The following is a 55603-nucleotide window of genomic DNA, read 5'->3' as shown; positions in this document are numbered from 1 at the left end:
GAGTACCGGCGGACTACACGGCGCCGGAGTCACCGGAGGACTCGACGGTGACCACCGCCCTGGAGCTGCCGCTCCGGAGGGCCTCGGCGGCCCGCCCGATCGTCGTCGACGCGCGGCGCGCCGCGCTGGTGACGCTGCTGCGCCGGTTCGAGGCGGGGCGGGTACCCCTGCTGGCCCGGATCAGCGGGGCCACCCGGGTGCTGGCCGGCGACAGCGGGCACGCCGGAACACGTCAGCAGTCCGTCATGGCACGGCAGTTGCTCTCCTCGGCAGGGGTGCGGCGCCCGGTTACCCGGGCCGACGGGTGCCGGATGGCGGTGGCGCTGCGGGTGAGCCTGCCGACCGGGGCGGGTGAACAAGGAGGTCGACGGCACCACGGACGGCTGGGTGAACGGCTCCTGGTCGGGGAGTGGTTCGGGCCGCAGGCGGCGCCGGACCGGTTGTGGCTGACCGACCTGACGACGGCGCCGCTCTCCGCCCTGTTGCGGCTGACCGAACTCGCGGGCGGCGGCTCGTCGACGCCGGCGGCGGAGGACTCGCCCCAGAGCGGATCGGCCGGCCGCTCGGGGTTGCACGACTACGGCGGCCGGTCCTTCGCCGGCTGGCACCGGCACATGACGATGGTGTCGGTGGCCCAGGCGGTGCGGACGCTCGCGCCACGGGAGCCGGCCGGGCCGGACGGAGGTGGTGCCGTGGCGCCGGGGCGGCCGCCGGAGCAGCGGGTCGGCCCGCGGTCGCGCCGACGGACCGCCGTGCCGGTGTGAGGCGCCGCGGACCACCGTCGTCGCCGAAGCTCGCGTCGGCCGTCAGCCCGCTCGGGCCGACGGTCCGCTCAGCGGTCGGCCGAATCCGGGCAGGGTGCGAGGGACTCCCGTGTCCGGTGGAGCCGCAGGGCGAGCTGGATGTCGAGGCCTGCGGTCAGGTCCTGCCACTGGGGGCCGAGGAGTTCGGTGATCCGCTCGAGCCGCCGGGAGACGGTGTTGGGGTGGAGGTAGAGGCGGCGCGCTGCCCGGGTGGGGCTGCCTGCCGCCGCGTAGTAGGCCTCGAGGGTGACCGCGAGGTCGGCGGAGCGCCGGGCGTCGAACTCCAGGACCGGGCCGATCGTCGCCCTGATGAAGCCGTCGACGTCACGCTCGTGGGAGAGCAGGGTCATCACCGGGCCGAGTTGCTGCGCGGATGCCGCCTTGCCGGTGGCACCGAGCGCCGTGAGGGTGCCCAGGGCCCGTACGGAGCGGTCGTACATGGCGGGCAGGGCGCCCGGGCCCTCCGTCACCGGGCCCGCGGCGCCCACGGTGGCCGGGCTGCCCATGCCACGGGCGAACGCCTCGACCGTACGGGCCGCTTCGGCCGGGTCGTCGCCCGGCAGCAGCAGGACGAGGTGGTCGTCGATCCGGACCCGCAGGCCGCCGTTGTCGCGGGTGTACGCGGCGGCCCAGGCGAGGGCCCGGTCGGTGAGTCCTGCCACGGGCCGGGCGGCCACCACGACGAACGGTGCCGTGAAGTCGAGGCCGACGGTCCGGCCGTGGGCGAGCAGCCGCTGCCCGATCCACTCGCCGCCGATCAACAGGGCCTCGGCGAGTTCCTCGCGCAGAACGGTCTCCTCGGTGACCGCCCCCGGTCGCACAAGGAGGGCCACGGCCTGGCCGCAGAGCCGCAGCAGACCGGCGTCTTCGGAGGTCGGCGGCTCCGCTCGGTGCAACACCAGATGACCGAGCCGGTCGTCCGCGCCACGGACCGGAGCGATCCACACCCCGGGCGCCGACTCCACCGGGGCGTCCGTCGCCCGTGCCGCCAGGGCCGCCGCGGTGAACGCCTCGGGAGCCGGCTGCGCCTCGGCGGCGCCGTGCCCCACCACCGTACGGCCCGCCGCGTCCGCGAGCAGGACGCTCCCGCCCAGCAGGTCTCCGGCGGCGGCCAGGAGCTGCGGCAGCGAACTGCCGTCCAGGGTGCGCTCCATCAGCGCGGCCTGTGCCTCGGCGAGCCGGCGAACGGAGCGCAGCTCCTCGCCGACCCGCACGGCCTCGGTGGCCCGCGCGGTGGTCTCGGCCCTCAACTCGTCCAGGAGTCCGGCGTTCTCCAGGGCCGCCGCCGCCATCTCGCTCAAGGTCCCGAGCAGCGCCACCTCCTCCGGGGAGAAGTGGCGGACCGTGCGGTGTCCCGCGTACAGGACCCCGAAGTGGGTGCCGTTGCCGCCGAGTGGGACGGCGATGATCGCGCGCAGCCCCTCCGCCCGTACCACCTCGTCGATGGAGGCGGAGTGGTTGATCCGGGTGTCGGCGAGGTAGTCCTGGCTCCACACGGGTGCCGCCCGCCGGGTGGCGGGGTTGGCGAGTCCCGCGCCGGGCGGCACCACGAAGCCCGGTGTCAGATCGGAGGAGTGGCCGTCGACGGCTTTGACGACATGACTGTCGGTCTTCTGGTCGTACAGGCAGAGGTACGCGATGTCGAGGCTGAGGAGCGTCCGCGCCCGGCGGCAGGTCAGCCGCAGCAGCTCGTCGACACCGTGGCTGGCAAGGAACTCGCGGGCCACGTCGAGGAGAGCGGTGCTGCCCATGTCGCGGCGCTGCTGCCGCTCGAACTTCCCCTGTATCTCGCGGGCGAGCTGCCGTGCCCGGTCGGAGGTCGCGCCGTCGCCCTCGGCGGTGGCGTCCGTCCCGGGGGCGGGCGGGACGTGGCGCAGCGGCTCGTCGAAGTGGGCGGCGGGCGCCTCGCGCGCGAGCAGCTCCAGATATGCAAAGGCGTCGCGGGTGGCGGCGACCGGCCCCTCGTCCACGGTTCCCCCCACGACTGTGGTTCTCTCCATCACTACTGGTCAGACGCCTCATCGTAGGGAAGTTCGACCGAGGTCACGAATGCGTCTCAACAGGCGTGCAGCGACGGCTCCGCGGAAATGGCCTGATCGTTTCGCCGGACCCGGTGGACGGGAGAGAGTGGCGTCCTCTGCCGCCTTCGGGCGGCACCGTTCCTTCCAGCCGAGGTTCCCGTGCGACAGACGCAGAGTTACGAACGATCGCTGGCCCGTTGCGCCGAGTCGCGCACGCGTGCCGACCGCCCTCGGGTCTTCTCGATGCGAGGGTACGAGTGGGATCTGCTGGACGAGGTGTTCGCGCCGGTCCACTCCCCCTCCACGGAGACCGCGCTCGACTTCCTGGGCCTCGGCGTCCCCGGTCCGGACGCGCCGGCCGCGCGGCTGGGCGCCTTCCTGGAGATCGGCTGTGGTGCGGGCGTGATCTCCGTGCTGGCCGCGCTCGCGGGCTGCGACCGGGTCGTGGCGGCCGACATCAACCCGAACGCCGTACGGAACACCGAACTGAACGCGGCCCGGCACGACATGACCGGACGGATGCGGGTCGTGCACAGCGACCTCTTCCAGGCACTGGACCCGCAGGAACGATTCGACACCGTGTTCTGGAGCTCCAACTATGTCCTCGCGCCGGACGGTTACCACTACGGCAACGACCACGAGCGCGCCTATGTCGACCCCGGCTACGCCGCCCACCGGCGCTTCCTCGCCGAGGTGACGGGCCGCCTGGCACCCGAGGGCCGGGCCCTGCTGCACTTCAGCAGCCGGGGGAACCTGCCCCTGCTGCGCGGGCTCGCCGAGGAGTGCGGGCGCGAACTGCGGCAGGTGGGTGCAGTGGACGTGCCGGAGGGCGACGGGCCGGTGGAGCACCTGCTCCTGGAGATCCGGGAGGCCGTGCCGCGCGCGACATGACGGACATCGGGACCACTTGACGTGATGGCCGCGCCCTCGTTGCCGCATGCGCACCCCTTCAGGATGCTCGACCGGGCAGCGCGGGCCGGACGTCGACACCGGTCCCCGCGGACGCCCCGAGACCGAAGGGTTTTCCCGCATGTTCCTGCAACGCATCGGCAACAAGGGCATCCGGCTGGGCACGGTCTTCGACCGGGCCGCCGCGCGCCATCCCGCGAATCCGGTCTACCTGGATCACGACCTGGACATCGCACCCGGCCTGGGGCGTCGGCCGACCCTCACCGAACTCGCCGACCTCGTGGACGATTTCGCCTCCCGGCTGTGGGCCGCGCATGTACGGCCCGGGCAGCGGGTCGCCGTGTTCAAGACGGACAACTTCGACATCTCCCTGCTCGCCTACGCCGTGGCCCGGGTCGGTGGCGTGCCGGTGCTCCTCTCGCCCAAGCTCGACGGCGGGACGGTGGCCCGGCTCCTGGAGCGGCTCGACCGGCCGGTCCTGCTGACCGACGCGGCGAAGCTGGACGGCGAGCTGCCCGAGGAGGTGTTCACGCTCGCCGACCGGGTGCTGACGGCGGTCGGCGACTTCCCGGGCGCGGTGGGGCTCGAAGGGCTCGCGGGTGTCCCGCGGGTCGCCCCGGTGACCATGCCGCAGGACGGTCCGGCGCTGGTCACCCACACCTCGGGCACGACCGGGCTGCCGAAGCTGGCGGTGCAGACGGGCCTCACGATCCAGGCCCGCTGCCGCCCGCAGTCGGCGGTCCTCGCGGCCGTCGGCCGGCACGAACCGCTCGCCCTGCACGTCTCCTTCGCGCACTCCCGGATGATCAGCGGAGTCGCCCTGTTCGCGCTCCGCGGGCATCCCCTGATCGTGCTGCGGGACGACGACCCGGAGTCCGTGGCCGAGCTGTTCGCGCGGATACCGCCGGGGGTGATCGAGGCCCACCCCAACACCCTGCTCGCCTGGGAGGTCCTCGCGGACCACCCGGCCCGCCCGCTGGCCCGGGTCACCTGCTTCAGCAACACCTTCGACGCCATCCATCCGCGGACCGTCCGCACCCTGCTCGCCGCCTCGCGGCGCCGGGCGCCGTACTTCGCCCAGACGTACGGCCAGAGCGAGACCGGCGCCATCGCCGCCCGCACCTACACGCGTCGGCACCGTACGGGCGAGGAGGACCGGTGCGTGGGGACCACGTTCCCCGGTATGACACGGGTTCGGGTGGTCAGCCGCGACGGGCGACCGGTGAGCCGTACCTCCCCGGGACGCATCGAAGTCCGCAGCGGAGGACGGATCCTCACCTATCTGGGTGAGGAGGAGCGGTACGGCGAGCAGGTCACGCCGGACGGCTGGTGGCGGATGGGCGACCTCGGCTACCGGACGAAGTTCGGCTGTCTGCATCTGCTCGACCGCGAGGTGGACGAGATCCCGGGCATCAACAGCACGCTGGAGATCGAGGACCGGCTCTTCAGCAGCATCCCCTCGCTCGTCGAGGTCATCATCGTCCCCGGTCCTGACGGCAGGGCCGTCCCGGTGGTGTGCACCCGGGACGACGCCCCGCTGGACCCGCTGGTGTGGCAGCGGGCGGTGGCCGATCTGCCGATGCTCGCCCGTCCGGTGCAGCGTCGGCTCGACGAACTGCCGCACACGGCGACGACCAAGGTGAAGCGGCTGGAGCTGGCCCGGCAGCTCGCGGAGAGCTGACGGGACGAAGGACGGCACGCAACAGGGGAGGGGCATCCGCCCGGTCGCGGATGCCCCTCCCCCGTGGCCCTTTCAGGCCGCTTCGGGTACGACCACTTCAGGCCATGTTCGCTGCGTGCCCGGTTCGGTTCCGCCCGGGACGACGCACTCCACGAGCACCGGCCGGTCGTGCACGGCGTGCGCCCGCTCGACGGCGGCGGCGAGACCCGCCGGATCCGTACGGCCGAGGGCGCGGCAGCCCATCGCCTCGGCCATGCCGCCGAGATCGGCGACGGCCCCGCTCGCGTCCCGCAGGACGAGGACCCTCAGCGGCACCTTGTTCAGTGCGGCCGTGACAAGCTCGCGCCCGGTGGCCAGGAAGCAGCCGGGGTCGGTGACCACCCAGACGTTCCGGTCCGGCAGGCCCATCCGGGCGCCCAGGGCGGCCGGCAGGGCGTAGCCGGGGGTGCTCCACTGGTGGGAGGCGAGCGTCGAGTCGTCGCTCCCCCGCCACAGATGGTGGAGTTCGCCGCCGAGGACGTGCAGCGTGTCCGGGCCGGTGGCGCGGGCCAGGGTGGCCAGAACGGCCCCCAAGGGGGTGTCCGCCCCCGCCGGATCGCCCTGAACCGCCGCAGGGGCGGGCCTCGGGCGGACCGGGGCGGGCCGGTACGGCAGGGCCGGTTGCCGTACCCGCCGCTGGAGCGCGTCCTTGGTGATGTCGACGACGACCGGGCCCGGGTACTCGCCGCCGGCGATGCGGAAGGCGTCCAGGACGCACTCCGCGATCTCGGCGGGGTCGCTGACGAGGTAACTGTGACGAGTCACGGGCCGGGTGACGCCGCAGAAGTCGACCTCCTGGAAGGCGTCGGTGCCGACGAGCTCCTTGGGCACCTGACCGGTGATCACCACCAGGGGCACGTCGTTGACATGGGCGTCCGCGATGGCCGTGACCAGGTTGGTGGCGCCGGGCCCCGAGGTCGCTATGCAGACGCCGACCCGGCCGGTGGCCTGGGCGTATCCGGCGGCGGCGTGCCCGGCGCCCTGCTCGTGCCGGACGAGGACGTGCCGGATCGACGGAGCGTCGAGGAGTGCGTCGTACGCGGGGAGGATCGCTCCGCCGGGCATGCCGAAGACGAGGTCCGCTCCGGCGGCCTCCAGGGCGCGCATCAGACAGTCGGCGCCGGTGATCTCGGGCGCGAGGTCCGGTGCGGAGTTCGGTGTGGGGTCAGGCGCGGGGTCCGACAGGGAGTCCAGCGCGGAATCTAATGCGGACTCCGGTGCGGACTCCGGTGCGGACTCCGGTGTGGAGTCCGGTGTGGGGTTCGGTGCGACGGTCATCGTGGTGGCCCCTTTCACGGACGCTTCATGAGGAACGCGCCGGCGCGGAGCCAGACGAGCGAGGCGAGGGCGAGGATTCCGCCGATCAGATAGACCAGCCAGACACCGGTGGGCAGGGCGAGTCCGCCGATGACCGTGCCGAGGCCGACGCCGAGGTAGATGCCGGAGGAGTTGAGCGACACCACGAGGGCCGCCTCCTGCGGGGCGGCGGAGATCAGGCGGTGCTGCTGCGGGGGCGTCTGGCACCAACTGCTCGCTCCCCAGGCCAGGGCGAGCACGCCGACCAGGACGGGAAGGTGTGCCGAGGCCCCGGCGAGCCAGGTCAGGATGCCGAAGGTGGCGGTCATGACGACATAGCCGACGGTGAGCACGCGGACGGAGCCGACCCGGTCGGTGGCCTGTCCGGCGACGAAGTTGCCGACGACGGCGCCCACTCCGTACAGGAAGAGCATCAGCGTCACGCCGGACTGCGGCACACCGACGGCCTTCAGGGTGGGCACGCTGTAGGCGTACGCGGTGTAGCAGGCGGCCATCCCGAGGACGGTCAGCGGCAGTACGGCGATCACTCCGGGCTTGCGCAGGACGGCGAGCCGCGTGGCGAGCGGGACTCGGGGGCCGCCGGGCAGGTGCGGCATGACGAGCAGGACACCGATCGCGCAGATCAGGCCGAGTGCGGCGACGGCGCCGAGCGCGACACGCCAACTCGTCCACTGCGAGGCGGCATTGCCGAGCGGGACGCCGAGTGCCGTGGCGATGGTGAGGCCGCCGATGACGACGGCGAGAGCGCGGGCGCGCAGTTCGGGGCGGACCAGGGCGGCGCTGACGGCGCCGGCGTTGGGGGTGTACGCGGCGGCACCGGCTGCCGCGAGGACCCGGCTGATCAGGAGGGTGGGGTAGTCCTGGGCGAGCGCGGAGAGCAGGTTGGCCAGGGCGAGGACGACCAGCGCCGACACGAGCAGGGTGCGTCGCGGGATGCGCGCGGTGAGGGTGGCGAGGACGGGCGACAGGACCGCGTAGGCCGCGGCGAAGAGGGTGACGGACTGGCCCGCCGCGGACGTGGACACGTCCAGCGACTGGGCCATGGAGGGCAGGAAGCCGGCCACGACGAAGGCGTCGGTACCGACGGCGAAGGTGCCGAGCGCGAGGACGAAGGTGGGGCCGAGTCCTCGGCCTCCCGCCTCCTGGTCCGTCGGGTTCTGCCGTTCCTTATTCAGGATAGTTTTCATCTCGAATCTCCCGCTGGGAGGGTCAGGTCAAGGGGTCGGGGGCGAGTCTGGGGCGCAGGGCAGCCTGATGCGCCCACGCCGGAAGTGCCGGCGAGACTCAGGTGGAGATGCGGTCGTAACTCCTGCGGATCCTGCGCGGCGTGGTGGCCGGGGCGGATGCCATCAGATCGGCAAGGGTCTGGCCGGCGAGTTCACGTCGCCATGCCATCTCGGCCCGGCGCATCACGGTGGCGATGCCGCACGGTTGCAGGGACTCGGATGCGGGGATCTCCGCACCGCCCGCCCCCCGCTGCCTCAACTCCGAGCAGCGGAAGAGTTCGTCACGGCCTTCCAGAGCCGAGACGATGTCCATGACTGTGATGGCTTCGGGGGCCCTTGCCAGGCGCACGCCCCCGCGGGGTCCGGAGGTGGAGGTCAGAATCCCCGCCCGGACCAGGCGTTGCAAGCACTTGTTGAGGTACGAGGGCGACAGGTCGAACACCGCCGCCAGCTTCGCCGACGGCGCCGGCTGCTTCTCGTCGAGCCAGGCCAGCGTCAGACAGCAGTGCAGGCCCCACTCGACGACTTCACCCGTACGCATAATCCTGGAGTCTAACTATCCAGGTTCTGTCGCGCCAGTCACCCTCGCTCGACGATGCCTTTGATGCGCTTCACCGTGGCCGCGAGGTCGTCGGCCACCTTGGCCTGCCACTCCGCGAAAAAGCGCGCCCGGGTGGGGCCGTCCATTTCCGCGGTGATTCCCTGGATTCCCTCGGTGGGATTTCCCATGCGGAAATGGTGCGTCAGGAGGCTGCCGGATCCCGACGGTTCGACGTCGAATCCCCAGACGCTGTCCTGACGTTCTCCGGAACTGTTCCGCATCGACCAACGAAACGTCACCCCGGGCTCGGCCGCGACGACTTCGGCCTCCGTGTGCCAGGTCCCCCGCACCACAGGCGCCCAGGCCACGACCTCGGGACTGCGCTCGTTCTCCCCCCGGAAGACCGAACCCACCGCACCCGGCTCACCGGACACCCATGCGCCCCCGACGCATTCCGGGCTCCATTCACCACTGCGCGGGAGATCACTGACGATGGAATAGACGGCATGCGGCTCGGCGGAAATCACGACGGCCGATCGCGCTTCGAGCAGCACACTCGGGGAGTTCTCTGTCTGAGGCATGTCCAGAGCGTCCTCCGGACGACTGGCACGCGTCAAAAAACCCGCGGACCGATGTGTCACGTCACGACGCGCCGGCGCCGGGCCGGCTCGTGGGCCGGGCGGCTCGTGGACCGGGCCGCCCGGCCAGGTGGGCCGGGCCGACCGGAGCCGACGACTACCCGCAGCAGTCCGGCTCCAGCCCCTTCGGCAGCCGTTCCCCGCCGAAGACCGCCACCGTCGCCTCGTCGCCGCCGAGCGCCGCCACGGCGAGCAGCAGGGAGCCGGCGGTCCAGGTGGTGAGCTCCTCGGGCCACACGGCCTTGTCGCCCTCGAAGACGTACCCCGTCCAGTACATGCCGCCCTCGGCGCGCAGGTGCTGGATGGACTGGAGGATCTCCAGGGCCCGGTCGGACTCCCCCATCGCCCAGAGGGTGAGGGCGAGTTCGCAGCTCTCGCCGCCGGTGACCCACGGGTTGGGCAGCACGCACCGCACGCCGAGCCCCGGGACCACGAACTCGTCCCAGTGCGCGTCGATACGGGCCTGCGCGGCCGCGCCCGTCAGCGCGCCGCCGAGGACCGGGTAGTACCAGTCCATCGAGTAGCGGGACTTGTCGAGGAAGCGCTCGGGGTGGTTGCGGATCGCGTGGCCGAGCGCGCCCGCGGCGAGCTCCCAGTCGGGCTGGGGCTCCTCGCGGGCCTCGGCGATGGCGAGCGCGCAGCGGAGCGCGTGGTGGATGGACGAACTCCCCGTGAGGAGGGCGTCGTTCACCGGCGTGCCGTCCTCCTCGCGCTTCCAGCCGATCTGCCCGCCGGCCTGCTGGAGGCCGAGGACGAACTCGACGGCGGAGTAGACGACCGGCCACATCCGGTCGAGGAAGGCGTCGTCGCCGGTCGCGAGGTGGTGGTGCCAGACGCCGACGGCGACGTAGGCGACGAAGTTGGTCTCGCGGCCCCGGTCGGTGACGTCCGTGTGGTCGCCGTCGTGGTAGGCCGCGTACCAGGAGCCGTCGGCGTTCTGGTGCCGGGCCAGCCACTCGTAGGCACGGGTGGCCGCGGCGTGCTCGCCCGCCGTGTCCAGGGCCATGGCGGCCTCGGTGTGGTCCCACGGGTCGAGGTGGTGACCCCGGAACCACGGGATCGCCCCGTCCTCGCGCTGGACGGCGAGTATCCCGGCGACGGTCTCGGCGGCCTGCTCGGCGGTGAGGACCCCGGGCAGGAGCAGGTGCTCCGCGATCTGCTCGGGAGAGGTCACTTGGCGGCGTCCACTGCGTCCACGGCGTCCGTGTCGGCCTTCGGCAGATGCGGCTTGGTCGCGTACGCCACGAAGCTCTTGCCGACGACCGGGTTGAGCAGCTGCTCGGCGACCCGGGTGAGGGCGGGCTTCTTCATGATGTCCCAGACCAGGAGCTTGTGGTACGCCCGCACCGGCAGGGCCTTGTCGTTGTCCACGCCGAAGGCGCACTTCAGCCACCAGTACGGCGAGTGCAGCGCGTGCGCGTGGTGCGTGCCGTACGGCTTGAGGCCGGCCTGGCGGATCTTGGCCAGGAGCTCGTCCGCCTTGTAGATGCGGATGTGGCCGCCCTCGACCTCGTGGTACTCGTCGGAGAGCGCCCAGCAGATCTTCTCGGGGCCGTAGCGCGGGACGGTGATGGCGATCCGGCCGCCGGGCTTGAGCACCCGGACCATCTCGGCGAGGACACCCTTGTCGTCCGGGATGTGCTCCATGACCTCGGAGATGATCACGACGTCGAACGACTCGTCGGGGAACGGCAGGTTCAGCGCGTCGCCCTCCATCGCGGTGGCGGTCGCGCCGGCCGGGGCCTCGCCGGCCTCCTTCATCGCCGCGAACCACTTGGCGACCTCGCGGATCTCCTCGCCGTTCTGGTCGAGGGCCACGACCTGGGCGCCGCGCCGGTAGCACTCGAAGGCGTGCCGGCCCGCACCGCAGCCCAGGTCGAGCACGCGGTCGCCGGGGGCGAGCGGGAAGCGGGTGAAGTCGACGGTCAGCACGGGGTCTGCCCTTCCGGATGGGTGGTGGTGCGGGGGTGGAGGCGGCGAAGCGGAGAGGCGGTCACCTGGGGGCGGTCCCGTCGGGTCCCCGGTGACGCCGGGAGGCGGTCACCTGTGGGCCCTCTGCCGGGCGGCGCTCCCCCGCGAGGCGATGGCCTCGCGGTACAGGTCGGCGGTGCCCTGGGCGGCCCGCGCCCAGGTGAAGTTGGCGAGGACCCGGGCCCGCCCCGCGGCGCCCAGCCGGGTCCTTAGGTCCGCGTCGCCGAGCAGCCGGGCGAGGGCGGCCGCGAGGGCGCCCGCGTCGCCGGGCGGCACGGCCAGGCAGGTCTCGCCGTCACGGCCGGCGACCTCGGGGATCGCGCCGCCGGTGGTGGCGACCAGCGGGGTCCCGGTTGCCATGGCCTCGGCGGCCGGCAGCGAGAACCCCTCGTACAGCGAGGGCACGCAGGAGACCTGGGCGGAGCGCACCAGGTCCACGAGCTCGGCGTCCGAGATTCCCTTGACGAACTCGACGGCGTCCTCGAGTCCGTACCGTTCGATGGCCTGCGCGACCGGCCCGTCCTCGGCCCGCCTGCCGACGACGACGAGGTGGGCGGCCGGGTTCTCGGTGCGGAGCTTGGCGAGGGCCTCGACGAGATGGATGAGGCCCTTGAGCGGGACGTCGGCGCTGGAGGTCGTGACGATCCGGCCGGGGATCTCGGCGACGGACGGGTCGGGGGACCACAGGTCGGTGTCGGCGCCGATGTGGACGACCCGGATGCGGTCGTCGCGTACGCCGAGGTGCTCGACGATCTCCTGCCGGGAGGTGCCGGAGACGGTCAGCACGGACGGCATGCGGCGGGCGACCCGCTTCTGCATCCGGGTGAAGCCGTACCAGCGGCGGACGGAGGCGCGGCGCTTCCAGTCGGCGGCGGCGTCGAGTTCGAGCTGCCGGTCGACGGTGATGGGGTGGTGGATCGTGGTGACGAGCGGGGCGCCGAGCGCCTTGGTGCCGCCGAGGAGCCCGTACCCGAGGGTCTGGTTGTCGTGGACGACGTCGAAGTCCCCGCGGCGGGCGGCGAGCATGCGCCGGGCGCGCAGGGAGAAGGTGAGGGGCTCGGGGAAGCCGCCGGTCCACATGGTGGCGACCTCGAGAGCGTCGATCCAGTCGCGGTACTCGTCCCGCTTCGGCGTGCGGAAGGGGTCCGGCGAGCGGTAGAGGTCGAGGCTGGCGATCTCGGTGAGCGGGACACCCTCGTCGAGGGTGGGGTACGGCTGCGAGCCGATGACTTCGACATGGTGTCCGAGGCGGGCGAGCTCGCGGGAGAGATGCCGGACGTAGACGCCCTGGCCGCCGCAGAACGGATTCCCCTTGTACGTGAGGAGAGCGATCCGCAACGGACTGTCACCGTCGGTGGGAGCATCTGGGGCGGTGCCCCGGCGGGGGCCTGCTTCTATGGCCTCAGCGGTCACTCGCTGCCCCCTTCGAGCTTGCGTTTCGCGGGAGCGTAACCGCTCGCGCTAATCTAGAACAAGTTTCAGACTTGATCGTTCTTGATCGTTCAAGGAGCACAGAATCTACCGGCAGGTAGCCCCGCCGTAAGAGCCGGATCAGGTGATTCGCGCCACGGCCGGAGCCCCGCCATACTGTCGCTCCCTCACCGCACGGAACGGGACCTCATGACGTCGGAAGACAGACCCGCCTCGCCGCCCCTGACAGAGCGCCAGGAGGCGCGTCGCCGCCGCATCCTGCACGCCAGCGCGCAGCTCGCCGGGCGGGGCGGTTTCGACGCCGTACAGATGCGCGAGGTCGCCGAGGCGGCAGGGGTGGCGCTGGGCACGTTGTACCGCTACTTCCCTTCCAAGATCCATCTGCTGGTCGCGACGATGCAGGACCAGCTCCAGCACATGCACACGACGCTGCGGAAGCGTCCGCCGGCGGGCGAGAGCTCGGCGGAGCGGGTCGCGGAGACGCTGATGCGGGCCTTCCGGGCGCTCCAGCGGGAGCCGCAGTTGGCGGACGCGATGGTGCGGGCGCTGACGTTCGCGGACCGGAGCGTGAGCCCCGAGGTGGACACGGTCTCGCGGCTGACGACGGCGATCATCCTGGACGCGATGGGCCTGGAGCACCCGACGCCTCAGCAGCTGTCGGCGGTGCGGGTGATCGAGCACACCTGGCACTCGGCTCTGATCACCTGGCTGTCGGGGCGGGCCTCGATCGCCCAGGTGAAGATCGACATCGAGACGGTCTGCCGGCTGATCGACCTGACCGTGCCGAACGGGCCGGCGACCGCGCACCCCGTGGCCGCCGCGCCGACCGCGTCCGCGGCCCCGGAGGGCCGCGGGACGGTGTGAGCGAGCCGTTACGGCTTCTTGTTCTTCTCCAGGTCGGCCTTGAACAGGGCTTCGCACTTCGCGGTGTTGTCCGTGCCGATGAACATCACGATCGAGAAGCCTGCGGCGCCGTGGTTGCTGGCCTTGAGCGACCAGGTGCCCTTGTTCAGCGTCTTGATGGTGGACCCGGCCTGCTCGGTGCCCTGGCCCTCCGTCCAGCCGCCGCCGGACAGCGTCTTCACCGTGGCGTCGTAGGCCGTCTTCGGGTCGGCGACCTTCTTCGTGTCGGCCGTCCAGGACACCATGCAGTCCTTCAGCTCCGCCGGTACGTCCTCGCCCGAGGCGTCCTGGACGAAGCCCGCCGCCGTGGCAGCGGCCTCGATCTCCTTCTCCACCGCGGCCGCGTCCGGGCTGTCGCCGCCGCCCGCGTCCGAACCCCCGCCGGTGGAACCGCTCGTGGAGCTGGAGGACGAGCCGCCCTTGTTCTTGCCCGAGCCGCCCTCGCCGCCGCAACCCGCGACCAGCAGCACCACACCGGCGGCCGCGGCCACCCACTTCGCCTTGCGCACAACACTCCCAATTCCAGGCGCACGAAGGCCCTTTGCCCCCGCCATCAAGGGAGTAGTTTTGCACGTGGAAACGCCTCCTCCGGCAAGGCACAGGCCGGAACGGTCAGTCGAGCGGGCCGACGCCCGCAGCGCCGACGGCCTGGTCGCGGCAGGTGTCTTCGAAGGCCGCCAGGTTGATGTAGCCCGCATCGGGAAAGTTCCGGAACTCCGTCACCAAGGTCCAGCCGCGCTTCTTGAAGACCCACAGGACTTCACCGATCGTCCCGTCGCCGGTCTTGCGCTCCCTCCGCTCTCCGGCTTGCCGCCAACCGCGCTCGCGCAGTTCGTCCACCACGGCCTCGTAGCGTGGGAGCTCGACCCGGTCCTTCTCCGTGCCGTAGCCGCGATAGGAGACCCCGCATGCCCCCAACGAGCCGGGCTTGGCACGCGCGTCCATTGCGGCCCAGTCCGGGTCGGCGGCGGGAGCCCCGGCGTCCGCGGTCGACGTGTCGAGGTCCGCCCGCGCCCGGTCCTTCGTGAACGGCCCGGAGTCCTCGGGCCGGGCCGAGGCGGACGCCCCGCCTCCCTCCCCCGCGCCGCAGCCCGCGGCACCGAGTACGACGGCCACGGCGACAGCGGTCATGGCGGCCCGCCTCATCGCCGTCCTGCGCATGTTCGTTCCCCACCCCTGTTCGACGACTGCCGGGCACGGTTCGCCCGGCAGTGCTGCAGGAGTGTTCCACGGGCCGCCTACTCCTCAGGAGGGAATATCGGCTCCCCGCCATCCAGGAGGGTGATCAGGATGGCCTCCACCGGGCACCCCTCGGCCGCCGCGAGCACCTTCTCGTTCGCGTCCGACTCCGGTTCGCGCGGGTGGGACTGGCGGGCAGTGTCGAGGCGGAAGCCGTCCGGGGCGTGGTTCACGCACATGCCGGAGCCGATGCACACCCCCCGGTCGACCTCGACGTGCCAGCGGTCGCCCATCAGGCGCCACCCTGCCCCTCGTAACCGGCCGGCAGGTGGATCATCTTGTGCTCCAGGTACTCGCCGAAGCCCTCCGGGCCGAACTCCCGTCCCAGGCCTGAGTTCTTGTAGCCGCCGAACGGCCCCAGCATGTCCAGGCTGAAGGTGTTCACGTTGAACGTGCCCGTCCGCACCTGCCGTGCGAAGTCGATGCCGTGCTCCACGTCCCCGGTCCAGACGCTGCCGCTGAGCCCGTAGTCGGAGTCGTTCGCGATCCTGAGCGCCTCGCTCTCGTCCCCGTACGGAAGAAGACAGATGACCGGCCCGAAGATCTCCTCCCGGGCGATCCGCATGGTGTTGTCGACGCCTCCGAAGAGGGTCGGCTCGACGTACCAGCCGCGGTCGAGGCCGGCCGGACGGCCGCCGCCGGCAAGGACCTTGGCGCCTTCCTCCTGGCCGATGCCGATGTAGTCGAGGGAGCGCTGCTGCTGCCTCCTGGCCACCAGCGGACCGACCTGGGTCGCCGGGTCGAGCGGGTCGCCGACCACGAGCGCACCGGCGGCCGCGGCGAACGCCTCGGCGATCTCGTCGTACCGGCTGCGGGGGGCGAGGATGCGGGTCTGGGCGACACACGCCTGGCCGTTGTTCATCCAGGCGGCCGGCACGATCCCGGCGACCGCCGTCGCCACGTCTGCGTCGGGCAGGATCACGGCCGCGGACTTGCCGCCGAGTTCGAGGGTGACGCGGGTGAGGTTGCGGGAGGCGACCTCCATCACGCGCTTTCCGGCCGCGACCGATCCGGTGAAGGAGACCTTGTCGACGCCCGGGTGCCCCACCAGGTACTCGCTGACCTCGCGGTCGGCGGGCAGGATCGACAGGACGCCCTCCGGGAGTCCGGCCTCGGTCGCGATGTCGGCGAGGATGTACGAGTCGAGCGGGGACTCGGGCGACGGCTTGAGGACCACGGTGCAGCCGGCGAGGAGCGCGGGTCCGAGCTTGGCTGCGGCGGTGAACTGCGGGACGTTCCACGGCACGACCGCCGCCACCACACCCACCGGCTCGCGCCGCACGAGAATCGGTCCGAGGACACCGGCGCGGGGGGTCTCGTACGGGTAGTCGCGCGCGACGGTGATCGCCGCGTCCCACACCATCATGGCGCCGAGCGCCTGGGCGAGGACGCTCCAGGAGTACGGGGAGCCGTTCTGCGCGCTGATCGAGCGGGCGATCTCCTCGTGGCGTACGGCGATGGCGTCCTTGATCCGGGTGACGACCTCGATCCGCTCCTCGACGCTCATCCGGGGCCAGGGCCCGCGGTCGAAGGCCGCGCGTGCGGCGGCGACGGCCCGGTCGACGTCGGCCTCGGAGGCGTGCGGCACACGGCCGATGACCTCCTCGGTGTGGGGCGAGATCACCTCGATGACGTCGCCGCCGAGCGGATCGGTCAACTCCCCGCCGATGAACAGCTTTCCGTGCTCCACAAGCTCGGTCATGACCGACTGCCTCCCGGGAACCCGCGATGTTTCTGACTGTGTATCAGAACTGATATCAGTTCTAGTTATCACGGGCAATGCCCAGGACGAGATGGGCCCCCACCAGCCGCTTTGCCGCTGGTGGGGGGCCCGCGGGATGCCGCCTGGGTCGCCTCGGGGCCACCCCTGGACCGTCGGACACTCCACTGTGCCCGTCGGCTAGGCCGAGCAGGGGCCCCAGGATCGCGGGCCGGGCCCCTTCGAACTCCGCCCACAGCTGGAGCCGTTCACGGACCGGGCGGATGACGCAGCCCGAACAACCGAAACGGCCTCGCCGAAGAACCGACGGACCGCCGCGAAAGATCGAGGTCAGTGCCGACCAGCTACTGCCCCTCCGCCGGGAGCGCCCCACATGCAGCGGGGCGAGGTGAACCCGGGCTCCCGTTCAACTCTCACAGGTTGCCTCAGCCACGAATCCGAACCCAGACCATTGCAGCGTCGATTCCCGCTCGGGGGGCTCTTCAGAGAGCTTGATCACCCGGTAGTCCTTGTCCCATGACCACCAACTACCCCCCGACTTGAAATGAACGGTCCATTCACGGTCAGCCTGAAAGAGCCGTACAAGTTCCGGATTGAATTTGATCTCGGTTCTCATGCATGGAGGAAGGTAGTCCAGCTTCCCGCGCTCGCCACCTGCCTGGGTGTCGATCTCGACATAGAAGCCGGTTATGGCATCTTTGTCCTTGTTCATGATGAAGAGAAAACCGTCCTCAGGGTCCAAGAAGTAGGAAACCCTCGGTATCTCCTCCGCCAGTGCGTCTTGCCGCTCCTTCAAGCTCGCCTGCTTCTCCGCCAGCACCGTCTGACGCTCGGACAGCTTGCTCTGCCGATCGTCCGAGGAGTTCTGCTTGAAGAATGCGATTACAGATAGGGTCAGGGCCAGCAATGCAATGATCGCGCTCGAGAATTGGAGAACGCGATGCTGCGTGTCACTCATGCCCCGCTCCCATCACCTCGTTCCGCCGCTCAACCTGGCCACTCCATAATCCGCCTACTCCTCGGAAGGTGCACCCGCAGCAGCCCTCAATGATTGTTTCCGGGTCAACAGAACTACTGACGTTGAACTCGTGGTGTCTCAGCGGGATATGCGGTATCCACAAGGGGCGGGCTGACCGCCGGACGTCAGGAGTTCCGTGAAGGGTTACGGCTCCAGGCGGCGGTTCGCGCTCGCGGGGAGGCGTGTGCGGTGATCGCCGAGGACCTGAGGGTCAGCGCCCGGTCGATGCAGCGATGGCGGCGGACGCGGAACGAAGGCAGTCTGCGGGCTTTGCGGTCGCAGGGGCCTGTAGTTCGCACAGTTGGAGGCGGAACTGGCCAAAGGGGCAGCCGCGCACGGCTGGGCTGGCCGACTGTGGACGCCGGCGGGCATCAAGACAGTGATCGGGCGGCGTTTCCACCCGATCCAGGACCGCGGCGTGGAAGTGCCTGGCGTCAGCTCCTCGAAGGGGCTCGCGCCGTACCGGGCGCCGAAGGACGGTCAGGAGCCGAGCAGGTCGACGAACGTCAGCAGGCCGAGGGCCGCGCCGGCGGCCAGCAGGGGGAGGGCCAGGACGAGGAGGACCAGTGCGCCGACCAGGAGCTGGGCCACCGTTCGCCGTCGTAGCTGGCAGACGCCCGGGTCTCGCGGATCGTAGGTGATCTCCTCCTCGTCGCGGCCGCCGTTGGACCCTCGGTAGCCGCGCGGCACCCCGTCGGCGTCGCTGAACAGATAGACGTACAGGGCGTCGGGATCGCCCCCGTCGACGGAGCCCGAGTTCTTCCGGTACCCGTCCACCGTGATCCCCCGGGTCACCAGGACCCAGCCCTCCCGAGCGGGCTTCCACCCCAGGCCGGCGAGCGAGACTCCGGCGCCGGTCAGCATCGGGACGAAGATCCAGCACAGCGCCCCTGCCCACGCCCCGGCGATCAGCAGAACCGCCAGCACGACGCAGAACGCGACTGCCACCGCGGTCCCGGGCCGGACCTCACGCACCCGTGACCACCACGGCCGCTCCCGCCGCTCCGCGGTCACCCCGAGGGAGCCGGGGGTTCGGAGCTCGTCCGCGTCCCGCACCGGCAGAGCCTCGTTCAGCACGGCGACGAACCGCGCCACGGCAACCGAACTTCGGGAAGCCAGCAGATACGTCTCCGCCGCCCCGTCCCCCGACCCCGTGAGCACGACGGCCAGCCTGCGCCCGCCGCGGCCACACACCTCCACACGCTCGATCGCCGCCACCGGTATGCGCCGGAGTTCCCGCCGTGACTCCAGCAGCAGTTCACCGTTCCGCAGGCGGACGCTCCGCCCGGAGCGACCGCGAAGTACCAGCGGGGAAGAAGCCGTTGAGGACATTCGCCGATCCTACGGGCGCGCCCTTCCGGCCACCCGATCACCGATCCGCGTCATCACCTGCTCCTCGCGGGATGCGCCGGGCCGCCATGGATCGCACGAGGGTGCCCCACGCCTGCCGGCGACGACCAACCACGACGGCCCGATCGCAGGTCGGAGACGGGTCGGGACCGATGCGACGCAAGCCACTCTGACGGATCGTCAGTTCTCGTTATAGTGGGCAATGGTCGAGCAAGCGCCTTGCCGTCGCGAAGAGATGAGGGCCCATGAGCCAGGTGACCGAACACGGCGGAGGCGTCTGGTCGATCCAGGTCCCCATCCCCGACAACCCGCTCGGTCACACCCTGGTCCACGTCCTCGACACCGACCGCGGCCCCGTGCTGATCGACACCGGCTGGGACGACCCCGCCTCCTGGACCGAACTGTCCGACGGGCTCACCGCGTTGGGCACCTCCGTACAGGACGTCCACGGGGTGGTCATCACCCACCACCACCCCGACCACCACGGTCTGTCCGGGCAGGTCCGCGAGGCGTCCGGCGCCTGGATCGCGATGCACGCCGCCGACACCGCGGTCGTCCGCCGCACCCGCGAGTCCGAGCCCGCCACCTGGCTCGAGTACCTCACCCGCAAACTGACCACCGTCGGCGCCCCCGAGGAACACATCGCCCCCCTCCTCGCCGCCCGCTCCTCGGGCGGCAGGACCCGGACGCTTCCCGGGCTCCGCTCGGCCGTGCCCGACCGCGAGATCGTCCCCGGCGAGCTCCTCGACCTCGCCGGGCGGCGGCTGCGCGCGATCTGGACCCCCGGCCACACCCCCGGCCATGTCTGCCTCCACCTGGAGGAGGAGCACCCCGCGCGGCTGCCCGGCCATGGCCGGCTCTTCTCCGGCGACCATCTCCTGCCCGGGATCTCCCCGCACATCGGCCTGTACGAGGACCCGGACGACGCCACCGTCACCGACCCCCTCGGCGACTACCTGGATTCGCTGGAGCGGATCGGGAGGCTCGGCGTCGCCGAGGTGCTCCCCGCCCACCAGTACGCCTTCGCGGGCGCGGCCGGCCGGGTACGGGAGCTGCTCGACCACCACGAGGAGCGGCTGACCGGCCTCCTCGGCCTGCTGGCGACCCCGCTCACGCCGTGGCAGCTCGCAGAGCGCATGGAGTGGAACAGGCCCTGGGAGCAGATCCCGTACGGCTCCAGGAACATCGCGGTCAGCGAGGCCGAGGCCCATGTGCGACGCCTGGTGAAGCTGGGCCGCGCGGAGGCCGTCGAGGGCACCGACCCGGTGGCGTACGTGGCGGTCTGACGCGGCGGCGGGCTCAGCGCGGCGGCGGGCTCAGCGCGGCGGCGCGGCGGCGGGATCAGGCCCTGGCGATCCGGACGCAGGACATCACCAGGATCAGCGGAGCGGTGCCGCCGCCGAGGATGATCATGGGAACAGCCACCCACATCAGGAAGGGCTCTCCGCCGTCGTAGTCCGCGCCGTTGTACACGAAGATGAACCAGAGCACGTGCAGGACGCTCACGACGCACAGCGCGATCCAGTAGACGCCGACCCCGGCCGCCCACAGCCGGACCCTGCCGGGCGGAACGGTCACCAGACGCCGCCGGTAGAGGTGGAGCCCCACCATCGCCGCGAACAGGAGCAGCGTGCCGGGGACGCGCCACCAGTCGTTCAGCGCCCACTGGTAGGGGCCCTGCTGCTGGTCCGAGAGCGACGGGTACCGGACCGCGCGGTCCATGAGGTCGACCCCGCCGACGAGGAACGCGAACATCGGTACCAGGAAGAACAGTCCGTACAGCGGTCTGCCGAGCCCTGACGTCAGCGCCTTGACGGCGCGCACACGGGCGAGCGGGCGGCCCGACTCGGCCCGGGCGCGCGGCACCCTCGCCGTCCCGGTCCCGGTCCTGGCACGCCCCGGCAGGACCGCCGTGGGAGGCGGGGTGTGCGGGGGCAGGACGGTGGTGACCGACTCGGCCGCGTCCACGGCCGCCTCCGCCCCCTCCACGACCGCCTCCGCCGACGCGGCCGTCGGCACCTCGGCCGCCGTCAGCGGTTCCGCCTCGGCCTCCTCCTCCGCCTCCGCGTTGAGCAGCTCCTCCGCCTTCTGCGCGATGGCGGCGACGACCGGCGCAGGCAACCATGATCCGTGCCCGGCGCGATGCCCGTCGGCGACGGCGGCGAGCTCGGCGACCGTCGGACGGTCCTCGGGCCGCTTGGCCAGACAGTCCCTCGCGAGCTCACCGAAGCGGCCCTCGACCCCGTCGAGGTCCGGCTCGTGGTGCACGAGCCGGTAGAGCAGCTCGGCCACCGACCCTCCGCCGAACGGCCCGCGCCCCGTCGCTGCGAAGGCGAGGACCGCGCCGAGGGAGAAGACGTCCGCGGCCGAGCCGATCGTCCTGCCCTCCGCCTGCTCGGGCGACATGTAACCGGGCGAGCCGACCACGAGACCGGTCCCGGTCAGCGCCGTCTCGTCGGCCGAGCGCGCGATGCCGAAGTCGATGAGCAGGGGTCCGGACTGCGAGAGCAGGACATTGGACGGTTTGACGTCCCGGTGCACCAGGCCCGCGCGGTGCACACCGTCGAGGGCGTGGGCGAGCCCGGAGAGAAGTCGCCACAAGGCGTCCTGGGGCAGCGGCCCGTACGCGATCACGGCCTCGGAGAGCGCGGGCCCGGGAACGTACGCGGTGGCCAGCCAGGGCACCGTCGCCTCGGGGTCGGCGTCCAGGACGGGCACCGTCCCCGCTCCCCGTAACGACTGGGCGGCCCTGACCTCGCGGGCGAACCGCCGGCGAAAGCCGGAGTCGCCGGCCAGCGCGCCATGGACGACCTTGAGGGCGACCGTCCGCCCGCCCGGCGAGCGGCCCAGGTAGACGCAGCCCATGCCGCCTTCCCCCAGGCGGTACAGCAAGCGGTACGCGCCGACCCGGCGCGGATCGGTCTCGGTCAACGGCCGCATTCAGCACACCCCCGTGAGATGCCGTCCACGTCGCACACGTGAACAGCGGTCACGTGAGCAGCAGTCAGCATGGCACAGCGTCCGGTACCCCGTGCGGGCTGTGTGTGAGGCGCCTCGCACCCGCCGGTCGCAAGGGGTACGGGCCGGTAGAGTGTGCGAGTCGTCATCATGCCCGTACGGGGGGAAGCCGGTGCAATTCCGGCACTGACCCGCAACCGTGAACCGTCGCCCTCTAGCCGTCGACGGTGAGTCGGAATGCCCCGTCGGGACGTGACCGCCGGCACCGTCGAGGAATACGGAGCCGAGCCTGGTGCCTTGTGCGTGCCGGTGCCCGGCCGCAGGAGAGGCCAGCACGCATGACCACCGTCCGCCGCGGCGCCGCCGCGTTCGCCACCGTCGCCGTGCTCTGCACCGCGCTGGCCCCCGCCGCGTCCGCCGCGCCCTCTCCGACCCCCACGCCCGCACCGGTGATCCCCGCCGGTCTCTACGGCACGAAGGACCCGACGTACGACGGTGTCTGGCGCCAGTCGGTCGCCTTCGTCGCGCAGCGGATCAGCGGTGTGCAGCCCGCCGAACAGGCCGTGACCTGGCTGAAGGGACAGCAGTGCGAGAGCGGCGCGTTCTCCTCGTACCGGCCGGACCCCGCCAAGCCGTGCACCCCGGCCACGATGCTGGACACCAACGCCACCGCCGTCGCCCTCCACGCCCTCGCCGCCGTGCAGAAGCAGAGCGCCGACCCCGAGGCGGTGTCCAAGGCCGTCAAGGCGGGCTCCGGCTGGCTGAAGGGCATACAGAACAAGGACGGCGGCTGGGGCTACAACCCCGGCAGCCCCAGCGACGCCAACTCGACCTCCATCGTGGTCAGCGCGCTCGCCGCCCTGGGCGACAAGCCCGGCGAGGTGAAGTCGGCCGAGGGCCGGACGCCGTACGACGCGCTGCTCACCTTCGCCACCCCGTGCTCCACGAAGGACGGCCCGGGCGCCTTCGCGTACCAGCCGGACAAGGACGGGCGGCTGTTCGCGAACGCCGACGCCACCGCGGCCGCCACCATCGCCGGGCTCGGCAAGGGCATCACGGCCGGCGGGGTGAAGCCCGAGCAGTCCCCGACCTGCAAGGACCTGCCGAAGCCCACCGCCGAGCGGGCCGCGCTCAACGGCGCCTCCTACCTGGCCGGCGCGCTCGCGAAGACCGGTCACCTGAACACCCCGCCGATGCCCGGCGCCACCGACCCGACCGAGCTGCCCGACTTCGGCAACACCGCCGACGCCGTCGTCGCGCTCGCCGCCACCGGTGCCACCAAGGAGGCGACCGGGGCGCTGATCTGGCTACAGCAGAACTCCGCGGCCTGGGCCAGGGAGAGCGGCCCCGCCGCCTGGGCGCAGCTGGTCTTCGCCTCGAACGCGATGGGTGTCGACCCGCGCGCCTTCGGCTCGACCGACCTCGTCAAGGAGCTGAACGCCACCGGCCCCGCGCCTCAGAGCACGCCGTCCCCGAGCGCGTCGCCGGGCGAGGGCGACGGGGACTCCGGCTCCTTCGACCTGTGGTGGATCATCGGCATCGGCATGGTGGTCGGCGTCGGCATCGGCTTCCTGCTCAGCGGGCGCAAGAAGTGAGGACACCCCGGCTCTGGACGCCCCGGGCTACCGGCGCCGTGGCCGGGGCCGCCGGCCGCCGCGCGGTCCGGGGCGCGGCCGGAGCGGCGGCCGGTGTCGTACTGACGCTGGCCGCCGCCGCTCCCGCGCAGGCCGCGGGATACCGGTACTGGTCCTTCTGGGAGGGCGACGGCGGCGGGACGTGGACGTACGCGACGCAGGGTCCGGCGACCGCCCGTCCCGGGGACGGGGACGCGATCGGCTTCCGCTTCGCCCTCAGCAACGACACCAGTGACTCCTCCCGGCCCTCCGCAGCCCCCTCCTTCACGACGATCTGCGCCGGTGTCGAGGAGAAGGCGGACACCAAGCGGGTCGCGGTCGTCGTCGACTTCGGCGGACCCGAGGACGCCCCGCCCGGCGAGACCCCGCCGGCCCGGCGGATGAAGGTCGGCTGCGCGCAGGTCCGTGAGGACGCGACGGGCGCGGAGGCGCTGGCCGCCGTGGTGAAGCCGCTGCGGTACGACAGCGCGGCCCTGCTCTGCGGGATCGCCGGGTACCCGGCGAAGGGCTGCGGCGAGCAGGTGGCGGAGACGAAGCCGTCGTCCCCGGCGGGGACGACCACCGCGAATCCCACGTCGTCGGCCGCCCGGCAGGACGGCGACGACGGCGGTCCCTCCGCCGGGATCGTCGTGGGCGGGGCTGCCGTACTCGCGCTCGGCGGAGCCGCGATCTGGAAGGCACGCCGCCGCGCATGATCCGTGCCCCCGAGGCGAACCGCTCCAACGCCTTGCACGCCGGTGCCTGGTGGCTCTGGGCGCTGGGGCTCGCGGTGGCCGCCTCCCGTACCACCAACCCGCTCCTCCTCGGCCTGATCGTCGCGGTCGCGGGTTATGTCGTCGCGGCCCGGCGTACGGACGCCCCCTGGGCGCGCTCGTACGGGGCGTTCGTGAAGCTGGGCCTGTTCGTCGTGGCCCTGCGGGTGGTGTTCTCGATCGTGCTCGGATCGGCGATCCCGGGAACGTACGAGCTGTTCACCCTGCCCGAGGTGCCGATGCCGGACTGGGCGCAGGGCGTGCGGATCGGTGGCCGGGTGACGGCGGAGCAGGTCGTCTTCGCGGTGTACGACGGGGCGAAGCTGGCGACCCTGCTGATCTGTGTGGGCGCGGCGAACGCGCTCGCCAACCCGGCGCGGCTGCTCAAGTCGCTGCCGGGGGCGCTGTACGAGGCCGGGGTCGCCGTCGTCGTGGCGATGACCTTCGCGCCGAACCTGGTCGCGGACGTGATGCGGCTGCGGACGGCCCGGCGGCTGCGAGGGCGGCCGACCGGCGGGGTGCGCGCGGTGCTCCAGATCGGGCTGCCGGTGCTGGAGGGCGCGCTGGAGCGGTCGATCGCGGTGGCCGCTTCGATGGACGCGCGCGGCTACGGGCGTACGGCGCAGGTGCCGGCGGCCGTACGGCGGACCACGAACGTCCTGACGCTCGGCGGGCTGCTGGGGGTGTGCGCCGGTTCGTACGGTCTGCTGGCGGCGCAGGGCGCGGGGTACGGGCTGCCGTTGGTCGTCGCCGGTCTCGTCGCCGCCATGGCCGGGCTCCGGCTCGGCGGGCGCAGGACGGTACGGACCCGGTACCGGCCGGACCGGTGGGGGGTGCGGGCGTGGCTGGTCGCCGGTTCGGGGGTGGCGGTGGCGGCGCTGATGATCTGGGCGAACGTCTACGCGTACGAGGCGCTGCATCCCGGCGTCGTCCCGCTCGTCGCACCGGAGCTTCCGGTGTGGCCCGCGCTGTCGATCCTGGTGGGCCTGGTGCCCGCGTTCGTGGCCCCTGTGCCCGTCTCCGAGGAGTCTTCGTGATCCGGTTCGAGAACGTCTCGGTGCGGTACGGGGAGGAGTCGGAGCCCACGCTGCGTGACCTGGACCTGACGGTCCCGGAGGGCGAACTGGTCCTGCTGGTGGGCCCGTCGGGGGTCGGCAAGTCGACGCTGCTCGGCGCGGTGTCGGGGCTCGTGCCGCACTTCACGGGCGGCACGCTGACCGGCCGCGTCACGGTCGCGGGCCGGGACACCCGGACGCACCGGCCCCGCGAACTGGCGGACGTGGTCGGCACCGTGGGCCAGGACCCGCTCGCGCACTTCGTCACGGACACGGTCGAGGACGAGCTGGCGTACGGGATGGAGTCCCTGGGCCTCGCTCCCGAGGTGATGCGGCGCCGGGTCGAGGAGACCCTGGACCTGCTGGGCCTCGCGGAGCTCCGCGACCGTCCGATCGCCACGCTCTCCGGCGGCCAGCAGCAACGGGTGGCCATCGGCTCCGTGCTGACCCCGCACCCCGAGGTCCTGGTCCTCGACGAGCCGACGTCCGCGCTGGACCCGGCCGCGGCGGAGGACGTCCTGGCGGTGCTCCAGCGTCTGGTGCACGACCTGGGCACGACGGTCCTGCTGGCGGAGCACCGCCTGGAGCGGGTGGTGCAGTACGCGGACCAGGTGATCCTCCTGCCGGAGGGCACCATGGGTCCACCGGCCGAGATCATGTCGATCTCGCCGGTACACCCGCCGGTGGTGGCGCTGGGTCGGCTGGCGGGCTGGTCGCCGCTGCCCCTGACGGTGCGGGACGCCCGCCGCGCGGCGGGTGACCTGCGCGAACGCCTGGAGACCCGGCTCACGGAGACGGCCCCCGCGGGGCCCGGCGCCGACGCGCCCACGGGGCCGACCGGCCCCCGGCGGCCCGCGGCGGAGCCGCTCATGGACGGCGCCGGGACGGGAGGACCTGCCGGGCGGAGCTCCGGAGGAGGCCGGGGTGGGGGAATCTCCAGGCTCTGGCGGCGCGACACCGCCGTCCGGACCCCCGTGTCCGGCCACCTCGTCGAGGTCGACGCCCTCGGCGTCCGGCGCGGGCGCGTCGAGGCGCTTCGGCGGGTCGACCTGAAGGTCCGGGCCGGCGAGACCGTCGCGCTCATGGGGCGTAACGGCGCCGGCAAGTCCACCCTGCTCAACGCGCTCGTCGGCACCGTCACCCCCACCTCCGGCGCCGTTCTCGTCTCCGGCCGCGTCCCCCACCGGACCGACCCCCACGAGCTGATCCGGCAGGTGGGGCTCGTACCGCAGGAGCCGCGCGATCTGCTGTACGCCGACACCGTCGCCGCCGAATGCTCCGCCGCCGACACCGACACGGGCGCCGCGCCCGGGACCTGCCGGGCCCTGGTGTCCGAGCTGCTGCCGGGTGTCGCGGACGACACCCACCCCCGTGACCTGTCCGAGGGCCAGCGCCTCGCGCTCGCCCTGGCCGTCGTACTCACCGGGCGCCCCCCGCTCCTGCTCCTCGACGAGCCGACCCGCGGTCTCGACTACGCGGCCAAGGCCCGTCTCGTCGCGCACCTGCGCGCGCTGGCCGCCGACGGACACGCCATCGTGCTCGCCACGCACGACGTGGAGCTGGCCGCGGAGCTGGCGCACCGGGTGGTGATCCTGGCGGGCGGCGAGGTCGTCGCGGACGGTCCGACGGCCGAGGTCGTCGTCTCCTCCCCCGCCTTCTCCCCTCAGGTCGCCAAGATCCTCGCCCCGCAGCCGTGGCTCACGGTCGAGCAGGTCAGGGAGGCGCTGTGAGCGCCCGAGGACCCGTTCGGCTCGGTCCGCGTTCGGTCGCCGCCCTCGTCCTGGTCTCCGTCATCGGGTTGATCGCCATCGGCTGGCCCCTCTTCGCGGACGCCTCCTCGGCCGTGACCACGCACGCCGCCGACGCCCCCTGGTTCTTCGCCGCCCTTCTCCCTCTCCTGATCGCGGTGGTGGTCGCCACGATCGCCGACTGCGGGATGGACGCGAAGGCGGTCGCGATGCTGGGTGTGCTGGCCGCCGTGGGCGCGGCGCTGCGCCCGCTCGGGGCGGGGACGGCGGGCCTGGAGCCGATGTTCTTCCTGATGGTGCTGAGCGGCCGGGTGCTCGGGCCGGGGTTCGGTTTCGTCCTCGGCGCGGTGACGATGTTCGCGTCCGCCCTGCTCACGGGCGGTGTGGGCCCATGGATGCCGGTCCAGATGCTGGCGATGGGCTGGTTCACCATGGGCGCGGGTCTGCTGCCGGGGCCGGAGAAGGTCAGGGGCCGGGGCGAGCTGCTGATGCTGTCGGCGTACGGGTTCGTCGCGGCGTTCGCGTACGGCACCGTCACCAATCTGTACGGCTGGGTCACCGTGGGTGGCCTCGGGACGGGTATCTCCTTCGTCCCCGGCGACCCGGTCCACGAGAACCTGGTCCGCTTCCTCGCGTACGTCCTCGCCACCTCCCTCGGCTGGGACCTCGGCCGGGCCGCTCTCACGGTGGTGCTCACGCTGACCGTCGGCCGGACGCTTCTCAGGGCGCTTCGGCGGGCCACGCGGCGGGCGAACTTCGAGGCCCAGGTCACATTCGAGGCCCCGGAAGGGTCCCCTCGGGGTGAGGCGCCCCACAGGACCTACGTCACGTACGAAGCGGAGTAGGAGAGGGTTCAGACCCTCCCAAATCACCCCATAGCCTGCCGCGAGCTGCGAAAACGTCACAGTCCTCACCCCGGGACGTTCGGCGCGGGTCCGATTCCGCGTCGTACTCGGGGTCGTTGCGTCGGCGTTCCTGCCCTGGTTGTCTGGTGGACGTCGCCAGGCAGCAGCGCTCAGCGCAGCGCCTCGGACAGGCCGATTCCCCACAGGATCCGGGTTCCCCGGGCTCTGGTTCCGGCTTGCCGAAAACGCCCGGCGCGCCCCATGTCCCCGACGTTAGGTCGCGTTTTGTTCCGCTCCATCGCCACCCGTGCCAACTCCCGCAAGAAGACCCTCGCCGTCTCCGCAGCCGTGCTGCTGGGCGCCTCGGGTGCGGTCCTGGGCACGACGGCTTCGGCCTCGGCCGCTCCCAGCGACGCCAAGGCGATCGCCAAGCAGATCGTTCCGGCTTCGCAGTTCGCGTCGTTCAGCAAGATCGTGGAGCACGAGTCCGGCTGGAACCCCTCCGCCACCAACTCGTCCAGCGGCGCCTACGGCCTGGTCCAGGCCCTGCCGGCCTCGAAGATGTCCTCGGCCGGTTCCGACTGGAAGACCAACCCGGCCACCCAGATCAAGTGGGGCCTGGACTACATGAACGACCGCTACGGCAGCCCGAACGGCGCCTGGGCGTTCTGGCAGGCCAACGGCTGGTACTAAGAGTCACCCCCAGCCGCCCGCAGCCGCGCGCACACCCGCAAGGCCCCGCCCTCCTCACGGAGGGGCGGGGCCTGCGGCGTTTCGGGCGCGGCTCGCCCGACCGGACCCCCGGCCCCGTAGCCGTTCGTTCCGCGCGCTACAGCCGCTGGATGATCGTGCCGGTCGCCAGCGCCCCGCCGGCGCACATCGTGATCAGCGCGAATTCCTTGTCCGTACGCTCCAGCTCGTGCAGGGCCGTGGTGATCAGCCGCGCCCCGGTCGCACCGACGGGGTGACCGAGTGCGATGGCGCCACCGTTGACGTTGACCTTGTCGAGGTCCTGGTCGAAGACCTGGGCCCAGCTCAGGACGACCGAGGCGAAGGCCTCGTTGATCTCGACGACGTCGATGTCCTTCAACGACATCCCGGCCTTGCCGAGCACGGCGCGGGTGGCGTCGATGGGCCCGTCGAGATGGAAGTGCGGGTCGGAGCCGACGAGGGCCTGGGCGACGATCCGGGCACGCGGCCTGAGCTTGAGGGCGCGGGCCATGCGCTTGGAGGCCCACATCAGCGCGCAGGCGCCGTCGGAGATCTGGGAGGAGTTGCCCGCCGTGTGGACGGCGGTCGGCATGACCGGCTTGAGCCGGGCGAGCGCCTCCATGCTGGTGTCGCGCAGCCCCTCGTCGCGGTCGACGAGCCGCCACATGCCCTGCCCGGCGGCCTGCTCCTCCTCGGTCGTCGGGACCTGGACGGCGAAGGTCTCGCGCTTGAACCGCTCCTCGGACCAGGCGTTCGCGGCCCGCTCCTGGGAGAGCAGGCCGAGGGCGTCGACCCGTTCGCGGGTGAGGCCGCGATGCCGGGCGATGCGCTCGGCGGCCTCGAACTGATTGGGCAGGTCGACGTTCCACTCGTCCGGCCAGGGCTTTCCGGGCCCGTGCTTGGACCCCGAGCCGAGCGGGACGCGGGACATGGCCTCGACTCCACAGCTGATGCCGATGTCGATGACGCCCGAGGCGATCATGTTGGCGACCATGTGGCTCGCCTGCTGCGAGGAGCCGCACTGACAGTCGACGGTGGTGGCGGCCGTCTCGTAGGGAAGCCCCATGGTGAGCCAGGCGTTGCGCGCCGGGTTCATGGACTGCTCGCCGGCGTGGGTGACGGTACCGCCGACGATCTGCTCGACGCAGTCGGCGTGGATACCGGTGCGCCCGAGGAGTTCGCGGTAGGTCTCGCCCAGGAGGTAGGCGGGGTGCAGATTGGCGAGCGCGCCTCCGCGCTTGCCGATGGGGGTGCGTACTGCTTCGACGATGACGGGTTCCGCGGCCATGAGCTCGTCCTCTCCTCGCCCGGCGGGGTGTCCCGGCACTCCGCGACGGGGGCGGTACGGGGAACTAGTACGCGTTCTAGTTCTGAGTGAAGTCTTATGACTGCTACCGCCGGTACGCAAGGGTTGTGCACGCACCCGCGTGCGCCGATTACCGGCAACAGTTCCCGTCGCATCCCTTGCGACTTGTAGAACCCGTTACTACCTTGCCGTCACCTTCTGATGGACCGTCAGACATGCTGTCAGGCACGCGTGTCTCAGACATGGAGTGTGTTGCCGATGCCCTGCCCTCACCTCCCCGAAGGGTTCGACGCCACCGACCCCGATCTGCTCCAGAGCCGCATCCCCTTCCCGGAGTTCGCGCGGCTGCGACAGACCGCGCCCGTCTGGTGGTGCCCCCAGCCGCGCGGCATCACCGGCTTCGACGACGAGGGCTACTGGGCCGTCACCCGGCACGCGGACGTCAAGTACGTCTCTACCCACCCCGAGCTGTTCTCCTCCACCGAGAACACGGCCGTCATCCGCTTCAACGAGCACATCACCCGGGACCAGATCGAGGTCCAGAAGCTGATCATGCTCAACATGGACCCGCCCGAGCACACCCGGGTCCGCCAGATCGTCCAGCGCGGCTTCACACCCCGCGCGATCCGCACCCTGGAGACGGCGCTGCGCGAGCGCGCCCGGGCGATCGTCGAGGAGGCGAAGCGGAACGTCGCGTCCGACGGCTCCTTCGACTTCGTCACCCAGGTCGCCGTCGAGCTGCCGCTCCAGGCGATCGCCGAACTCATCGGCGTACCGCAGGAAGACCGCGCCCGGATCTTCGACTGGTCGAACAAGATGGTCGCGTACGACGACCCCGAGTACGCCATCACCGAGGAGATCGGCGCCGAGGCCGCCATGGAACTCATCGGGTACTCGATGAACCTGGCCGCCGAACGCAAGGAGTGTCCGGCCAAGGACATCGTGACCCAGCTCGTCGCCGCCGAGGGCCAGGGCAACCTCTCCTCGGACGAGTTCGGCTTCTTCGTGCTGCTGCTGGCGGTGGCCGGCAACGAGACCACCCGTAACGCCATCAGCCACGGCATGTACGCCTTCCTCACCCACCCCGAGCAGTGGGAGCTCTACAAGCAGGAGCGCCCGGCGACCGCCGCAGAGGAGATCGTGCGCTGGGCGACCCCGGTGGTCTCCTTCCAGCGGACGGCCACCCAGGACACCGAGATCGGCGGCCAGAAGATCCGCAAGGGCGACCGGGTCGGGCTCTTCTACTCGTCCGCCAACAACGACCCCGAGGTCTTCGAGAACCCCGAGACCTTCGACATCACCCGCGACCCGAACCCGCACCTCGGCTTCGGCGGCGGAGGCCCGCACTTCTGCCTCGGCAAGTCGCTCGCCATCAACGAGATCGACCTGATCTTCAACGCGCTCGCGGACGTCCTGCCCGATCTGACACTCGCGGGCGAGCCGCGCCGGCTGCGCGCGGCCTGGCTGAACGGGATCAAGGAGTTGCAGGTCCGGGTCGGCTCCTGACAGACCGGAAGGCGGGAGCCCGTCCCCCTACGCCCGGGGCTCCCGTCTCCCGCCTCCCTCGGCCCCGCGGCACCCGGAACCGGAAGCTCGCGCCCCGCGTCTGAGCGCACATGCGGGGGACACAGAGAATTCTGGCCATGATCGTCGCGCTGCTCGCGCTCCAGCTCGGCACACTGATCGCACCGGCCTACGCGTGCGGCTGCGGGGCGATGATCCCCGACCGGAACCAGCGCATCGGCGTCGACCGGGAGACCTCGGCCGTGCGCTGGGACGGCCGTACGGAACAGATCGTCATGCGCTTCACGGTGCGCGGGAACGCCGAACGGGCCGCCTGGATCATGCCCGTACCCGGCCGGGCCGACGTCGCGCTGGGCGACCCGGAGCTCTTCGACGCCCTGGAGGACCTCACCCGGCCCGAGCGCAAGGACCGGTACTACTTCTGGCCGCGCGGCGGCGACTGGCCCTTCGACCACAACGTCTCGGACGGAGCCGGGGCCGCCATGCCCGGGAACAGCGCCGACGTCGGTGTCGTCGGGCGCGAGCGGCTCGGCCCCTTCGACGTGGCCCGGCTGACCGCCACCAACCCGAAGGCGCTGAGCGGCTGGCTGGAGGAGAACGGCTTCGAGCTCTCCGACCGGCTCTCGACCGAACTGCGGCCGTACGTCGAGCGGAAGTGGGAGTACGTCGCGGTGCGCCTCGCGCCCGACGCCACCGGCACGGCGCTCCGGGGCGACCTCACCCCGCTCAGGATCACCTTCGCCAGCGACCGTCTCGTCTACCCCATGCGGCTCTCCCGCCTGGCGAAGACCCCTCAGTCCCTCGGCCTGTACGTCCTCGCCGACCATCGCATGGAGCCGCGCGACGACATCGGCGGAGCGCCGCCCGAGGTGACCTTCGCGGGCGGGATCGAGGAGAAGGACGGCGCCGTGGCGGCGCTCACCGGCGGGCGCCCGGTCTATCTGACCGCCCTCGACCAGGAGTTCCCCGAACCGTCGCGGATCGACGGCGACCACGAACTGAGGACGGTCGCCGACACCCCGTACCGGGAGGTGATCTACACCGGCCGGCTGCTCACGGTCGGCGACGGGATCCCGGTCTGGCTCCTGACGGTCTCCGGCGTGCTGCTCGCGGCGGCCGGAACGGCCGTGGCGGTACGCGCCCGGCGCAGGCGCCCTGCGGTACGTTCGGCCGCATGACCAACGACCAATGGACCGCCGTAGACCGCTACTTCACCGACCTGCTCGCCCCGGCCGACGAGGCGCTCGCCGCCACGCTCGCCGACTCGACGGCCGCCGGGCTCCCCGAGATCGCCGTCGCCCCCAACCAGGGCAAGCTGCTGAACCTGCTCGTCGCGACGCGGGGCGCGCGCACGGTTCTGGAAATCGGCACGCTCGGCGCCTACAGCACCATCTGGATGGCCAGGGCGTTGCCCGCCGACGGCCGGATGATCACCCTGGAGTACAACCCGGCCCACGCGGAGGTGGCCCGCGCCAACATCGCCCGCGCCGGCCTCGACTCGATCGTCGAGGTCCGGACGGGCGCGGCGCTGGACACCCTGCCGAAGCTGGAGGCGGAGGGCGCGGGCCCGTTCGACTTCGTCTTCATCGACGCCGACAAGGCGAACAATCCGCACTACGTGGAGTGGGCGCTGAGGCTCTCCCGCCCCGGCACGGTCATCGTCGTCGACAACGTGGTGCGCGGCGGGAAGGTCGCCGAGGAGGACCCGAACGACGCGGCGATCACCGGCACCCGCGCGATGTTCGAACTGATCTCGCGCGAGCCCCGGTTGGACGCGACGGCGTTCCAGACGGTGGGTGTGCGGGGGTACGACGGGCTGCTGATGGCCCGGGTCGTGGGCTAGGACCCGGGGTGCCGGTCATATCCTGCCCTCCATGAGCATCGTGAAGATCAACGTCCTGACCGTCCCGGCCGAGCAGCGCGAGGTCCTGGAGAAGCGCTTCGCGTCCCGTGCCGGTGCCGTGGAGGGCTCCGACGGCTTCGAGTGGTTCGAGCTGCTGCGACCGCTGGAGGGGACGGACCAGTACCTGGTCTACACCCGCTGGCGCAGCGAGGAGGACTTCCAGAACTGGATGAGCGGTTCGATGAAGGCGGCCCACCAGGGCACCTCCGGCGGTCCCGAGGGCGAGGGCCGCCCGAAGCCGGCGGCGACCGGCTCCATGCTGTGGTCGTTCGAGGTCGTCCAGCAGGCCGCGCCCAAGCAGGGCTGACCGCGCTCGAAAAGCAGGCGACGGATCCGGGTCATCCGCCCAGAATGGCGCGCATGACCTGGACCTTCGCCCCCGAGCGTGTCGACACCCCGGACGCCACCGCCCTGCGCCGCGACTACTACGACGACGTGGCGAGCCGCTACTGGCAGCGGCCCGCGACCGGGGCGGAGATCGACGAGGGGCTGACGAACGACGGGGTGGAGCTTCTGACTCCGCCGACCGGACAGTTCCTGGTGGCCCGGTACGAGGGCGAGGCGGCCGGCTGCGGTGGTGTGCTGCTCCTCGACGGGGAACGCGCCGAGCTGACCCGGGTGTTCGTGCGCCACGCCTTCCGGGGCAAGGGCGGCGCCGGGGCCCTGCTCGGGCACCTGGAGGACGCGGCCCGTGAACTGGGCATGCGTCGGATGGTCCTCAACACCCGTCTGGACCTGGTCGAGGCGCGCGCCTTGTACGGCCGCCACGGATACGCGGAGATCCCGGCGTACTGCGAGGGCCCGTACATGGACATCTGGTACGGCAAGGACCTCTGACGGCACGGCGGTTACGCGGGGTGGCCGCCGGGCGGTTACGCACGCCGGCCGGACGGTCGGGTGCTGTGGCCGCCGGACGGCTTACGCGGGGTGGTCGCCGGACGGCTTACGCGGTGTGGCCACCGCGCGGTTTACGCGTGGTGGTCGCGGGGTGGCTCCGGCAGGCGTGGTCGCTCCGCGTCCGAGCCGTTCAGCTCGGCCGTCAGTTCCTCCACCAGCTGCACCAGATCCGTCGGCCGGTCCGGCCCCCACCAGTCCCCCAGCAGCTCGGCGAGCGAATCCTCACGCGCCTTCGCCAGCTTCGCGGCGGCCTCGACCCCCTCGTCGGTGAGGATCAGCTGCAACCCCTCCCGGCGCGCGAGGCGGCGCTCCTCGACCTGGCGGGACGCCTCGGTGATGGCCCGCAGCGGTACGGGGGTGGTCTCGGCCAACCGGGCCGGTTCCACGGTCCCGTGGCGGCGGATCCGCAACAGCAGCCAGCTCGCGGCCGGCAGCAGATCGAGCCCGGCCCTCGCGGTGATCTTCTCGTAGATCTCCCTGCGCCCCTTGCGGGAACCGAGCACGGACAGAGCGCGCGCGCACTCCTCGTAGGAGGACCGCTCCACCGGGTTGGAGGCCAGGGTCTGGCTGGCGTCGGGGGCGGTGACCGAGCCGCGCAGCGTGTCCTCCTTGAGGAACCAGGCGACCACGAAGGCGACGAAGACCACCGGCGCCGCGTAGAGGAAGACGTCGGTGATCGAGGTCGCGTACGCGTGCACGACCGACGGCTGCAGCTCGGGCGGGAGCGCGGCGATCGCGCGCGGGTCGGCGGCGATCTGTTCGGGTCCGGTCCCGGGCGGCAGCGGCTGTCCGGCGAGGGCGCCCTCCAGTTGGGTGTTGAGCCCATGGGTGAAGATGGCGCCGAAGACGGCGACACCGAACGAGGCCCCGATGGAACGGAAGAAGGTCGCGCCCGCGGTGGCGACGCCGAGGTCCTGGTAGGAGACGGCGTTCTGGACGACGAGGACGAGGACCTGGATGACCAGGCCGAGTCCGACGCCGAAGACGAAGAAGTCGACGCTCATCTGCCAGGTGGAGCTGTGTTCCGTCAGTCTGTGGAGCAGCAGCAGCCCGAGGGTCGTGACGGCGGTGCCGGCGATGGGGAAGACCTTCCAACGGCCGGTGCGGGAGACGACCTGACCGGACGTCGTCGAGGCGAGGAACATGCCGACGACCATGGGCAGCATGTGGACGCCGGACGCGGTCGGTGTGACGTCCTGGACGACCTGGAGGAACGTCGGCAGATAGGTCATCGCACCGAACATCGCGAAGCCCACGACGAAGCTGATGGTCGAGACGAGGGTGAAGGTCCGGATCCGGAACAGCTTCAGCGGTAGTACGGGCTCGGCAGCGCGCTGCTCGACGTACACGAAGCAGACGAGGAGTACGGCTCCGAGGACGGCGAGCCCGATGATCTGCGGGGATCCCCAGTCCCAGGTGGTGCCGCCGAGGGAGGCGACGAGCACGAGGCAGGTGGCGACCGAGGCGATGAGGACGGTGCCGAGGTAGTCGATGGTGTGCCGGGTGCGGCGTGCCGGGATGTGCAGCACGGCGGCGATCACGAAGAGGGCGACGATGCCGATGGGCAGGTTGATGTAGAAGACCCAGCGCCAGGAGAGGTGCTGGGTGAACAGTCCGCCGAGCAGCGGGCCGAGGACGCTGCTGCCGCCGAAGACGGCGCCGAACATCCCCTGGTACCTGCCGCGTTCCCGGGGCGGGACGAGGTCGCCGACGATGGCCATCGACAGGACGATGAGGCCGCCGCCGCCGAGCCCCTGGAGGGCGCGGAAGCCGATGAGCTGCGGCATGTTCTGCGCGATGCCGCAGAGGGCGGAGCCGATGAGGAAGATGACGATGGCGGCCTGGAAGAGCTTCTTGCGGCCGTACTGGTCGCCGAGCTTGCCCCACAGGGGCGTCCCCGCCGTCGACGCGAGGATGTACGCGGTGACGACCCAGGAGAGGTGCTCCATGCCGCCGAGCTCGCTGACGATCGTCGGCAGGGCGGTGGAGACGATGGTCTGATCGAGTGCGGCGAGCAGCATGCCGAGCAGCAGCGCACCGATCGCGACGACAATGCTTCGGCGACTCCGCCCCTCCCCAGGAGCGGGGTCGCCGCCGAGGTCCGGCGAGCGTACTTCCTGGGCCATAAGCATCTCCGGGGCGTGTCCTCAGGGGTCCGTATCCCCTCATCCTGATCGTTGTGCCCCCTTATGTCCTCCCGAGGGGAACGGCTGTTCAGGTGACGGACAGGAGCGGCCTGCATAATCGCTGCCAGGTGAACTGGGGAGGGGATCCACCATGACCGGACACGTCTGTCCTGAATGTGGTGTACAGAGAAGACCGGGCTGCGCCTGCGTCCAGGCGGAGATCGCCGCGGCGGAGGACTTCGACCCGCTGCGGATCAGGCCGTACGTGACCCTGGACGCGCCGGCACGGGGCGCGAACGAGGCACCGCCGCCTCCGATACCGCTTCCGATTACGGTTCCGGTTCCTGCGCCGGGCCCGGTCTCGGGTCCCGTTCCGGGTCCGGTGGCGCCCGCGCCCGCACTCGTACCGCCGACGGTGGCGCACCCGGTCGCGGACGGCCCCGAGACCATGCCGCTGCTGCTGCCCGGGATCGGCGCGACGCCCGCACCCGTACCGCCGGCGGTGGCGCACCCCGTCGGGGACGGCCCCGAGACCATGCCGCTGCTGCTGCCCGGGATCGGCGCGACGCCCGCCCCGGACGACGACGTCTACGACGGGACCGACGGGCGCTACGAGTACGACAGGTACGACGAGCCCGAGCCACGGCCCGCCACGCGCCGACGGGGCGCGATCGTGGCGCTCGCGGCGGCGGTCGCGGTCGCGGTCGTCGCCACTGCGGCGGTCGCGGCGGGCCTGCTGGACGACGGGGACGAGACGGACGACCGCGCGGCCGTGCCCACGGTCACCACGAGCGCGTCGGAGAACGTCGCCGTATCGGAGGAACCGACCACCACGCCGTCCACGTCGACATCGGCGTCGGCCTCCGCATCGCGCTCCGCTTCGGCTTCGCCCTCGCCCTCCGCCGTCCGGACCACGAAGGCCACCACGACCGCGCCGGCCGTTCCTCCGCCGCCCACGGCCACCCGGACCACGTCCGCCCCCACCCCCACGCCCACCCGGGAGACAGCACCCCCGACGCTGCGCCAGGGGGACTCCGGGGCCGAGGTCGAGGAGCTGCAGCTGCGACTCAAGCAGGCGTGGGGCGTCTACGACGGCCCGATCGACGGCGAGTACTCCAGGCAGGTGAGGCGCGCGGTGGAGAGGTTCCAGGAGTACCACTCCATCGAGGACGACGAGGAGGGCGTGTACGGGCCCGAGACCCGACGCGCCCTGGAGGCACTGACCACCGGCTGACGTCCCCCACCGGGCACCCGCCCCGCGGGACGCCACCCGCCCCACCGGGCGCCATCCGATCCGCCGGGCACCGCCCGAGTCCGCGATGCGGAACGGATTGGCGTAGACGGCTCCTCGTTTTGTATCGTGGAGAAACAAAGTGGCTCCCGCCCGCACTCCCTGACCGGTGGGCGGGGCCACTTCGTTCTCCTCCCACCCCCTCTGGAGACCGTCGATGCCCGCCATCACCCCGGCAACGCTCACGACCCGCGCCCTCCTGCTCGACATGGACGGCACCCTCGTCAACTCGGACGCCGTCGTCGAGCGCTGCTGGCGCCGATGGGCGATCCGGCACGGGCTGGACCCGGAGCAGGCGCTCAAGGTGGTCCACGGCCGCCAGGGGTACGCGACGATGGCCGTCCTCCTCCCGGACCGGCCCATGGAGCAGAACTACGCGGACAACCGGGTGATGCTGGCGGAGGAGACCGCCGACCTCGACGGCGTCGTCCCCGTCCCTGGCGCTCCGGCGTTCATGGACGCCATCGACGGCCTCCCGCACGCGCTGGTGACCTCGGCCGACGAGGCCCTCGCCCAGGCCCGAATGGGCGCGGCGGGGCTGCGGATGCCGGAGACCCGGGTCACGGCGGAGCGGGTCGGGGCGAGCAAGCCGGACCCGGAGGGCTTCCTCAAGGGCGCGGCGGAACTGGGCTTCGACCCGGCCGACTGCGTGGTCTTCGAGGACTCCGAGGCCGGCATCCAGGCAGGACGCGCGGCCGGAATGCGGGTGGTGGGCGTGGGCCCGAGGGCGGCGGCCTTCGCCCCGGACGTCCACGTCATGGACCTGACGGCGCTCACGGTGACGCGGATACCCGACGGCACCCTCCGTCTGACGTTCCCGGCGTAAGGCCCGGCGGCGGCGCCCAGCCGAGGGCCCCGTCCCGCCCTGGCGGTCAGCCGCGCGCCAGAGCGCCCCGCCCCGGCGGTCAGCCTCGTGCCAGAGCGCCCCGCGCCACCAGTTCCAGGACGACGGCCACCGCCACCGCCTGGACCACGAGCAGCGCCACCAGCACGAACAGTTGCACCGCCCCCGCCTGCCACGGCGACGCACCGCCCAGCAGCATCCCCACGAACGCGCCCGGCAGCGTGACGAGTCCGACCGTCCGCGTCTGATCGAGGCCCGGCAGCAGCGCGTCCGACGCCGCCCGCCGCGCGACCTCCAGGCGCGCCTCGCGCTCGGCGAGGCCGAGGGCGAGTCCCGCCTCCACCTCGCCGCGCCGTGTCTCCAGTTCGTCCAGCGCCCGCCGCCCGCCCAGCACCGTGGCCGTCAGCGCCCCGCCGATGAGGATGCCGGTCACCGGGATGAGCGCCACGCCCCGCACCGGCACGAGCCCGGTGAGCACCAGCGCCCCGACGACCGGCACCACACCCGCCGCGATCGGCACGCCGGCCCACCACCAGCCGCGCCCCGGGGACGGCACCACCCGCCGCCCGGCCGTCCACACGGCCACCCCGTACATCAGCAGCAGGAACCCCAGCAGCAGCGGCAGATACCGCATCACCGAGCCGATCACCAGCGACACCGCGATCAACTGGACCGCCGCACGCCCACCCGCGACCAGCGTGTCGCGGGCGCGCCCGAGCCGAGCGAGCGCGACGACACCCGCGGCCACGGCAAGGAGAACGGTCAGAACCACCGCAAAGGTGATGTTCACTTCCAGAAGCACATGCCAACCCTAGGTGCGGAAAACGGAACTGCCGTTCCGTCACCCTTGATATGACGTGCCCATGTCGCCACCCTGTTACCTGGCGCACCCCCCACCGAAACCCGGCGCCATCACGCTGACCTGGCCGCCCGGCACCCCGCCCGGGGACGGCATGGCCAAGGTCCCCCCATTCCCAGGGAGTTCGTATGCTTGCCGCAAGCGTCTACGCGCGTCGAATAGCCCGTCGCATGACCGTGCTCGCCGCCACCGCCGCCCTCTCCGTCACCGGCCTCCTCGCCACCGCCCCCACCGCGCAGGCCGCCATGCCCACGCCGGTCAGCGCGGCCACCGCCCGTACCTACCTCGCCTCCCTCACGGTGAAGGCGGAAGGTTCCTCCTCCGGCTACAGCCGTGATCTCTTCCCGCACTGGATCACCCAGTCCGGCGCCTGCAACACCCGCGAGGTCGTCCTCAAGCGCGACGGCGTGAACGTCGGCCAGGACTCCAGCTGTGCCGCCGTCAGCGGCACTTGGTTCTCCGAGTACGACGGCGCGACCTGGACCGTCGCCTCCGACCTGGACATCGACCACATGGTGCCGCTCGCCGAGGCCTGGCGCTCGGGCGCCAACTCGTGGACCACCGCCAAGCGCCAGCAGTTCGCCAACGACCTGACCCGCCCGCAGCTCATCGCGGTGACGGACAACGTCAACCAGTCCAAGGGCGACCAGGATCCCGCCGAGTGGCTGCCGTCGCGCACCTCGTACCGCTGCACCTACGTCCGCGCCTGGGTCCACACGAAGTACTACTGGGGCCTGAGCGTCGACTCGGCCGAGAAGAGCGCCCTCCAGTCCGTCCTGAACGGCTGCTGAGAACGCTTCCTGCACCCCTCCGTCGTTCCGTACCGTACGGCGGGACGACGGAGGGGGATCACGATGGCGGCCGGGCTCAGAATCGGACCACTGCTGCGGTACGTCGACGGGGTGACCGGCGACTCCGCGACGATCTGGATCGAGGCCGACCGGCCGTGCACGGCCGAGGCCCGGTGCGCGTCCGGCGGCGGCGGCAGCACCCGTACGTTCCAGATCGCCGGCCACCACTACGCCGTGATCCCGGTGACCGGCCTGACATCGGGCACGGCGACGGAGTACGAGATACGGCTGGACGGCCACCGGGTCTGGCCCCTGCCCGACTCCCGCTTCCCGCCGAGCACCATCCGCACACCCGCCCCCGGTGACGGGGTCTCCGTGGCCTTCGGCTCGTGCCGCTGGGCGGCGAAGCCCGCGGCCGGACACGACCCGGTCGGCCCGGACGCCCTCGACACGCTCGCATCACATCTGGCCACCCACCCCGACGCCGAACGCCCCGACGTGCTCCTGCTGTTGGGCGACCAGGTGTACGCGGACGAGACCTCGGCCGCCACGCGCAGCTGGCTCGCCGCCCGCCGGGATCCGCGCGACCCTCCGGGCTCGGAGGTCGGCGAGTACGAGGAGTACACCCGGCTCTACGACGAGTCCTGGCAGGACCCCGAGGTCGGCTGGCTGCTCTCCACCGTCCCCAGCTGCATGATCTTCGACGATCACGACATCATCGACGACTGGAACACCAGCGCCGCCTGGCTGACCCGCATGCGCGCCACGCACTGGTGGAGCGAGCGGGTGCTGAGCGGGCTGATGTCGTACTGGGTCTACCAGCACCTCGGCAATCTCTCCCCGGCGGAGCTCGCCGCCGACCCCCTGTACGCCGAGGTGTGCGGCTCGCCCGACGGCACGGAAGCGCTGCGGCGGTTCGTGGCGCAGGCGGATGCCGATCCGGCGTGCGTGCGCTGGAGCTACCGCCGCGACTTCGGCCGCACCCGGCTGCTGATGATCGACACCCGGGCGGCCCGCGTCCTCCGTGAGGAGGGGCGGGCGATGCTGGACGAGGCCGAGGCGGCGTGGGTCCGTGAACAGGCGCTGGCCGACCGGGGTTCGTACGACCATCTCCTCGTGGGCACCTCGCTGCCCTGGCTGCTGCCCCCGCTGATCCATGACGCGGAGACCTGGAACGCGGCACTGTGCCGGGGCGTGCGGGGCGGTCCGGGCGGGCGGTGGGCACGGTTCGCGGAGGATCTGCGGCAGCGGGCCGACCTGGAGCACTGGGCGGCGTTCCCTTCGTCGTTCGAGGCCCTGACGCGCCTGCTGGCGGAGGCGGGCAGCGGCCCGCAGGCGCCGGCGACGGTGTGCGTCCTGTCGGGGGACGTCCACCACGCGTATGTGGCGGAACCCCGATGGCCCGACGGGGAACCCGAGGCTCGGGTGACGCAGCTGACCTGCTCGCCGCTCCACAACGCGATCCCGCTCTCGGTCCGTCTGGGTTTCCGGTTCGGCTGGAGCCGCGCCGGCCGCCGACTGGGCCGCGTCCTCGCCCGCCACGCCCACGTGGACCCCACGCCGGTCGACTGGCGCAGGACGGGCGGCCCGTGGTTCGGGAACCAGCTGATGACCCTCGCCCTGCGTGGCCGTTCGGCCCGCCTGACGCTCACTCAGGCCCGCCGGGGCGGCCGCCTGGTGACCGTGGACGAACGGATCCTCAGCGGCGGTTGAGTCCCGGCAGCGACGCGGCCGAGGCCGCGTGACGATCACCACAGATCTTCGAATGACCGAATGTTGAACTTGCAAGTACTACTGAGGGGTGCCTAACCTGACGGCCTCATCGGTTCCGTCCCCCACGTTCCGTTTCCCCGGAAGCGGACCCGACCGAAGGAGTCCCGTCCCCATGAACAACCTGTCGAACCGCCTGAATCAGGGCCAGCCGTACGCGCTCGGCCTGTTCCGGATCGTCATAGGCCTGCTCTTCGCCTGCCACGGCGCCGCCTCGCTCTTCGGCGTCCTCGGCGGCGCGATGGGCGGCGGCACCGTACCCACCGGCACGTGGCCCGGCTGGTACGCGGCCGTGATCCAGCTGGTCGCGGGCGGGCTGGTCCTTGTCGGCCTGGGCACCCGTACCGCCGCCTTCCTCGCCTCCGGCTCGATGGCGTACGCGTACTTCAAGGTCCACCAGCCCGAGGCGCTCTTCCCGCTCCAGAACAGCGGCGAGTCCGCGGCGCTGTTCTGCTGGGCGTTCCTGCTGCTCGTCTTCACCGGCCCTGGCGCGCTGGCACTCGACCGGCTCTTCGGCGCGACCCGCGGCGCCGGTGCGGAGCAGCGCGAGAAGCAGGCCGCTCCGGTCACGGCGTAACACCCGGAGCGCAGGGGCCGGATTCCGCTTGTGCGGTTTCCGGCCCCTGCCCCGTTTTCGCACTCCGCGCCCGCGTAGGCTCTGGCGCTGTGAATGTGCTCGACAGCATCGGGTCACTGCGGTCACTGACCGCAGGCCCGTGGATCTACGCGGTGGTGGCCACGTCGGTGCTTCTCGACGTCTTCCTGCCGGTGCTGCCGAGCGGGGTCCTCGTGATCACGGCCGCGACGGCGGCGGCGACCGCCACGGCGGCCTCCCCCGACGTCCCCTCCGTGCTCCCCCTCCTCCTGTGCGCGGCCACGGCCTCCGTCCTCGGCGACTTCGTCGCGTACCGGCTGGCCTGGCGCGGCGGCGCAAGGCTCGATCGAGCCATCGCCCGCTCACGCCGGCTGACCGTCGCGCAGGAACGTCTCGGCGTGGCGCTGGCGCGGGGCGGAGGGCTGCTCGTGGTGATCGCCCGCTTCGCCCCCGCGGGCCGCTCGGTGGTCTCGCTGGGCGCGGGTGCGGCCAGGCGACGGATCGTGGAGTTCCTGCCGTGGTCGGCGCTCGCGGGCGTGGCCTGGGCGGGCTACAGCGTGGCGCTCGGCTGGTTCGGCGGGCTGTGGCTGGGGGCGACCTGGATCGGCGCGGGGGCCTCGATCCTCGCGCTCTTCCTGGCGGGCGCACTGGCGGCCTATGTCATACGGCGTCCGGCTGCGGCTCCCGCACCGGCTTCCTGAGCCCACGCACCTCCAGGCCGTCGAGGAGCCGCTCGGTCGCGGCGGCGATCTCGTCCACGGCCCGGTCGAACACCTCGCGGTTGTGCGCGGCGGGGTGATGGAAGCCGGAGACCTTGCGCACGTACTGCAAGGCGGCGGCGCGCATGTCCTCCTCGGTGGCCTCTTCGGGCAGGGCGGGCGGTCGGAGAGTCTTGATGCTGCGGCACATGCCTCCAGTGTGACGCGCCGTACTGACAACGTCAGGGCCCGCGACTCAGGCCGGAGGGCGCGTACGGCCGGGGGGGGCGGGCCGCCGGGAGGGGACGGCGCACACGGCGGTGGGCGTACTCGGCACGATCGGTGGGCGTGGGCGTACACGGCGGTCGGCGCACACGGCACGCTCGGCGAGGGTGGGCGTACACGGCACGCACCGCGGGATCGGCGCACGCGGTGGCGGGCGGCACGCACGGCTGGGGTCGGCACACTCGGCGACGATCGGCGCACGCGGTGGCGATCGGCACCGGCGGGTCACGTCCCGAGACCCCGTCTGCTCCGCGCGTTGATCTCCGCGGCGCGCGCCCGCAGTTCTCGCATGGGCGTGGCGAGATGCACGTCGCCGGGTTCGGCCTCCCACTCGCAGCCGCCGTGGACGGGCCGGATCAGAAACCGGCCGGCGACGCTGTCCATATAGAAGCCGACCCGCCCGGTGGCGGCGTCACGGACCAGGTCACCGACCTCGGGCAGTGGTTGCACGAATCCCCTCCGTCCCGGAGCTCCAGTTCTCTAGAGATACACCCAGAGAAACCCGATGACTCCTCCCTGTCAACGTATCTCTAGAGATGTCCCCCGTTGGATGGATCGACCGCACGGGTCGGCGCACACACGTGCATCCGCTCGTCCGAGCGCGCCGTAGGGTGTCCCGCAACGAAGGGAGTGGTCCACCCATGACTGACCAGGACAGCGGTCGTCGGCCCAAGTACCAGCGCATCGCCGACGAGTTGAGAACCGCCATCCAGTCAGGCGCCTTCGCCCCCGGCGACCGGCTCCCCGGCGAGAACGATCTGATGACCACGTACGACGTGGCGCGGATGACGGCCCGCCAGGCCCTGTCCGTACTCCGCAACGAGGGCCTGGCCGAGGCCCGCAAGGGCGCCGGGGTCTTCGTCCGCTCCTTCCGCCCGCTGCGCCGCCGGGGCATCCCCCGGCTCGCGCAGGACCACTGGGGCACGGGCCGCTCGGTCTGGTCGGCGGACATCGAGGACCGGGCGCTGGTGGTGGACCAGATCGAGGTCGGCGAGGCGGCGGCGAACGCGCGGGTGGCCGCAGCGCTGGGCCTGCCGCCGGACTCCCCGGTCTGCGTCCGCAGCCGCCGCTTCGTCCTGGACGACAAGCCGGTCCTGCTCTCCGTCTCCTACCTGCCGGCCGCCCTCGCCCAGGGCACCCCGATCACGGCCCCGGACACGGGCCCCGGCGGCACCTACGCCCGGCTGACCGAACTCGGCCACCAGCCGGTCCACTTCCGAGAGGAGATCCGCTGCCGGATGCCCACGGCCGACGAATCCACGCGACTCTCCCTGGAGTTCGGAACGCCGGTGATCCTGATCGGCCGTACGGCCTTCACGGACAAGGGGGTCGCGGTGGAGCTCAACGAGATGACGCTGGACTCCGCGTCGTACGTCCTGGAGTACGACTTCGACGCGTGACCGCGAATACGGCGCCGGGTGCGGCGTACTCGACCGCGCCAGCGCCCGCACCCGCACCCGCACCCGCGAACACCCTGCCGGCGTCCGCCACGGCGCGCTCGGGCGTGATGCCGGGCCCCACATGGGTCACGACCAGCCTGCCGACGCGGGCGTCCACCGCCGTCCACCCCGCCTGCTCGGCGGAGTGGTGCCCGGGCCCCTCACCGTCGGCCTCGCAGACGAACAGTTCGCAGTCCCGAGCGAGTTCGGTGAGGGCGGGGCAGGGCTCGCAGTCACCGGAGTACGCGATCCGGCGCCCGTCCTGGTCCTCGACGCGCAGCGCGAAGGCGGGCATCCCACCATGCTCGACGGCGCGCGCACGCAGGCTCAGCCCACCCACGCGGGCCTCGTGCCCGTCGTACAACTCCTCTACGGCGAAGGCGTCTTCGACGGGGCTGCGGTGGGGCCCGTTGGTCAGAAACGCGGCGAGCCGATCGGCGATGGCGGGCGGCCCGTAGAGAGGCACCGGCGCATCGAGCCGGATGTCGGCGTACAGGAGCGCGTAGTAGGCGGTGAGCAGGTCGGAGCAGTGATCGGCATGCAGATGGGAGATCCACACCGCGTCGATCTCTCCGAGCCCGGTGTACCGCTGCAGCTCCCCGAGCGATCCGCTGCCGGCGTCCACCCACACGCGGACGCCGCCGCCCTCGACGAGATAGCCCGAGCAGGGGTTCCCGGGCAGGGGATAGGGGGTGGCGGATCCGAGCACGGTGATCCGCAGCACGCCGTCGTCCATCAGCTTCCGCCCGTCACGGTCCCGACCTCGGGGCGGGGTGCCGGCACACCGTTCTGCTGCACGTCGGCGTTCACCTGCCCGCCGAGGGTCATGACGTTGAGGGTCGCGGAGTTCTCGTTGGCGATGGCCTTCTCCACGCGGGCGACCAGGGTGGTGAAGGAGTCCCGCTCGGAGAGGTTCCGGTAGGGCCCGACCTTGGCCTCGAAGTAGACCCGCTCGTGCCCCAGCAGTTGCTCGGTCGACCGGTAGTTCTTCCACTGCTCGCGATACCGGTACACGCTCTCCAGCGACACGGAAGCGACGACGACCAGACTGAGCGCGGTGGCGGTCACCCTCGCGAACGACAGATCGAGATTGACCAACACGGGCACGAGCGCGGCGCCGACGACGGAGACGGTCCGCATCCGCAGATGCATGGCCTTCATCTTGGTGGCCTTGCGGTCGTACCACTCCTGGTACTGCACGAGCCGACTGTCGATGTACCCCTGCGGAGTCATGGCCCCACCCTCGACCCCTGCCTCCGGAGCATCCCCCACCTCATCCATACCCACGAGTACACCGCCCCTGGCCGCGCAGGGTCAACTCCCGATGCCCCACTCCACGTCGGCCACACACCCACAACCCGAAGAGCGACTACGCACCGCCATCGGGCACCCGGGCCGGGCACGAGCGTGCGCCTTCATAGCCGCCACCGCCAGGAGCCTCCGAGAGCCTCAAGGCTGCCCGCGTCCGCTGCCGTTGCTGTCAGGCGGGGACGTCGCTGTCGAACAACTCCGGATGCGGGCACGGCTCCAGCGGGTCGCGCGGCCGGTCGGCCCACTTCCACCAAACGTGACGGTTGGAGCACCCCCAGACCATGCGGCAGGTGCGCCGGTCATCATCCTCGCGCCGGCACAGAACGAAGGCGCCGGCCTCCAACGGGCGATCGCAGGCAGGACAGATCGGCATACACACCCCGGGTTCGGGTGGACAGAAACACCCCATCCTGGCCGACGGTCACCCACAGACGGAACACAGCACACCTGTCATCGTCGGTCGCCATCGACTCTGGACATGAGTTGCGGCGCCGTCCACCGATGACTATTTCGTCGCTCTGCGAACTCGCCCGACTACTTAACGCTAGGATCACGGCATCGCCGCGGCCGCGCGGCGGACCGAGACAGGGGCACCTCAATGGCCATCATCGTCACCTTCGATCTTCCTGGCGCCGGACAGGATCTTTACGACGCGGTGATCGCACGTGTGACCAATGGACAAGGCTTCACTCAGTTCGCAGACCTGCCGAATGCGGGTCTCGTCTCTCACGCGGCGGGGCCGGTTGCCGGAGGGTTCCGCGTGACCGAGGTCTGGGAGAGCGCGGAGGCCCTCGAAACCCACGCGCAGACCTTTGGTCCGATCCTGGCCGACCTCGGCCACACCGACGTGCAGCCCACGATCATTCCGGCTCACAACGTCGTCGTACGGTAAGGACGGTTCAGGCTCTGCCTGAACTGCACCGGCCCCAGTCCGGGCAGCTCCCCCAGCTTCACCACAACCCCGGGTGCTGCCACTGGTCGTCGCCGACCTCCGCAGGGGGCCGTACGGCCCCGGTGAGCGCCGGATGCCCTCCCGCGGTGCTCACCGCTGCACAGCCCAGTGTCGTTGAACGCTGCGCGACCCGCAGGAGCCCTGGATCAGGCACGCGGGAGACATAACCCCACTGTCAGCGCCCCGAGCTAGCCTTCCCGAGGTTGGGCCGGCCTGGCACCGCACGACGGTACGACGCGGCCATGGGGGGCGTGGTGGCTCCGACCTCGTGCAGATCCGACCCCACCCCACCCCCTTCCCAGCCGTCAGCCTTCTGATCCGTAGCTCCAGCCGAATCGGTCAGCGATGTCCATGTCGGCGGTCCCGCTTAGGCTGCGCCCATGTGGAAGGAAGCTGCTGCTGGAACCTTGCCCGACGTCGAGTTCCAGGCACCCATTGACACGACGGCGCTGGCTGAGGCAGAGCAACGTCTCGGCCAGAGCCTGCCATCACAGCTGACTGCGCTGCTGATGGAGTCAGACGGGATGGTCGACGCGTACGGGACTGACGTCGTTTGGTCGCTTGATCGGATCGTGGAACAGAACCTGGTGTTCTGGTCACCCGACGCGTTCCCGGGCTTGTACATGCCCTTTGATCCGCTGCTGTTCTTCGGCGACAACGGCGGGGGCGACCAATTCGCCTTCGTAATCAACCCGGAGCGTCCGGACATCTTTGTCTGGGACCACGAGACTGACGCTCGGATGTGGGCTGCGCGCGAGTTGAAGGACTACCTGCACCGTTCACTCGCGGGCGAAGGCGAGTGGTGGCGGTAGCCTCTCGAAAGATGTGCTGACCTGGGGGCGGATCAGCGTGGTGACTCGAGCGCCCCGTGCTTCCCCTCTCGTCCTCCGCCCAATCGGGGGGCAAGGGGCACACAACTCAGCGGAAGCCAGCTCTGGGGCATGGAGAACTATGCTTCGCCCATGCGCCACCTGGTTGAGTCGTTCGCTGTCGGCGCCCTCCGACGCGGTCGGGGCATTGAGCAGTTCCTTGGAGCTGTCGGCACTCCGTCGACACCAGCTGTTCGGTGGGTCGGAATTGAGCCGACCAAGCGAGGGTACGTGGTGACACTCCACGTGGTTGAGGACGTGGGGAACGAGCAGTTTTGCGATCTGCTGGAGTTCCCGCCACTGGACCCCGACAACGAATTCGGGGTGGAGCTCACTGTCAGTGCTGACGAGCTTGCCGCGATGGCTGAAGCGGAAGCTCAGGCGGGCGCACGTCGTGATCGCTGGGTGAACGCCGGCGTCGCCGGTGATGAGTACCTCGACTTCGTCCGCGCGGGCAGCGCCACACCATGAGATCGACGCAGTCGCGAACGGCACTCCACATCTGGCACGACGCCCCTCCTCCTCCCGCCGCCAAGGAACGAACAAGGCCCAGGCTCCCGGTTCAGCACCGGTGACCTGGGCCTTCGTCGTGCTTCCTGCTGGTGGGCGGGGATGCCTGGCTGAGCAATGGCGAGGCAGGACTCATGCAGCGAGGGCCGTTCAAGACCGTCCATGATCCCTGGCGTTGCCGTCAGAGACTGCCGTCAGCAGCGCTCCGCCCAAGGGGCAGCAGGGTGCATAGGCTTGGCCAGGTCCCGTCGTCGCTCGGTCCGGCTAGGCAGAACGCGGCATGCTCAACATCACGCGCGTGAACGAGGTACACGCCGCTCACATGAAGGACGCGCAGCCGGGTACCCGCCGTTCCCTCCTCCGCTCCGGCCCGGCGGCCGCGCGGGCCGGAGCTTTGGAGGCTGGCGGATCATGCGTCGGGGTTCATGCCCTGGGCGGTCTTCTTCAGCCGGTCGATCTGGAGTTTCGCGAAGTCGTTGTAGTTCGGCTTCTCCACGAAGGTGCCGTCGCCGTTCACCACGGCGACGACGCTGCCGATCCGCATCATGACCATGGTCTCGCCGTCGGCGTCCTCGAAGGCATCGGTCTCCTCGGCGCCCGCGTCGATCTCCACCGGCTTCGCCTTCTTTCCGTCCTTCTCGGCCTTGCTGCGCTCCTCGGTGACCAGGGCCTTGTACGTGGCGCTGGCGTCGCCCGGGCTCTGGAAGGCCAGGATGCCGAAAACGACCTCACCGTCGAATTCGGAGCTGTCGCTCCGGCCGCTGTCATCCGTGTCGAAGTCGGTGCCGCCCATACTGAGCAGCCCGCCGCAGTTGGACTCGGTCGATCCGGTGCACGCCTCGACGGCCTCGTCGCCGACCTCGACCTCGATGTCGTCGCCCTCGAAGCCCTTGGGGGCGCTGGCCTTGCTGGGGAGGGCGGTGCGGACCATGTCCGGCGTCAGCGTGACCGGGGGCTTGTCGCCGTCCCCGCGGAAGGAATCCAGGCCGTCGTCCGAACCACCACACGCCGTCAGTACGGCCATCAGCACCACTCCGGCCACGATCCCCCGTGCTGCCTTACTCAACGTCAACCCCTTGCACTCATTACCGATTTGACGTGGACACTCAAGCGCATGCGGGCTGAACACACCAAATGCGTCTCGCCCGTCGCCTGCCGTAGTACCCCGTTCATCTGCAGCAGCGGCTTGGCCGGCCCGGTGATACGGGTGGCTCACGGAGAGCGTGAGCCGCTGCCAGGCATCGGCCCCCGGCGATCAGTCGCGTTGTCGCCCGGCACCGTGAGTTGCGGCATGAGGCCGGAGCGGCTTTGGTCGGTGTTCTGCGCGGGCCAGGGATGAGCGCCATCAAAGCGACTGCCGTCAGCCACTACCGTCAAAGGCCCCCGCAGCGACTCGCTGCGGGGCCGTTGTACTGGTGGGCGCGGACGGTTCCGAACCGCCGACATCTGCTTTGTATGCCTGGCAGCGACGTCCCAGCCGTCATCCCAGCTCAGCCAGCCTGCGTGCTGCGACGGCTGCCGAGGGGCGCTACCACCTCGGTGGCCCTCCAGTGACCGTGGCTGACCGCTCGATCTGGCACGCATCCGGCACACACGGTCAGAACTCGATGCGCTGTCTCATGACGTCGTCGGCAACCTCGCCGCACCGCAGAAAGGCGGCCCCTCGGCGGCCGGTTCATGGCGGAAGTGCCGGGTGCCCAGGTGTCAGACGGATGCTCACCAGGGGTGGTCTGGGCCGTCCTCGGACTCCGGGTCTCCCACAGGATCGGCCACGCAGCGGGCACGGCTAGGCTGCGGCTCATGCCTGACATCAAGCCGACAGAGCCGGAAGCCGAGAGGGCCAGCGGACGTGTCCCACTGTGGCTGGACGCCGAAGATCTTCGTCGGCTTGCATCCCACTGCTGCTGCTCCGAGGACACTCCGGAGGAAGATCGCGAGCAATGCGGGCGCATCCGCTTCCGGGCATCGGCCGCGCTGCACAAGCATGGCCTGAGCCGCTGACCGCTTTCGGCGGACAATCTTGAAAGCCGTCGTGGCGCAAGTCACCGTGGGTTCAAATCCCACACCCACCGCCAGGTGAAACGGCCCCTGACCAGGACATACGGTCAGGGGCCGTTCTGATGCGTTGAGCCCGCTCGGCACCGTGGCTTTCCGCGTGATCGAGCACGGATGGGGCACGGTGCTGTTACCCCGCTCGCTCGATGGCCAACTCGCTGCGAGCCGGTTCGGCCCTCCACATGGCGGCCAGCTGCGGGTAGGACTCGATGAAACGGCGCATCTCTTCGAGAGCGATGGCTCGCGGAGCGCCGATCTTGCTGTGGTCGTATCCGGTGTCTTGAAAGCCGATGCTGCTGAGGTCAGCCCATTCGCGGTCCTCGTTGAAGATGAGCTGCAGCTCAGCCTTCCAGTACTCGGGCTGCCAGTAAGGATCATCTCGGTCTCCGCGATCACTGACCGCGAGCAGGCGCCCGAAGGACAGCGACGGCTGATCGTCGTTCCAGTCCCAGTTGCCCCACTCGACGATGAAGCCATCGCCGTCGTTCTCGGGCTGCTCGATGCCTGCCAACTCGACCTGGAGAAATGCCACGAAGGCATCCCACGCAGCGTCAACATCGCGTACGGCGTCCGGCTCGACCCCATGCCGCCTCAGCAGCTGCGCGAACACCTCGACGCTGGAGCTCCACGAAATGGGCATGCGGGATGCTACCCCGCTGGCCCAGCCCACCAGTTTCTCCAACTCCCATCCCGTCTGCTGTCGACCCGAACGTACGTGGATCGGGCGCGCTGCCAGGCGTCCAGATGGAGCGCGCCACCGTACGGACGACCTGGACGCCCGGTGCCGTGTCTGCTCGGCTTGCCCCGGGTCGATGGCAGACGGGATGAGAGTTCCCAGCCCCAGCACCCCACCGGCCGACACCCGCGGACAGCGCTTCTTCCCCGCCTCCGCGACTGAGGAAAGAACAAGGCCCAGGCTCCCGGTTCAGTACCGGTGACCTGGGCCTTCGTCGTGCTTCCTGCTGGTGGGCGCGGACGGTTTCGAACCGCCGACATCTGCTTTGTAAGCCTGGCACCGACACCTGAGCCATCACCGCAGCTCATCCCACTTGGGCGCTGCGACGGTTCCTACGAGCTGTGGACCCCGTGACGTTCCTCAAGTGACCGTGGCTGACCGCTCGATCTGGCACACATCTGGCACGCGTGCTCAGAGCTCAACCCGCTCGCTCACGACTCCGTCATCAGGCTCCCCATAACGCAGCACAACGTGCGCCGGCCGAAACGGAAGCGCACGCAAGCCCGGCTCCATCACCCGATACAAGGCGTCCGCATCAGGCCCATAGGCGAAGATCACAACCTCACCCCCGCCGAACTCATTGCCGTCAACCTCGCCAACACCAGCGGCGGCGACCGCGGCACCCATCGACCGCTCGACCTCGAACACCTGTGACCACTGGTCAGATTCACCAAGACCGTCGCCGCCCAGCTGGAAGCGAGCGATCACGGCGTGCTCCGGAGGTGTCTCCGGCAAGTCGAAGAGTGCGTCCTGCTGACAGCACCCTCCCACCGGGCACTGGCAGTCGACCTCTGCTCGCGGCATCCGAGCGTGCGACGCTCGATCGACACCCGCTTTGTAAGCTCGCGCGGACCACGGCCGGTAAGGGTGTATCCCGGCTCGCGGACACCACGAAGGGCCGTACAGGACCGCTGTCAACCACCGTCGTTGATGTCAGATTTAGATGTCACCTGTCGCCGGTCCGCGAACGGCCGCCGATAGTCCGAGGCCTCCCCGACCGGGGGATAGTCCCTGCCGAACATCACGTAGACGGGGTGCTCGGGATCCCCGGCTTCCAGCCTCAAGAAGATGTCCACGTCGTGGTTCGCGAAACGATGCAGGTACTGGACGAACAGCTCCAGCTCCTCATCAGATAGCCGCTCGTTGTGCATGCCACCCCACTAGAGACTGATCGACCGGCTCGGACGGTACCCAATGCTGTGAACACGCCGCGTAGCAGCAAGCCGGGGCCATCGCCTAGCAGCCCGCCCAAGGCTGCCGGCGTCCACCTCGGCAAACGTTGCTGAGCACCAACGCACAGAGGCTCCCAGACACCGTCCCAGACACCTCTGTGCTGCACGCCTGCGCCCACGGCTCCGGAGGCCCTTGAAACTGAGGCAACGTCGCTGTTCAGGGCCTTGCAGGCGGCCATTTGGCGAGTAGCCGCCCACAGGTAGTCCACGGGATCCAACCACCGCCTTAGGAATTCTCCCAAGTCAGGATGACGCGAACGCAGGGGGCTACGCGGTATGGGACTGAACCCTTGTCGCCGACCAGGCATTCCAGGAGATTGGTCCCCGCGATGTGCACCACGGCACTATCCGAGTACCTGATGGAATTCAGCGCGGCTTCCTAGTGGCCAACAGAACGATTGGTGCGCGAGCGACTTAGATCCGAGGCATTGAGCCGCAGTCCTTCCGGTCATGTGATGCATGCGACAGCATCTCCCCCGTCGCTGCGAAGAGTCTCTGTTGCTCACGCGGGTTCGTCAGCTGCGCAGTCGACGGGCAGGTCCGGGTACCCCGGCTCTTGCAAGACGGAGGGTGTTGCTCGTGGTCTGCGCCGTCCGGTACCGCCCTTCGAGCGTGAGCCGGTTAGTCTCTACGCGTGGATCTGATCGCCAGCACTGAGACCCGGCGCCAAGCTGCTCTCGGCCAACTAGACCCGAGTACCCAAGCAGCACTAGGGCAGTTCTTCACTCCCGTGAAGGCTGCCGCGCTGATGGCCTCAATGCTTCGAGTCGACGACCTCGGCGGCACCGTCCGGGTACTCGATCCAGGGGCTGGCGCGGGGTCTCTGAGCGCTGCTCTCGTCCATCGGCTGCACACCGAGCGACCCGACGTTGCAGTCCACGTCGTGGCTGTGGAAGCCGATCCCTTCCTCACGCCCTACCTACGCGCCACTCTCGAGGAATGCCGAGCCGCCTACGGTATTTCCTACGACCTAGTCGAAGGTGACTACTTGCTTTACGAGGGCGCGAAATTGGATGATCCATTCGACCTCGTGATCGCCAATCCGCCGTACGGAAAGCTTGCCTCAGATTCGCCTGCACGGCTTGCAACAGCCGCGCGCGTCGTCGATACCCCAAACCTCTACGTGGCCTTTTGGGCGCGGGCAGTTGCTTCGCTCAAGAAGGACGGGCAGGGAGTCTTCATTGTTCCCCGCTCATGGGCAAGCGGGCCTTACTATCGCCAATTCCGCCACTGGCTGCTATCGACGGCAAGTCTCGACGCGCTCCATGAATTCGAAAGCCGCACCAAGGTATTCGCGGACACGAAGGTGAAGCAGGAGAATGTAATTGTTGTCTTCACTTCGAGACCTCAGATTTCCAATGTGACCCTCTCGAAATCGGTTGCGCAAGACGAGGATCCCATTGTGCGCCCTGTGCCGTTCTCGACGATTGTCCAAGACGAAGACGATGACAAAATCGTACACTTCACCGAAGGCGTGCCAGTACCATCGGCAGCGAGATTCACTCTGGCCGATCTCGGTATCGGCGTCAGCACGGGAAAGGTGGTCGATTTCCGCAACCGTCAGTATCTGACTGACGACTTGGACATTCTCGGTGTCACTCCGATGATTTATCAGTCAAACATTCGGTCCGGCGGGATCGATTGGCCGCAAGTGAACGCGAGAAAGCCGCAGGGGTTCGTCGCCATCGACGATGCTGCAATCCGCCAACTTCTTCCTCCAGGTCCGTATGTTGTCGTGAAACGTCAAACTGCGAAGGAGGACCGCCGGCGTGTCGTTGCTGCGCTCTGGGACGGCCCCAGCAGGGTCGCATTCGACAACAAGACGAACTATCTGCATGAATCTAGTAATCCGCTCGAGCGGAATCTCGCTCGCGGTCTCATGCTCTGGCTGAACTCGACCGTATTGGATCGATATTTCCGAGCGTTCTCGGGCCACACACAGGTTAACGCGGGCGACCTGCGCCGCCTCCCATTCCCCTCGCGCGAGGACCTAATTCTTCTCGCCAAGACAGCACCCGATGGTCTGCCTAGCCAGGAGGCGCTGGATGCCATGGTGGCCAAACTCTTCCCAGACATGCCAGACTCCACCGCGTGACCACCGGCAACGAAATCGACGAGACTATAGCGACCATCGGCACCGCACGGGCGCTACTGAAGAGCTTCGGGTTCGACGCGCAGCGACATAACGTCCGCAGTGCCGTGACGCTGCTCGCGCTTGCTGGCCTGAAGCCGGGAGACCACTGGGCCGACTCGACTACCCCACGTCTTGGTGTGCAGAAGATCATGGACTGGTCTGGCGTGCATTGGGCCAAGCCCTACGCCACCGGTAGCCGGGAAGATTTCCGCAAAAAGACCCTGCGTCAATGGGTTGACAACGGATTCGCGGTCCTCAATGCGGACAACTTGAATATCGCCACAAACTCGCAACTCAACGAGTATTGTCTGTCTGATGAGGCCCTTCAAGCGGTCAGGTCATATGGCACGGACGTTTTCGAGAATGCCCTGGAGGGATTTCTCGATGGAGCATCGAAGGCAGTTAGGGCGCGGGCGGAAGCCCTCCACGCCGCCATGATCTCCATTGATCTGCCTGACGGGGAAGAGTTCCTGCTCTCCCCTTCTGGGCAGAATCCGTTGTTGAAGAAAATGGTCGAGGAATTTGTGCCGCGCTTTGCACCCAACGCGAAGGTGCTCTACCTCGGAGACACCCGGGGGAAGCACCCTCTCTTCGAGGAAAGGATTTTCGAGGAGACGCTTGGACTGACTTTCGATCCCCACGGCCGAATGCCGGACCTTGTCCTCTACGACGAAGTCCGCGAGTGGCTCTTCCTCATGGAGGCTGTAAAAAGCAAGGGCCCGTTCGATGATGAGCGTCATCGTTCCCTGCAAAGCCTATTTGCCACGCCTGTAGCGGGACTCGTTTTCGTGAATTGCTTCGAGACGCGTGAGGGGATGCGCCAGTGGCTTCCTGAGCTTGCTTGGGAGACTGAGGCTTGGGTCGCGGACGATCCTGATCATCTAATTCACCTAAACGGCACACGCTTCCTCGGCCCGTACGAAGGCTAGCCCCGAACCGTGCAGCCCTCCGCGCACGGCCGGCCGT

General features: G+C 70.6%; 55 protein-coding genes and 1 riboswitch (1 of these 56 cut by a window edge). Of the genes, 29 read left to right on the top strand and 26 right to left on the bottom strand.

Annotated features, from left to right (window positions below; all coding sequences use genetic code 11):
- On the top strand, nucleotides 1–764 hold the 3' portion of the coding sequence (locus ACFC0D_RS21385; protein ID WP_376438114.1) for an IS701 family transposase. 454 nt of this gene lie to the left of the window's left edge; only the last 764 of its 1218 coding nucleotides appear in the window; its start codon lies off the left edge, out of view; its stop codon occupies nucleotides 762–764.
- A gap of 68 nt (nucleotides 765–832) precedes the next feature.
- Here ACFC0D_RS21385 and ACFC0D_RS21380 read toward each other — a convergent pair whose 3' ends face one another.
- A complete protein-coding gene (locus tag ACFC0D_RS21380) occupies nucleotides 833–2785 on the bottom strand; it encodes a helix-turn-helix domain-containing protein (RefSeq protein ID WP_376438112.1) in 1953 nt (650 codons plus the stop codon).
- Nucleotides 2786–3067: 282 nt separating this feature from the next.
- Here ACFC0D_RS21380 and ACFC0D_RS21375 point away from each other — a divergent pair, with 282 nt between their 5' ends.
- Complete coding sequence (locus tag ACFC0D_RS21375) at nucleotides 3068–3715, top strand: 50S ribosomal protein L11 methyltransferase (protein ID WP_376438110.1); 648 nt, start codon at nucleotides 3068–3070, stop codon at nucleotides 3713–3715.
- Between the two features lie 139 nt (nucleotides 3716–3854).
- Entirely contained in the window at nucleotides 3855–5414 is a 1560-nt protein-coding gene (locus tag ACFC0D_RS21370) for a class I adenylate-forming enzyme family protein (protein WP_376438108.1), read from the top strand.
- A 72-nt stretch (nucleotides 5415–5486) separates the two neighbouring features.
- Here ACFC0D_RS21370 and ACFC0D_RS21365 read toward each other — a convergent pair whose 3' ends face one another.
- The 7 genes from ACFC0D_RS21365 to ACFC0D_RS21335 all read right to left on the bottom strand — a co-directional run bounded on the left by ACFC0D_RS21365 (nucleotide 5487) and on the right by ACFC0D_RS21335 (nucleotide 12559).
- Nucleotides 5487–6731 carry a thiamine pyrophosphate-binding protein gene (locus tag ACFC0D_RS21365; RefSeq protein ID WP_376438106.1) on the bottom strand — a complete coding sequence of 415 codons (1245 nt, stop codon included), beginning with the start codon at nucleotides 6729–6731 and terminating at the stop codon, nucleotides 5487–5489.
- 14 nt (nucleotides 6732–6745) lie between these two features.
- Entirely contained in the window at nucleotides 6746–7957 is a 1212-nt protein-coding gene (locus ACFC0D_RS21360) for an MFS transporter (protein ID WP_376438104.1), read from the bottom strand.
- Between the two features lie 97 nt (nucleotides 7958–8054).
- Complete coding sequence (locus tag ACFC0D_RS21355) at nucleotides 8055–8537, bottom strand: RrF2 family transcriptional regulator (RefSeq protein WP_376438102.1); 483 nt, start codon at nucleotides 8535–8537, stop codon at nucleotides 8055–8057.
- A 38-nt stretch (nucleotides 8538–8575) separates the two neighbouring features.
- The gene (locus ACFC0D_RS21350) at nucleotides 8576–9118 is read right to left on the bottom strand and encodes an SRPBCC family protein (protein ID WP_376438100.1); all 543 of its coding nucleotides are present in this window, start codon (nucleotides 9116–9118) and stop codon (nucleotides 8576–8578) included.
- Nucleotides 9119–9272: 154 nt separating this feature from the next.
- A complete protein-coding gene (locus ACFC0D_RS21345) occupies nucleotides 9273–10349 on the bottom strand; it encodes a prenyltransferase (RefSeq protein WP_376438098.1) in 1077 nt (358 codons plus the stop codon).
- The gene (locus ACFC0D_RS21340; RefSeq protein ID WP_376438096.1) at nucleotides 10346–11107 is read right to left on the bottom strand and encodes a class I SAM-dependent methyltransferase; all 762 of its coding nucleotides are present in this window, start codon (nucleotides 11105–11107) and stop codon (nucleotides 10346–10348) included. The genes ACFC0D_RS21345 and ACFC0D_RS21340 overlap by 4 nt, the downstream gene beginning before the upstream one ends.
- Nucleotides 11108–11215: 108 nt before the next feature.
- A complete protein-coding gene (locus ACFC0D_RS21335; protein WP_376438093.1) occupies nucleotides 11216–12559 on the bottom strand; it encodes a glycosyltransferase family 4 protein in 1344 nt (447 codons plus the stop codon).
- Between the two features lie 207 nt (nucleotides 12560–12766).
- Between ACFC0D_RS21335 and ACFC0D_RS21330 the strand changes: the two genes are divergently transcribed.
- A complete protein-coding gene (locus ACFC0D_RS21330; RefSeq protein WP_376438091.1) occupies nucleotides 12767–13441 on the top strand; it encodes a TetR family transcriptional regulator in 675 nt (224 codons plus the stop codon).
- Nucleotides 13442–13449: 8 nt separating this feature from the next.
- On the opposite strand, the gene ACFC0D_RS21325 is transcribed toward ACFC0D_RS21330, so the two are convergent.
- The 6 genes from ACFC0D_RS21325 to ACFC0D_RS21300 form a co-directional block, all read right to left on the bottom strand.
- Nucleotides 13450–13989: a hypothetical protein gene (locus ACFC0D_RS21325; protein ID WP_376438089.1), complete on the bottom strand. Its 540-nt coding sequence runs from the start codon at nucleotides 13987–13989 to the stop codon at nucleotides 13450–13452.
- A 103-nt stretch (nucleotides 13990–14092) separates the two neighbouring features.
- On the bottom strand, nucleotides 14093–14611 hold the full coding sequence (locus tag ACFC0D_RS21320) for a hypothetical protein (RefSeq protein WP_376438087.1): 519 nt from the start codon (nucleotides 14609–14611) through the stop codon (nucleotides 14093–14095).
- Between the two features lie 107 nt (nucleotides 14612–14718).
- Complete coding sequence (locus tag ACFC0D_RS21315) at nucleotides 14719–14952, bottom strand: ferredoxin (RefSeq protein ID WP_376438085.1); 234 nt, start codon at nucleotides 14950–14952, stop codon at nucleotides 14719–14721.
- Nucleotides 14952–16421, bottom strand: a complete 1470-nt coding sequence (locus ACFC0D_RS21310) for an aldehyde dehydrogenase (RefSeq protein WP_376438083.1) — start codon at nucleotides 16419–16421, stop codon at nucleotides 14952–14954. Before ACFC0D_RS21310 ends, ACFC0D_RS21315 begins: the two co-directional genes overlap by 1 nt.
- Before the next feature lie 424 nt (nucleotides 16422–16845).
- Nucleotides 16846–17397 carry a hypothetical protein gene (locus tag ACFC0D_RS21305; RefSeq protein WP_376438081.1) on the bottom strand — a complete coding sequence of 184 codons (552 nt, stop codon included), beginning with the start codon at nucleotides 17395–17397 and terminating at the stop codon, nucleotides 16846–16848.
- 540 nt (nucleotides 17398–17937) lie between these two features.
- On the bottom strand, nucleotides 17938–18789 hold the full coding sequence (locus tag ACFC0D_RS21300; RefSeq protein WP_376438079.1) for a hypothetical protein: 852 nt from the start codon (nucleotides 18787–18789) through the stop codon (nucleotides 17938–17940).
- Nucleotides 18790–19052: 263 nt separating this feature from the next.
- Between ACFC0D_RS21300 and ACFC0D_RS21295 the strand changes: the two genes are divergently transcribed.
- Complete coding sequence (locus tag ACFC0D_RS21295) at nucleotides 19053–20093, top strand: MBL fold metallo-hydrolase (RefSeq protein ID WP_376438077.1); 1041 nt, start codon at nucleotides 19053–19055, stop codon at nucleotides 20091–20093.
- Nucleotides 20094–20148: 55 nt separating this feature from the next.
- Here ACFC0D_RS21295 and ACFC0D_RS21290 read toward each other — a convergent pair whose 3' ends face one another.
- Complete coding sequence (locus ACFC0D_RS21290; protein ID WP_376438075.1) at nucleotides 20149–21738, bottom strand: serine/threonine-protein kinase; 1590 nt, start codon at nucleotides 21736–21738, stop codon at nucleotides 20149–20151.
- A gap of 189 nt (nucleotides 21739–21927) precedes the next feature.
- Nucleotides 21928–22008: riboswitch (cobalamin riboswitch) on the top strand.
- A 95-nt stretch (nucleotides 22009–22103) separates the two neighbouring features.
- Between ACFC0D_RS21290 and ACFC0D_RS21285 the strand changes: the two genes are divergently transcribed.
- From ACFC0D_RS21285 to ACFC0D_RS21260, 6 genes are all read left to right on the top strand, one after another.
- Complete coding sequence (locus ACFC0D_RS21285) at nucleotides 22104–23360, top strand: prenyltransferase/squalene oxidase repeat-containing protein (protein ID WP_376438073.1); 1257 nt, start codon at nucleotides 22104–22106, stop codon at nucleotides 23358–23360.
- Nucleotides 23357–24094: an SCO2322 family protein gene (locus tag ACFC0D_RS21280; protein ID WP_376438071.1), complete on the top strand. Its 738-nt coding sequence runs from the start codon at nucleotides 23357–23359 to the stop codon at nucleotides 24092–24094. The genes ACFC0D_RS21285 and ACFC0D_RS21280 overlap by 4 nt, the downstream gene beginning before the upstream one ends.
- Nucleotides 24091–25188, top strand: a complete 1098-nt coding sequence (locus tag ACFC0D_RS21275) for an energy-coupling factor transporter transmembrane component T (RefSeq protein ID WP_376438069.1) — start codon at nucleotides 24091–24093, stop codon at nucleotides 25186–25188. Before ACFC0D_RS21280 ends, ACFC0D_RS21275 begins: the two co-directional genes overlap by 4 nt.
- Nucleotides 25185–26936, top strand: coding sequence for an ABC transporter ATP-binding protein (locus tag ACFC0D_RS21270; protein ID WP_376438067.1), 1752 nt, complete (start codon nucleotides 25185–25187; stop codon nucleotides 26934–26936). Before ACFC0D_RS21275 ends, ACFC0D_RS21270 begins: the two co-directional genes overlap by 4 nt.
- Nucleotides 26933–27799 carry an ECF transporter S component gene (locus ACFC0D_RS21265; RefSeq protein WP_376438065.1) on the top strand — a complete coding sequence of 289 codons (867 nt, stop codon included), beginning with the start codon at nucleotides 26933–26935 and terminating at the stop codon, nucleotides 27797–27799. Before ACFC0D_RS21270 ends, ACFC0D_RS21265 begins: the two co-directional genes overlap by 4 nt.
- Nucleotides 27800–28084: 285 nt before the next feature.
- On the top strand, nucleotides 28085–28492 hold the full coding sequence (locus tag ACFC0D_RS21260; RefSeq protein ID WP_352188225.1) for a transglycosylase SLT domain-containing protein: 408 nt from the start codon (nucleotides 28085–28087) through the stop codon (nucleotides 28490–28492).
- Nucleotides 28493–28628: 136 nt separating this feature from the next.
- On the opposite strand, the gene ACFC0D_RS21255 is transcribed toward ACFC0D_RS21260, so the two are convergent.
- The gene (locus ACFC0D_RS21255) at nucleotides 28629–29798 is read right to left on the bottom strand and encodes a steroid 3-ketoacyl-CoA thiolase (protein ID WP_376438063.1); all 1170 of its coding nucleotides are present in this window, start codon (nucleotides 29796–29798) and stop codon (nucleotides 28629–28631) included.
- Nucleotides 29799–30074: 276 nt separating this feature from the next.
- On the opposite strand from ACFC0D_RS21255, the gene ACFC0D_RS21250 reads away from it, so the two are divergent.
- The 5 genes from ACFC0D_RS21250 (at nucleotide 30075) to ACFC0D_RS21230 (ending at nucleotide 34080) form a co-directional block, all read left to right on the top strand.
- Entirely contained in the window at nucleotides 30075–31322 is a 1248-nt protein-coding gene (locus ACFC0D_RS21250) for a cytochrome P450 (protein ID WP_376438060.1), read from the top strand.
- Between the two features lie 137 nt (nucleotides 31323–31459).
- Nucleotides 31460–32518, top strand: a complete 1059-nt coding sequence (locus tag ACFC0D_RS21245) for a DUF2330 domain-containing protein (RefSeq protein WP_376438058.1) — start codon at nucleotides 31460–31462, stop codon at nucleotides 32516–32518.
- Complete coding sequence (locus ACFC0D_RS21240) at nucleotides 32515–33183, top strand: O-methyltransferase (RefSeq protein ID WP_376438056.1); 669 nt, start codon at nucleotides 32515–32517, stop codon at nucleotides 33181–33183. Before ACFC0D_RS21245 ends, ACFC0D_RS21240 begins: the two co-directional genes overlap by 4 nt.
- Before the next feature lie 31 nt (nucleotides 33184–33214).
- Nucleotides 33215–33550, top strand: a complete 336-nt coding sequence (locus ACFC0D_RS21235) for an antibiotic biosynthesis monooxygenase family protein (protein ID WP_376438054.1) — start codon at nucleotides 33215–33217, stop codon at nucleotides 33548–33550.
- A 44-nt stretch (nucleotides 33551–33594) separates the two neighbouring features.
- Nucleotides 33595–34080 (top strand): GNAT family N-acetyltransferase, encoded by a 486-nt coding sequence (locus tag ACFC0D_RS21230; RefSeq protein ID WP_376438051.1) that lies wholly within the window; start codon nucleotides 33595–33597, stop codon nucleotides 34078–34080.
- Between the two features lie 131 nt (nucleotides 34081–34211).
- Here the strand turns inward: ACFC0D_RS21230 and ACFC0D_RS21225 are convergent, their stop codons facing one another.
- Nucleotides 34212–36266 carry a DHA2 family efflux MFS transporter permease subunit gene (locus ACFC0D_RS21225; protein ID WP_376438049.1) on the bottom strand — a complete coding sequence of 685 codons (2055 nt, stop codon included), beginning with the start codon at nucleotides 36264–36266 and terminating at the stop codon, nucleotides 34212–34214.
- Between the two features lie 151 nt (nucleotides 36267–36417).
- On the opposite strand from ACFC0D_RS21225, the gene ACFC0D_RS21220 reads away from it, so the two are divergent.
- Both ACFC0D_RS21220 and ACFC0D_RS21215 read left to right on the top strand, forming a co-directional pair.
- Complete coding sequence (locus tag ACFC0D_RS21220) at nucleotides 36418–37500, top strand: peptidoglycan-binding protein (RefSeq protein ID WP_376438047.1); 1083 nt, start codon at nucleotides 36418–36420, stop codon at nucleotides 37498–37500.
- Nucleotides 37501–37714: 214 nt separating this feature from the next.
- Complete coding sequence (locus ACFC0D_RS21215) at nucleotides 37715–38383, top strand: HAD-IA family hydrolase (RefSeq protein ID WP_376438045.1); 669 nt, start codon at nucleotides 37715–37717, stop codon at nucleotides 38381–38383.
- 79 nt (nucleotides 38384–38462) lie between these two features.
- Here ACFC0D_RS21215 and ACFC0D_RS21210 read toward each other — a convergent pair whose 3' ends face one another.
- On the bottom strand, nucleotides 38463–39203 hold the full coding sequence (locus ACFC0D_RS21210; RefSeq protein WP_376438043.1) for an ABC transporter permease: 741 nt from the start codon (nucleotides 39201–39203) through the stop codon (nucleotides 38463–38465).
- A gap of 185 nt (nucleotides 39204–39388) precedes the next feature.
- Here ACFC0D_RS21210 and ACFC0D_RS21205 point away from each other — a divergent pair, with 185 nt between their 5' ends.
- From ACFC0D_RS21205 to ACFC0D_RS21190, 4 genes are all read left to right on the top strand, one after another.
- Nucleotides 39389–40051, top strand: a complete 663-nt coding sequence (locus ACFC0D_RS21205) for an HNH endonuclease family protein (RefSeq protein ID WP_376438041.1) — start codon at nucleotides 39389–39391, stop codon at nucleotides 40049–40051.
- A 63-nt stretch (nucleotides 40052–40114) separates the two neighbouring features.
- Nucleotides 40115–41764, top strand: coding sequence for an alkaline phosphatase D family protein (locus tag ACFC0D_RS21200; protein WP_376438039.1), 1650 nt, complete (start codon nucleotides 40115–40117; stop codon nucleotides 41762–41764).
- A gap of 181 nt (nucleotides 41765–41945) precedes the next feature.
- Entirely contained in the window at nucleotides 41946–42398 is a 453-nt protein-coding gene (locus tag ACFC0D_RS21195; protein WP_376438137.1) for a DoxX family protein, read from the top strand.
- Nucleotides 42399–42493: 95 nt separating this feature from the next.
- Nucleotides 42494–43117 (top strand): DedA family protein, encoded by a 624-nt coding sequence (locus tag ACFC0D_RS21190; protein ID WP_376438135.1) that lies wholly within the window; start codon nucleotides 42494–42496, stop codon nucleotides 43115–43117.
- Here ACFC0D_RS21190 and ACFC0D_RS21185 read toward each other — a convergent pair.
- Complete coding sequence (locus ACFC0D_RS21185; protein WP_329121055.1) at nucleotides 43077–43325, bottom strand: DUF2277 domain-containing protein; 249 nt, start codon at nucleotides 43323–43325, stop codon at nucleotides 43077–43079. The genes ACFC0D_RS21190 and ACFC0D_RS21185 overlap by 41 nt on opposite strands.
- Before the next feature lie 299 nt (nucleotides 43326–43624).
- Nucleotides 43625–43849 carry a hypothetical protein gene (locus ACFC0D_RS21180; protein ID WP_376438036.1) on the bottom strand — a complete coding sequence of 75 codons (225 nt, stop codon included), beginning with the start codon at nucleotides 43847–43849 and terminating at the stop codon, nucleotides 43625–43627.
- A gap of 191 nt (nucleotides 43850–44040) precedes the next feature.
- Between ACFC0D_RS21180 and ACFC0D_RS21175 the strand changes: the two genes are divergently transcribed.
- The gene (locus ACFC0D_RS21175; RefSeq protein ID WP_376438034.1) at nucleotides 44041–44799 is read left to right on the top strand and encodes a GntR family transcriptional regulator; all 759 of its coding nucleotides are present in this window, start codon (nucleotides 44041–44043) and stop codon (nucleotides 44797–44799) included.
- Here the strand turns inward: ACFC0D_RS21175 and ACFC0D_RS21170 are convergent.
- On the bottom strand, nucleotides 44741–45574 hold the full coding sequence (locus tag ACFC0D_RS21170; protein WP_376438031.1) for an MBL fold metallo-hydrolase: 834 nt from the start codon (nucleotides 45572–45574) through the stop codon (nucleotides 44741–44743). The genes ACFC0D_RS21175 and ACFC0D_RS21170 overlap by 59 nt on opposite strands.
- Complete coding sequence (locus ACFC0D_RS21165; RefSeq protein ID WP_376438029.1) at nucleotides 45574–46071, bottom strand: DUF4231 domain-containing protein; 498 nt, start codon at nucleotides 46069–46071, stop codon at nucleotides 45574–45576. Before ACFC0D_RS21165 ends, ACFC0D_RS21170 begins: the two co-directional genes overlap by 1 nt.
- 676 nt (nucleotides 46072–46747) lie before the next feature.
- On the opposite strand from ACFC0D_RS21165, the gene ACFC0D_RS21160 reads away from it, so the two are divergent.
- The 3 genes from ACFC0D_RS21160 to ACFC0D_RS21150 all read left to right on the top strand — a co-directional run bounded on the left by ACFC0D_RS21160 (nucleotide 46748) and on the right by ACFC0D_RS21150 (nucleotide 48441).
- Nucleotides 46748–47041 carry a hypothetical protein gene (locus ACFC0D_RS21160; RefSeq protein WP_376438027.1) on the top strand — a complete coding sequence of 98 codons (294 nt, stop codon included), beginning with the start codon at nucleotides 46748–46750 and terminating at the stop codon, nucleotides 47039–47041.
- Nucleotides 47042–47481: 440 nt separating this feature from the next.
- Nucleotides 47482–47913 carry an SMI1/KNR4 family protein gene (locus ACFC0D_RS21155; RefSeq protein ID WP_376438025.1) on the top strand — a complete coding sequence of 144 codons (432 nt, stop codon included), beginning with the start codon at nucleotides 47482–47484 and terminating at the stop codon, nucleotides 47911–47913.
- A 150-nt stretch (nucleotides 47914–48063) separates the two neighbouring features.
- Entirely contained in the window at nucleotides 48064–48441 is a 378-nt protein-coding gene (locus ACFC0D_RS21150; RefSeq protein WP_376438023.1) for a hypothetical protein, read from the top strand.
- A 448-nt stretch (nucleotides 48442–48889) separates the two neighbouring features.
- On the opposite strand, the gene ACFC0D_RS21145 is transcribed toward ACFC0D_RS21150, so the two are convergent.
- Nucleotides 48890–49546, bottom strand: a complete 657-nt coding sequence (locus ACFC0D_RS21145; RefSeq protein WP_376438021.1) for a hypothetical protein — start codon at nucleotides 49544–49546, stop codon at nucleotides 48890–48892.
- 734 nt (nucleotides 49547–50280) lie between these two features.
- Here ACFC0D_RS21145 and ACFC0D_RS21140 point away from each other — a divergent pair.
- Nucleotides 50281–50481, top strand: coding sequence for a hypothetical protein (locus tag ACFC0D_RS21140; RefSeq protein ID WP_376438019.1), 201 nt, complete (start codon nucleotides 50281–50283; stop codon nucleotides 50479–50481).
- A 184-nt stretch (nucleotides 50482–50665) separates the two neighbouring features.
- On the opposite strand, the gene ACFC0D_RS21135 is transcribed toward ACFC0D_RS21140, so the two are convergent.
- The 3 genes from ACFC0D_RS21135 to ACFC0D_RS21125 all read right to left on the bottom strand — a co-directional run bounded on the left by ACFC0D_RS21135 (nucleotide 50666) and on the right by ACFC0D_RS21125 (nucleotide 52422).
- Nucleotides 50666–51217 carry a hypothetical protein gene (locus ACFC0D_RS21135; RefSeq protein ID WP_376438017.1) on the bottom strand — a complete coding sequence of 184 codons (552 nt, stop codon included), beginning with the start codon at nucleotides 51215–51217 and terminating at the stop codon, nucleotides 50666–50668.
- Between the two features lie 465 nt (nucleotides 51218–51682).
- A complete protein-coding gene (locus ACFC0D_RS21130; protein WP_376438015.1) occupies nucleotides 51683–51979 on the bottom strand; it encodes a hypothetical protein in 297 nt (98 codons plus the stop codon).
- 206 nt (nucleotides 51980–52185) lie between these two features.
- A complete protein-coding gene (locus ACFC0D_RS21125) occupies nucleotides 52186–52422 on the bottom strand; it encodes a hypothetical protein (RefSeq protein WP_376438014.1) in 237 nt (78 codons plus the stop codon).
- 715 nt (nucleotides 52423–53137) lie between these two features.
- On the opposite strand from ACFC0D_RS21125, the gene ACFC0D_RS21120 reads away from it, so the two are divergent.
- Complete coding sequence (locus ACFC0D_RS21120; protein WP_376438013.1) at nucleotides 53138–54598, top strand: Eco57I restriction-modification methylase domain-containing protein; 1461 nt, start codon at nucleotides 53138–53140, stop codon at nucleotides 54596–54598.
- On the top strand, nucleotides 54595–55566 hold the full coding sequence (locus ACFC0D_RS21115; RefSeq protein ID WP_376438012.1) for a BsuBI/PstI family type II restriction endonuclease: 972 nt from the start codon (nucleotides 54595–54597) through the stop codon (nucleotides 55564–55566). Before ACFC0D_RS21120 ends, ACFC0D_RS21115 begins: the two co-directional genes overlap by 4 nt.
- Nucleotides 55567–55603: the final 37 nt, after the last annotated feature.

Source organism: Streptomyces sp. NPDC056222, from assembly GCF_042264065.1.
Classification (GTDB): Bacteria; Actinomycetota; Actinomycetes; order Streptomycetales; family Streptomycetaceae; genus Streptomyces.
This window is presented reverse-complemented; position numbering and strand designations above follow the sequence as displayed.

Excerpts from the sequence above, each read along its gene's own strand:
- ACFC0D_RS21350 (WP_376438100.1), bottom strand. The coding sequence starts at position 9,118 with ATGCCTCAGACAGAGAACTCCCCGAGTGTGCTGCTCGAAGCGCGATCG.
- ACFC0D_RS21275 (WP_376438069.1), top strand. The coding sequence starts at position 24,091 with ATGATCCGTGCCCCCGAGGCGAACCGCTCCAACGCCTTGCACGCCGGT.
- ACFC0D_RS21155 (WP_376438025.1), top strand. The coding sequence starts at position 47,482 with ATGTGGAAGGAAGCTGCTGCTGGAACCTTGCCCGACGTCGAGTTCCAG.
- ACFC0D_RS21245 (WP_376438058.1), top strand. The coding sequence starts at position 31,460 with ATGATCGTCGCGCTGCTCGCGCTCCAGCTCGGCACACTGATCGCACCG.
- ACFC0D_RS21235 (WP_376438054.1), top strand. The coding sequence starts at position 33,215 with ATGAGCATCGTGAAGATCAACGTCCTGACCGTCCCGGCCGAGCAGCGC.
- ACFC0D_RS21295 (WP_376438077.1), top strand. The coding sequence starts at position 19,053 with ATGAGCCAGGTGACCGAACACGGCGGAGGCGTCTGGTCGATCCAGGTC.
- ACFC0D_RS21220 (WP_376438047.1), top strand. The coding sequence starts at position 36,418 with ATGACCGGACACGTCTGTCCTGAATGTGGTGTACAGAGAAGACCGGGC.
- ACFC0D_RS21215 (WP_376438045.1), top strand. The coding sequence starts at position 37,715 with ATGCCCGCCATCACCCCGGCAACGCTCACGACCCGCGCCCTCCTGCTC.
- ACFC0D_RS21125 (WP_376438014.1), bottom strand. The coding sequence starts at position 52,422 with ATGCACAACGAGCGGCTATCTGATGAGGAGCTGGAGCTGTTCGTCCAG.
- ACFC0D_RS21230 (WP_376438051.1), top strand. The coding sequence starts at position 33,595 with ATGGCGCGCATGACCTGGACCTTCGCCCCCGAGCGTGTCGACACCCCG.
- ACFC0D_RS21320 (WP_376438087.1), bottom strand. The coding sequence starts at position 14,611 with ATGACCGCTGTCGCCGTGGCCGTCGTACTCGGTGCCGCGGGCTGCGGC.
- ACFC0D_RS21240 (WP_376438056.1), top strand. The coding sequence starts at position 32,515 with ATGACCAACGACCAATGGACCGCCGTAGACCGCTACTTCACCGACCTG.
- ACFC0D_RS21185 (WP_329121055.1), bottom strand. The coding sequence starts at position 43,325 with ATGTGCCGCAGCATCAAGACTCTCCGACCGCCCGCCCTGCCCGAAGAG.
- ACFC0D_RS21170 (WP_376438031.1), bottom strand. The coding sequence starts at position 45,574 with ATGGACGACGGCGTGCTGCGGATCACCGTGCTCGGATCCGCCACCCCC.
- ACFC0D_RS21300 (WP_376438079.1), bottom strand. The coding sequence starts at position 18,789 with ATGTCCTCAACGGCTTCTTCCCCGCTGGTACTTCGCGGTCGCTCCGGG.
- ACFC0D_RS21225 (WP_376438049.1), bottom strand. The coding sequence starts at position 36,266 with ATGGCCCAGGAAGTACGCTCGCCGGACCTCGGCGGCGACCCCGCTCCT.
- ACFC0D_RS21375 (WP_376438110.1), top strand. The coding sequence starts at position 3,068 with ATGCGAGGGTACGAGTGGGATCTGCTGGACGAGGTGTTCGCGCCGGTC.
- ACFC0D_RS21165 (WP_376438029.1), bottom strand. The coding sequence starts at position 46,071 with ATGACTCCGCAGGGGTACATCGACAGTCGGCTCGTGCAGTACCAGGAG.
- ACFC0D_RS21175 (WP_376438034.1), top strand. The coding sequence starts at position 44,041 with ATGACTGACCAGGACAGCGGTCGTCGGCCCAAGTACCAGCGCATCGCC.
- ACFC0D_RS21310 (WP_376438083.1), bottom strand. The coding sequence starts at position 16,421 with ATGACCGAGCTTGTGGAGCACGGAAAGCTGTTCATCGGCGGGGAGTTG.
- ACFC0D_RS21200 (WP_376438039.1), top strand. The coding sequence starts at position 40,115 with ATGGCGGCCGGGCTCAGAATCGGACCACTGCTGCGGTACGTCGACGGG.
- ACFC0D_RS21205 (WP_376438041.1), top strand. The coding sequence starts at position 39,389 with ATGCTTGCCGCAAGCGTCTACGCGCGTCGAATAGCCCGTCGCATGACC.
- ACFC0D_RS21285 (WP_376438073.1), top strand. The coding sequence starts at position 22,104 with ATGACCACCGTCCGCCGCGGCGCCGCCGCGTTCGCCACCGTCGCCGTG.
- ACFC0D_RS21365 (WP_376438106.1), bottom strand. The coding sequence starts at position 6,731 with ATGACCGTCGCACCGAACCCCACACCGGACTCCACACCGGAGTCCGCA.
- ACFC0D_RS21370 (WP_376438108.1), top strand. The coding sequence starts at position 3,855 with ATGTTCCTGCAACGCATCGGCAACAAGGGCATCCGGCTGGGCACGGTC.
- ACFC0D_RS21330 (WP_376438091.1), top strand. The coding sequence starts at position 12,767 with ATGACGTCGGAAGACAGACCCGCCTCGCCGCCCCTGACAGAGCGCCAG.
- ACFC0D_RS21250 (WP_376438060.1), top strand. The coding sequence starts at position 30,075 with ATGCCCTGCCCTCACCTCCCCGAAGGGTTCGACGCCACCGACCCCGAT.
- ACFC0D_RS21305 (WP_376438081.1), bottom strand. The coding sequence starts at position 17,397 with ATGAGTGACACGCAGCATCGCGTTCTCCAATTCTCGAGCGCGATCATT.
- ACFC0D_RS21140 (WP_376438019.1), top strand. The coding sequence starts at position 50,281 with ATGCCTGACATCAAGCCGACAGAGCCGGAAGCCGAGAGGGCCAGCGGA.
- ACFC0D_RS21315 (WP_376438085.1), bottom strand. The coding sequence starts at position 14,952 with ATGGGCGACCGCTGGCACGTCGAGGTCGACCGGGGGGTGTGCATCGGC.
- ACFC0D_RS21360 (WP_376438104.1), bottom strand. The coding sequence starts at position 7,957 with ATGAAAACTATCCTGAATAAGGAACGGCAGAACCCGACGGACCAGGAG.
- ACFC0D_RS21150 (WP_376438023.1), top strand. The coding sequence starts at position 48,064 with ATGCGCCACCTGGTTGAGTCGTTCGCTGTCGGCGCCCTCCGACGCGGT.
- ACFC0D_RS21355 (WP_376438102.1), bottom strand. The coding sequence starts at position 8,537 with ATGCGTACGGGTGAAGTCGTCGAGTGGGGCCTGCACTGCTGTCTGACG.
- ACFC0D_RS21160 (WP_376438027.1), top strand. The coding sequence starts at position 46,748 with ATGGCCATCATCGTCACCTTCGATCTTCCTGGCGCCGGACAGGATCTT.
- ACFC0D_RS21255 (WP_376438063.1), bottom strand. The coding sequence starts at position 29,798 with ATGGCCGCGGAACCCGTCATCGTCGAAGCAGTACGCACCCCCATCGGC.